Genomic DNA, 41,060 nt, shown 5'->3' with positions numbered 1-41,060 from the left:
GCGCTTGCATTTATTGGACATTCAATCGTCCGTCGCAAGACGCCCACACAAGTCACCTGCGCACACTGTCAAAGATCTCAATCACTTACCGAACGTTGCCGTTTCGGCGTTGGAACATTTCGTTCCGAGTGAGCCGCTCATCTTACATCATCTTTCCGGTCCGTCAACACCTCAGCGTGAATCTTTTTTGCTGTGGGCTTTCAGTGGAACCCCGTTGAAGAGCGTGTCGTCCGGGGAGGAGCGAAACTATAGCGTCCCTCCACAGGGTTGGGAAGGGGTCTATACGATTTTTTTTCACATTCGTGACAGAAGCCGACACCCGATGAGCGAATGCGCCGGTCTCGCAGTGGCAAGACCGGCGCGCTCAGGGCGCTCTGTCGGTGAATCCTGGCCCCAGGGGGCCTAGAGGGACTCTTTATGCCTCACTGCCCTTGGCGGTGCAGATGGTGGCGATCGGCGTGATCGCCAGGGACGCATTGGCCGCCACGAGCGTGGCGCCGTCTCCGTTTGCCGCCAGGTCATGCCGGCAGGGCACGCCGACGTGATAGGGAATGAGGGACTCGAGACTCAGCCTTTCCAGGATGTCCCACTCGTCTTCGAACGGAATGAATTGCTGCATGGTGCTGCTCCTACCTGGGTTGCGCGGTTTTTCCGGCGCGCGGGAGCATTTAAACAAACGGCCCGGTCCGTACGATGACGGATTCGGGCCGTTTGAGGGCAATGCGGGGAGGGATTCAGTCGATTTCGATCATCTCGAAGTCTTCCTTGGTCGCGCCGCAGTCCGGGCAGGTCCAGGTATCGGGTACGTCGGCCCAACGCGTACCGGGCTCGATGCCCTCGTCGGGCACGCCCAGCGCCTCGTCATAGATGAAGCCGCAAACGACACACATCCATTTGCGCAGGGTGCCGGTTTCGTTGGTGCTCTGATTCATCGTCAATGGCTTGCTATGGAGAATAAGTAGGTCATTCTCGCAACTCCCCCGCCGATGCGAAAGCGTATGGCGCAGCTCTTCAGGACTTCATTGCATGCGTGAAAAGCTCCAAGGCCGTGGCCTTTATGTGATTACCGATGGCCCGCGACCCGACCTGTTCCAGGTGGTGGCGCAGGCGCTGGCCGGCGGCGCCCGGCTGCTGCAATACCGCGACAAGACGGGCGACCACGCCCGCCGCCTCACCGAAGCGCGGGCCATCCGCGCCCTGTGCGCCGCCCGGCAGGTGCCCCTGATCATCAATGATGACGTGGCCTTGGCCCACGCTGCGGGGGCTGCGGGCGTTCACCTGGGAGAGGAGGACGGCGACGTGGCCGCCGCTCGCACGGTGCTGAGCGAAGACGCCATCATCGGCGTGTCCTGCTACGACTCACTGAATCGTGCGCGCGAACTCGCCGCCGCGGGCGCTGATTACATCGCCTTCGGCGCGTTCTTTCCTTCGCCCACAAAGCCGCATGCACGCCGTGCTTCCTTCGATCTGCTGCGACAGAGCGCCGCGCTCGGCGTGCCGCGAGTGGCGATCGGCGGCATCACGCCAGACAATGCTCAGTCGCTGATCGATGCCGGCGCAGACTATCTCGCCGTGATCTCGGCCGTTTTCGGCGATCCCGACGTGCGTGGCGCCGCTACACGATTCGCCCAACTCTTCACTACGCCTTGAGACATCCACGATGACCAGCAACCACGAACTCTTCCAACGCGCGCAGCAGCTGATGCCCGGGGGCGTGAACTCGCCGGTGCGCGCTTTCAAGTCGGTGGGCGGCGAGCCGTTCTTCACGGCGCGTGCGGATGGCCCGTATCTGTGGGACGTCGAGGGCAAGCGCTATATCGACTTCGTGGGCTCATGGGGCCCGATGATCGTGGGCCATAACCATCCGCATGTGCGTGAGGCGGTGGAACGCGCCGTGAAAAACGGCCTGTCGTATGGCACGCCCTGCCCCGCCGAAGTCACCATGGCGGAAACCATCACGCGCCTGATTCCCTCGATCGACATGGTGCGCATGGTCAATTCCGGCACGGAAGCGACCATGTCGGCGATTCGCCTGACGCGCGGCGCTACCGGTCGCAACCTGATCGTGAAGTTCGAAGGCTGCTATCACGGCCATGGCGACAGTTTTCTGGTGAAGGCCGGTTCGGGCGCGCTCACTTTTGGCGTGCCGACTTCGCCGGGCGTGCCCAAGGCCAATGCCGATCTCACGCTTACCCTGGCCTATAACGATCTCGATGCTGCCGTGCGTCTGTTCGATGAGCACGGCCACGATATCGCCGGCCTGATCATCGAGCCGGTGGCCGGCAACATGAACTGCATTCCGCCCAAGGATGGCTATCTGCAGGGCCTGCGCGAGCTGTGCACGAAACATGGCGCGCTGCTGATCTTCGATGAGGTGATGACGGGTTTCCGCGTGGCCCTGGGTGGCGCGCAGGCTTATTACGGCGTGACGCCGGATCTCACCACCTTCGGCAAGATCATTGGCGGTGGCATGCCGGTGGGCGCCTATGGTGGTCGTCGCGACCTGATGCAGCAGATCGCGCCCTCCGGACCGATCTACCAGGCCGGCACGCTATCGGGTAATCCGGTCGCGATGGCGGCCGGGCTGGCCATGCTGGAACTGATCCAGGCGCCGGGCTTCTACGACCAGCTCGCAGCGCGCACCCGCTTGCTCACCGACGGCCTGCAGGCCGTGGCGGATGGCGAAGGCGTGGCCTTCAGCACCAATCGTGTGGGCGGCATGTTCGGCCTGTTCTTCACGAGGGAAAAGGTGGAGAGCTACGCGCAGGCGACAGCGGCGGACACGGCGATGTTCAACCGTTTCTTCCACGGCATGCTGGAGCGTGGCGTCTACCTCGCGCCATCGGCGTTCGAGGCGGGCTTTGTTTCCAGTGCGCATAGCGAGCTGGACATTGCCGAAACGCTGGAAGCCGCACGCGGTGCGCTGCGCGCGGCGCGAGCAGGCTGAAGCCTTCGACATGCGCTCCTGCAGCCAGGAGCGCATGTTTGGCGAGGATGCCTAGCCCGCGACGAAGCTGCGCAATGCAGCTTCGAGGCGTACGAGGCCTTCAGCGAGATCCTCGTCGCTGATGTTGAGGGCGGGCACGAAGCGCAGTACATCCGGGCCCGCCTGCAGTACGAGCAGGCCGTGGGCCGCGGCGTGATCGAGGATGGCGCCCGCCTTCCCTTTATTCGCCTCGTTAAGCACCGCACCAAGCATCAAGCCGCGACCGCGAATCTCGTCGAACAGCGGCAGCGAGGCATTGATGCGGGCCAGGCCATCACGCAAGGCCTGCGATTGGCGCGCCACGTTGGCCAGCAACTCAGGCGAAGACAGCTTGCGCAGCGCCACGCGCGCCACGGCGGCGGCCAGCGGATTGCCGCCAAAGGTCGTGCCGTGCGCGCCAAACTGCATGACCTCGGCCACCTTGGGGCCCGCCAGCATGGCGCCGATGGGGAAACCGCAGCCCAGGGCCTTGGCCATGGTGACGATGTCGGGCTTGGCGCCGTCCTGCACATACGCAAACAACGTACCTGTGCGTCCCATGCCGCTCTGGATCTCGTCGAGCACCAGCAGGGCGTTGTACTGATCGCACAACTCGCGCACGCGCTGAACGAAGCCGGGCGCGGCCGGCAGCACGCCGCCTTCGCCCTGCACGGGCTCCAGCATCACGGCGGCCACGTCGCCGTGTGCGAAGGCTGCTTCCAGGGCAGGCACGTCGTTGAAATCGAGATAGCGAAAGCCACCGGGCAGCGGTTCGTAGCCTTCCTGGTACTTGGGCTGCGCAGTCGCCGTGACGGCGGCCAGCGTGCGTCCATGGAAGGAGCCCCGGAAGGTGATGATGACGCGCTTATCGGCCGCGCGGCCCTGCGCGGCAGCCCATTTGCGCACCAGCTTGATCGCCGCTTCATTGGCCTCGGTGCCGGAGTTGCACAGGAATACGCGCTCGGCAAAGCCTGACGCCGATACCAGTTCCTCGGCCAGGCGCAGCGGCGGCTCGGTGTAGAACACGTTGCTGGTGTGCCAGAGCTTGTGGGCCTGGGTGGTCAAGGCCTCGAGCAGATCGGGGTCCTGATGGCCCAGCGCGTTCACCGCGATGCCGGCGCCGAAGTCGAGGTAGTCGCGGCCCTGCGTATCCCACACGCGCGCGCCCTTGCCGTGGTCCAGCACCACATCGCGCGGCCGATACACCGGCAACCAGTAGCGCTTGCCGAGATCGATCAGGGACTGGGCGGACGGGTCTTGCGCGTGCATGTCGTACTCCGGGCATCGTCGGAGGCGACGACACCATGCTCAAAGATGGGATCGGGGATGGGGATGCGTCGCAAGCAGCGGCGCGCCTGCATCCTAAGCCCTGAGTACCGGCTTTGCACGGCTCCGGGCTCAATGGATGCGGCTTGAGCAGGTAAAACCGAGTGCGCCGCCACAATGTTGCCGAGGCCACGTCCGTGCCGGCAAAAGGTGTGACATTTCGCCTGTCCGCTGTAAAGCAGGCGATACACCTTCCCAAAACCGCTCAACCACAGGTGTTAAGCGCCTCCCGAAGGCCTGATTTCAGGCTGGGGCTGTAACGCCTTTAGCACGGTTCAAAATCGTCCACTGGGCTGCAAAGGCCCTAAAACCCGCGTTTTTCAGCCATTGGCCCTCGTTGGCACGGCGATTGCTCTCTTAACCCCGTACAGGCGGGAAGGGGGAAGGGCCAGCTGCGATAAACGCGCCGGACGCCGCGATAAGGATCTCGCGACGACAGGATGGCGACGCTTCTGGGTGGCCCGGGGCAAGTCGGCACGGACTTCGCAGCTGGCATTGGAAGCACCCTTTCCGCGCCTCTCACCTTGCTGAGAGGTCGTCAAAGCATTCCGCCGCGAGGCGGTAATGAGGGCGGTAACCCGGCAACCCCTGTGGCCGGGGCACCAATGGAAGCCCCCGACCCGACCCCTGCGGGTCGGGGGCCTTCCTTTTTGTCGTGGGCGGACTCGCCCATCGGGCGGCACATCGCCGCATTCGCTGGATAAGGAGCGTGCACGCGCCGCCCACCCCGATGGGGTGGCCAGCATGATGCTTTCGGTGGGGTGCCTTGGCAGGCCTGGACGTACGCTTAGCGCAGCTCGTCGAGCGCGAGCTGGTGCTTCTTGCACAGGCGGTAGATGGTGACGCGCGACACCTTCAGTCGACGCGCGCATTCGCTCACATTGAAACGACTCTCGCGCAGGCACGCGATCACGGCATCGCGCTCGGCCGCCACACGCGTGCTGCCCAGGCTGGAGCGTGCCGCTTGCTTGGTGAGCACGTCGGCCAGGTCCAGGTCGTTGACGCTGATGAGGGCGTCCTCCGCCACCACCGCCGCGCGCTGCACGCGATTGAGCAACTCGCGCACATTGCCGGGCCAGCTGAAGTCGAGCATGGCTCGCCGCGCACTGGCGCTGAAGGCGCGCCCTCGGCTGGCGTGCTGTTCGCGGAAGGAGTCGAGGAACTTCTGCGCCAACAGCACCACGTCGTCCTCGCGTTCCCGCAGCGGCGGCATGCGCAGTCGCAGCACGTTGAGGCGGTAATAGAGATCTTCTCGGAAGCGGCCCTGCTCGACCGCTTTTTCCAGATCCACATGGGTGGCGGCGAGCACACGCACATCCAACTTGATCAACTGGCTGCTGCCCACGCGCTCCAGCGTGCCTTCCTGCAGGAAGCGCAACAGGCTGGTCTGCGCGTCGAGCGGGAGATCGCCCACTTCGTCGAGAAACACCGTACCACCCGCGGCCGTTTCGAAATGGCCGATGCGGCGGGCGTTGGCGCCGGTGAAGGCGCCGCGCTCGTGGCCGAACAGTTCGGACTGCACCAGGTTGGGCGGCAATGCGCCGCAATTGATCGCGGCGAACGGCCGATCGGCTCGCGCCGACAGGCTATGCAACGCCCGCGCGGCAACCTCCTTGCCGGTGCCTGTTTCGCCGGTGATCAATACCGGCAGCTCAACCGGCGCGTACTTGCGCACGCTGGCCACCACGGCGCCGATGGCGGCACTGCGGCCGGTCACGCCGACGTCGCCGGGCTCTGCCGCGCGCGGCTGGTCGCCGCCGACGCGGGCGAGCGCTTCGACCAGGCGATCCACGTCCACCGGCGTGGCGAAGTATTCGATGCTCGCTTCGAGCACGCGATCGATCAGCGGCTCGTGCACCGACATGGCCGGCGGGATGAGCGCCACCCACGGCAGCCACGGGTGATCGGCCATGAGCTGAGCCATGGCCTGGGCGGAGGCAGGATCGCCGTGCCTAAGGTCGGCCAGCGCCACTACCGTATCGTTGTTTCGCATGCCGACGCCGCCCTGAGTACCGGCATCGGCCACGCGGATGATCCATCCCGCATTGGCCAATCCCGCCCGCTCTTCGCCGGCCGGTTGACCAAACCAGACGACGCATCGCCTGGCCTCCTCCCTCATTACAGCCATGGTTCCCTCCCCCAACCCCTCTAGGGGTCACAGGTTTCGGCCGGTCGTTGCCACGTCCTATGGCTACCCCCCGGTTACCACGCCCGTCGCGCCAAGCTAACCCGCGACCGCTACAAAAATGTGATATGGGTCACACAATATACAACTCTGCGCCTCACAGTCACCCCACCAATGGCGCAAAACCGTCGGACGTAAGCCGGAGGCCGGCAGGTGGGCTAGCACGTATGGCCTAGAGTCCTTAGACCCACGCCGAGCGCGCGCCGGGACCTCCTGCAAGCCACGCGACAGCAAGAGCCCTACCAGACGCCCGTATTGGGCATCGATGCCCACGGCTCCTGCGGCGGCAGATGGCCATCCTGCAGCAATTCCACCGAAATCAGGTCAGGCGAGCGTACGAAAGCCATGTGTCCGTCGCGTGGCGGCCGGTTGATGGTGTAGCCCATCGATTGCAGGTGCGCGCAGGTTTGGTAGATGTCGTCCACGCGGAAGGCCAGATGGCCGAAGTTGCGCGCGCTGCCATAGTCCTCGTTCGAGCCCCAGTTGTAGGTCAGCTCGATTTCCGCCTCCGGCGAATCGGCCGCGGCGAGAAAAACCAGGGTGAACTTGCCCGCCGCGTTGTCGCTGCGGCGTGTTTCCTTCAGGCCCAGTCCATCGCAAAAGAAACGCAGGCTTGCGTCGATGTCGCGCACGCGAATCATGGTGTGCAGGTATTTCATGCAGAACTCCGTGGCGTGGGGACGCCGCCGTCATGGGGAAGCACGTGTCGAATCCGCTCCGCCAGATCATCCAGCACGTCGCGTGTCGACGGTGTCGGCACGCCGCGTGGATAGACGCGAAACAAGCCGTCGGCCACGCGACGCGGATGCACGTGCATATGGAAGTGCGGCACCTCCTGCCCGCCCGCCGCGCCGTTGGATTGCCAAAGATTGAGTCCGGGCGAATGAAACACTTCGCGCAAGGCATGCGCCACGCGCACACCCAGCTGCATCACTTCGCCGGCAAGCGCGGCATCGATGGCGTAGATATCCTGCACATGCGCCTTCGGCACCACCAGCACGTGGCCGGGCTCGGCCTGGCGAAGATCGAGGAAAGCCAGCGCGCTGTCCGTCTGCGCCACCACGCTGGCCTCGCCTCGGCCAGCGACGATCTCGCAGAACGGACAGGACACGACGCTTAATCCAGAAACAGATCAGGCAGCAGCGGCTGCGTTGGATCCACCGCGTACGGAGCGAAGTCGGTGACGCCCGCTTCGCGCAGCACTTCTTCATCGATAAGAAACTTGCCAGCGAAACCCTTGGCTGGCCGCGTGAGCACGGCGTACGCCGCGTCCGCCACGATGCTTGGCTTGCGGCAACGCTCAAGCGGCACACCCGGAATCATGTTGAGCGCATCGGTGGCCACGATCGTGCGCGGCCACAACGCGTTCACCGCCACGCCCTTGCTGCCCAGCTCGCCGGCGAGACCCAGCGTCACGAAGCTCATGCCCATCTTGGCGAGCGTGTAACCCGTGTGCGGCGCCCACCACTTCGGATCGAGCGACGGCGGCGGCGCCAGCGTGAGGATGTGCGGATTGTCGGATTTGAGCAGGTGCGGCAGGCACACTTGCGCGCACAGGAAACTGCCGCGCGCATTCACCTGCTGCATAAGGTCGAAGCGCTTCATCGGCGTATCTGCCACGCCGGCCAGCCAGATCGCGCTGGCGTTGTTGACCAGGATATCGATGCCACCGAAGCGCTCGACGGTGGCGGCCACCGCAGCCTGCACTTCGTCTTCCTCGCGGATATCGCACTTGATCGGCAAGGCCTTGCCGCCGGCCGCTTCAATCTCTTCGGCAGCGCTGAAGATGGTGCCGGGCAGTCGCGGATTGGGCACATTGCTCTTGGCGGCAATGGCGATGTTGGCCCCGTCACGCGCGGCGCGCAGCGCAATGGCCAGCCCGATGCCGCGTGAGGCACCAGTGATGAAGAGGGTCTTGCCGGCCAGGCTGCTCATGGAGGGTCACCTAAGGTTGTGAGTGGACGAGTGTAGAAGCGCCTCGTGCAGGCGCAAAGCGCGGCGCTGTCAGGCTCGTTGGAAACGCGGGAGGATGTCGCGCAGTTCGCCCAGTCGTCGCACGGGATCGGTCAGTTCAAGCAGGCGCTGCTGCTCGTCGGTCTGCAGCGGCAGCAACTCCGCCAGGCGAAAGCCAAGCCAGCTGGCGTCCTCGTAGAGATGCTTGGGCGCGTGGCGCCACTGCGGCGCCAGGTTTTCGATCAAGCGCTCAAGGATCGATTGCAGCAGCGTCAATTCCACGGGCACTTCTTGCGCTGGCTCCGCGGCCCACGGTTCGACGTCGCCGCGAACGAGTCCATCCGAACGCACGCGCGTGCGCAACACGCGGAATCGCTCGCCGCCTTCGGCCAGGATGCCGAGCAGGCCATCTTCGCGATTGTGGAAATCAACAATGCGGGCCAGTGTGCCGACGGCGGCGGGCAAGGCGGGGGCGCCCGCTTCGCGTCCTTCAAGGATCAGGCACACGCCAAAGGAACTGCCAGTGCGTGCGCACTCGCGGATCATGTCCAGATAGCGCGGCTCGAAAATGCGCAGCGACAGCTGTCCACCGGGATACAACACGGTGCTCAGCGGGAATAGCGGGAGGTCGATCGATGGAGTCTTGGCAGCCATGCGAAGAGTCTAACCGCGCGCTTGCGTTGTAGGAGCGCACCTTGTGCGCGACCACTGTGTCGGGGCGCTATGGCAAGGTCTGTCGCGCACAGGGTGCGCTCCCACAAGGGAGAGGAAGAGGGAGCGCGTTACGAAGCGATCGATTCGGCGAAGCGGCGCGGTGCGCCTTCGAAGCCGCCGTTGGACATGAAGACCACGTGATCGCCGGAGCGCACTTCGCTGCGCAGGGCCTCGATCAATGCATCCACCGTTGGCACGGCGCTGCCGCGGCCGTTCAAGGCGGCCGTCACGCGGCCGGCATCCCAGGCAAGCTCCGGGCGATGCAGAAAGACCACGGCATCGGCATCGGCCAGCGAAGGCGCGAGGGCATCGGCATGCGCACCAAGGCGCATCGAATTGGAACGCGGCTCCAGCGCCACCACGATGCGTGCCTTGCCCACCTTCGCGCGCAAGCCGGCCAGCGTGGTCGCGATAGCTGTGGGGTGATGCGCGAAATCGTCGTACACGCGTACGCCATTCGCCTCGCCCACGACTTCCATGCGGCGCTTCACGCTCTGGAAGCTGGCGAAGGCCGGCAGCAGTGCGCGGGGATCGGCGCCTGCAGCACTTGCCGCGGCCAATGCCGCCAGCGCGTTCATCACGCTGTGGTTGCCGAGCAGCGGCCAATGGATCTCGCCGATCAACTCGGCGCCGTGGCGCACACGGAAGGCGGAGCCATCGGCCTCGATCAGCTCGGCCTGCCAGTCGCCCTGCTCGATGCCGAAGGTTTCCACCGGCGTCCAGCAGCCCATCGCCAGCACTTCGGCGAGATGCTGATCGTGCGCGTTGACAATCAGGCGTCCGTTGCCGGGCACGGTGCGCACCAGATGATGAAACTGGCGTTGGATCGCGGCGACGTCGGGGAAGATGTCCGCGTGGTCGTATTCGAGATTGTTGAGAATCGCGATGCGCGGACGGTAGTGCACGAACTTCGAGCGCTTGTCGAAGAAGGCACTGTCGTATTCGTCCGCCTCGATCACGAAGGGCTTGCCGCCACCCACGCGTGCCGATGCCTCGAAGTTGCCGGGCACGCCGCCGATGAGGAAGCCGGGCGACAAGCCTGCGCTTTCCAGCAGGTGCGCCAGCAGGCTGGTCGTGGTGGTCTTGCCGTGGGTGCCGGCCACGGCCAGCACTTCACGGCCCGGCAGCAGGGTCTCGCCCAGCCACTGCGGCCCGGAGATGTAGCGCAGCTGCTCATCGAGCATGTATTCCACGGCCGGGTTGCCGCGCGTCATCGCGTTGCCTACCACCACCAGATCGGGCGCCGGCTTGAGGTAGTCGGCGCGATAGCCGTTCATCAGGCCAATGCCCAAGGCTTCGAGCTGGGTGCTCATGGGCGGATAGACGTTCGCGTCGGAACCTTCGACGGTGAGTCCAAGCTCGCGCGCCAGTGCGGCGACGCCGCCCATGAAGGTGCCGCAGATGCCGAGGATGTGCAGACGCATGTGTTACCTGCTCGATAGAACCCGGCCAGCCGATGCGCCAGCCCAAAAACATCGGGCCGCCTTGCGGCGGCCCGGAGCGTCAGCCGTTGGCGGCGGCCGATTCGTCAGCCAGAGCGCGCTTCACGCGAGCGGTGACTTCGTTGAGCTCGCCCACGCCGTCGACCACCTGCAGCTTGCCGCGACGGGAGAAGAAATCGGCCACGGGCGCGGTCTGCTCGGCATAGACCTTCAGGCGATCGCGCACCACCACCGGATCGTCGTCCTTGCGGTGCTCGGCGGCGAAACGGATTTCGCAGCGACCGATGATCACTTCGTTGGGGACGTCCAGCTTCACCACGGCATCCAGCGGCTGGCCGATCTTGGCCAGCAGATGATCGAGCGCATCGGCCTGGGCCAGGTTGCGCGGATAGCCGTCGAGAATGAAGCCACCGTGGACATCGTCCTGCGAGAGACGCTCTTCGAGCATGGCCAGCAGGATGTCGTCGGAGACGAGCTTGCCTGCGTCCATCACTGCCTTCGCCTTCAGGCCCGTCGGCGTGCCAGCCGCCACGGCCGCGCGCAACATGTCGCCGGTCGAGATGTGCGGGACGCCGAGTTCCACCTTCAGACGCGCAGCCTGGGTGCCTTTGCCCGAACCGGGCGGACCGAGTAGGACGAGTCGCATAGTGCTCCAAGGTATCCGCAGGCCGCGCACGCTGCGGGACCCGGGGATGCAAGAAAATGGCGTTCAACTTAACTTCTGGCAGCGTCAACGTCAAACCGAGAAAGCGGCTCGTAAACGGCAAGTAGTTGTTGCCAAAAGAGTTAACCCTGACACGTTGTTGTCACAGGGACGCCGCGGGCGGGCCGGATTAAGCTCGCCAGGACCACTGGGAGGAAAACGCCGTGCCCGCACCCCGTATCCACATCGTGACTCTGGGCGTCAGTGACCTGGCGCGCTCGCGCCAGTTCTACGAGGCCTGGGGCTGGAAGGCCTCCTCGGCCAGCAACGACAACATCGTCTTCCTCAAGGGCGGCGCGGGTGTCCTGGCGCTCTACGGGCGCGATGCGCTGGCCGAAGATGCGCTCACCGAAGACCTGCCCACGGGCTTTGCCGCGATCACGCTGGCGCGCAACGCCAGCTCCAAGGACGAAGTGGATGCCTGGTTCGCGACGGCGCTCGCCGCCGGCGCACGCGAATTGAAGACACCGCAAGAGGCATTCTGGGGCGGCTACTCAGGCTATCTCGCCGATCCCGATGGCCATCTGTGGGAGTTCGCGTTCAACCCGTACTTCGTGTTTGATGACCACGGCAACCTCGCCCTACCGGATTGAGATCTCATGACGACAAAAGCCAAGCCCAGCGGTCGCCTGCTCTATGCCCAGTCTGGCGGCGTCACCGCCGTCATCAATGCCACCGCCGCGGGCGTGATCGAGGCGGCGCGTGCCAAAGGCGTGCCGGTATACGCGGGGCATAACGGCATCCTCGGCGCCTTGCGCGAAGAGTTGATCGATACCTCCAAGGAAACCAAGGCCGCCATCGCCGCGCTGCGTCATACCCCCGGTGGCGCGTTCGGTTCGTGCCGCTACAAGCTCAAATCGCTGGAGACCAATCGCGCCGAGTACGAGCGCCTCATCGATGTCTTCCGTGCGCACGACATCCGCTGGTTTCTTTACAACGGCGGCAATGACTCGGCCGATACCGCGCTGAAGATTTCCCAGCTCGGCAAGGCGATGAATTACGACATTCGCTGCATCGGCGTGCCAAAGACGGTGGACAACGATCTGGCCGTCACCGATTGCTGCCCCGGCTTTGGCTCGGTGGCGAAATACATCGCCGTGTCCACGCTGGAAGCGAGCCTGGACGTGGCCTCGATGGCGGACACCTCGACCAAGGTATTTATCCTCGAAGTGATGGGCCGCCACGCTGGCTGGATCGCCGCTGCCGCAGGCTTGGCCGGCGAAGGCGCGGATGCGCCGCCGCACATCATCTTGTTTCCGGAACGCGCGTTCGACGAAGCCGCCTTCCTTGCCAAGGTGAAGGCCACCGTGGAACGCGTGGGCTGGTGCACGGTGGTGGCGTCCGAAGGTTTGCTCAACGCCGAAGGCCAGTTTCTCGCCGAGGCAGGCACGCGCGATGCGTTCGGCCACAGCCAGCTCGGTGGCGTGGCGCCGGTGCTCGCCGCGCTGGTCAAGGAAAAACTCGGCTACAAATATCACTGGGCGCTGCCCGATTACCTGCAGCGCTCGGCGCGTCATCTCGCCTCCAAAACCGATGCCGACCAGGCCTACGCGGTGGGCAAGGCCGCCGTCGATTACGCCTTGGCGGGCATGAATGCCGTGATGCCGGTGATCGTACGCGGCAGCGATGCGCCCTATCGGTGGAAGATCGAACCGGCACCGCTGTCCAAGATCGCCAATCGCGAAAAGAAAATGCCGTCGAGTTTCATCACGCGCGATGGCTTTGGCATCACGGCGGCCGCACGTCGTTACCTTGGCCCGCTGATCCAGGGCGAAGCGCCGCCGCCGTATGGCAAGAATGGTTTGCCGCAGTACGCCACGCTGAAGAACACCATGGTCGCGCGCAAGCTCGAACCGTTCGGACGCTGAGCTTTATTTCAGAAAGCGCTCCAGGCTCAGGCGATAGTCCGGGTGAGCCTGGACGTCGTTGTGGCCGGCGTCGGCCACTACCTGCACCGTGGGCGGCCGCTTGAACGCCTTCAACAAGGTCATGGTGCGTTCGGCGGGAACGATCTCATCCGTTTCGGCACGTATGACCAAGACGGGGCAATGGATGTCGTTGACGTATTGCCAGGACTCGAAGCGATCGCGCATCAGCGCGTTCACCGGCAACCAGGCGAAGTAACCCGCTGCCACGCGCACCAGACTGTCGAAGGGCGTGACCAGCACGAGGCGCTCAACCGGCCGGCGCGCTGCCAGTTGCACGGCCACGCCGCTGCCCAGACTGCGTCCGATCACGGCAACGCTCGCGTGATCGCGCGCCAAGCGATCGAACAAGGCCTGCGCATCGCTGACCAGGGCCTGCTCGGTGGGTTTTCCCGCGCTCGCCGCATAACTGCGATACGGCAACAGATAAATCGTTCGATCCGGAAACCATTGCGCCAGTTCGGTGCGGGCATCCTCGATGCGCTCGCCATTGCCGCCGAAATAGATCAGGGCCCTCTCGCGCCCCGGGTTCATCACCCATCCGCGCAGCGGGATACCCTCGTTGACCAATTCGAAGTCCGGTGGCTGCTGCACGCGCCAGCTGGCTTCCGGGTGATAGATCTGCTGCCGCTGCCCCAGGTACATGGCAAGACAGATGCCGCCATACAGCACGATCGCCAGCGCCACGAACACCAGCATCACTCGCAGGAACATGGGCCATCTCCGGGCGGTTGCTGTACGGCGATTCAGATCGATAAGCGCCGGCTGAAAGCTTGCACGACGCTTTCAAAAAAGCACGCTCGGCGTTCAGACGCAGATTTTTACGATGATTCTGCCCGATCGATCCAGCGCCTGTGGCGGTGGCGGGCATCCCAGGAGGATGCGATGAAGACCTTTTCCCGTGTACTGGTGGCCTTGGCCCTGCTCGCCGGCAGCAGTGCGGTGCTGGCTGACCCCTGGCACGACCATGATCGGGGACATGGCCATGATGATCGCCATGATCGCGGCGATCGCTACGACAACCACGGCGGCCGCCATGATCGCGACGGCTGGCGCGATCGCGATCGCCACGGCGACTGGGATCATCGCTACTACAGCGACCGCGGCTATTACGGCCGCCCGCATCGCTGGGAGCGCGGCTACCGCTATGACGGCCCGATGTACATCGTCAACGACTACCGCGGCTACCAGCTCGCCCCGCCGCCCTACGGCTATCGCTGGGTGCGCAACGACGGCAACTTCCTGCTGGTCTCCATCGGCGACAGCATGATCCTGGACATGGTCATTCGCTGACGCGTATCGCTTCAACAGCTAGTGCTCCTGGCGCCGCACGGCGGCTGACGCCGGCGGCGCTGGATGCCATGCGCAGGGATTGCCGATTCCTGGCCAGCTCGGCCGAGGTCCCTGCCCGCGCCGCCCAAGCCGGATAGGCGGCCTGCCACAGGGCCAGCAGGGTTGGCGACAAGGCAGCACCTGCGCGCCACGCGAGTTCAGCGTGCAGGCAACCCGCGCCATGGTCCGCGCGGCGCAGATGACACTCCGCCAGGAGCAGTTGCGAGTCGGCGTCATCGGCTTCGGCGACGATCTCCAGGCACTTGGCGTACACCCGCCGATCCTTTTCCTCGCCAAGCGCGAGCAGGGCTGTGAGCATGCAGCGCAGAGCATCGACGGTGAACGTGGGCGCCGCAGTCAGGGGCCGCGCGAGTTCGACGGCACGCAGATAGAAGCTCCGCGCGCCAACCATGTCCTTGCCCTGAGCCTGGGTCAGCGCGACCCGGCACGCTTCCAGGCGCAGACTGTCGTCACGATCGATAAAGGGAAGCAGGACCGTATCGGCCTGATCCAGCAACGCGGACCTGGTCAGGCCATGCTCCAGACGCGCCCGGCCCAGCGCCATCTGCGCCACCGCACGGGCGTAACGTGCACTCTCGCCGTCATCAGCCAGCAATCGGCGTAGCACTCGCCGTGCCTCGGTGTATCGCTCCAACGCCAGGGGCGCGCTCAGCGATTGGGCCATGGCGCAGAGCAGCCCGACCCACGCGGCCAGCACCTCGGCCGTCGTTTCTGCCTCCATCGCGGGCAACCACCGCGCATACAGTTCACGCAAGCGCAGACGACGTTCGGTCGCATTCTGGCAACAGGTCATCAGCCAACGCCATTCGGTGGTCAGCAGCGCCGCCTTCCAGGCCGATGGTCCGCATGGTGTTTCCGCGCCCCTGGCCAGCAGGCTGCAGGCCTCTTCTAGGCGCGCCGCGACGCGCTCGCGCGCCATCCCACGTGGCGCGGCGCGCAGCACGCGCTGAAGTTGCCACGCGGCACCGGAATGAGGCCGGGTATCTTGTTGCATGGCCTCGCGGAGCACTTGTTCCGCCTCGCCCAACAGTTCCCCGTCGATGTCCGGGCCGATCTGGGCACGCAAATAGCAGGCTTCGCCGAGCTTTTCGGCCGGCAAGTTGTCGTGATCGACATGCGCCACTTCACGCAGGATGCGGATGCTGGCGTCGAGCATGCCGGCCCGAACGGGCTCGTCGAGCTGATCCTGCGCATCGGCCAGCAAGCTGAGCCCCACTGCTCGCTTGGTTTCCAGATCGTCGGGGCGCTGGCGCAGGAAAGACTCGAGCGCATCAAGCAGCTCGGCAGGAGCCACGTTCTCTGGCGAGGGCACCGCCGGCGCTTCCGCGATGGGCGAGCTTGTCTCGCTCTTGCCCGCAGCAGGCGCCTGCGTGGACGACTTGGCGAGCGCCGGCATCGACACAACCTCAGCATCGGCGTGATACAGACGGGCCCACAGCGGCCATTCCACCGCACCTGCGATCTTGAAGGACACGCCCGGCCCCTCGCCCATATCGACGGCGGCGCGAATGATCGGCTCCTGCTCTCGCAATGCGTCACCCATCGAACGCGTGGCGCATACGCCCCCGGGCGTGGAGAGCTGATTGAAGACCGCGTCCAGCGGCGAGGATATTTCGGCGACAGGCGCGGGCACAGCGGCATCGCCCGCGCTAACCGACGATGCCTCATGTACCGATGCGTGCATGGGCACCAGCACCGGTTCCATGTCGAGCACGGGCGCTCCTTGCCAGGTAAGCGCCAGGAACGCGATGTCCTCATCGGACAGCCGGGGCAAGGCCAGCCGGCTGGCGCGTTGCCTCTCACGCCGACGCGCCAGCGCCAGCGCAAACAGCCAACACCCCACCACCATGGCCAGCGCCGCGCCCCACAGATAACGCCATTCCAGCAGCCACATCGTCGAAACTTTCCCTGTCCGGTTATGCGTCCCGTCGCAACACGAGGCCAGCGGTGCGCCCGCTGCCGGCAGCTTGGCCGAGATGGACGGCTGTACGGATGGCGCTGTGACGACGCTTGCGCTGGGTTCCGCCGGCGAGGACTCCGCGGCCCCGTCCATGTGGACGCCTTCCGGCGCTGACTCCCACGGCGACAAATGAAACGGTGCCGTGCGCAGCGGTGCCGCCACACGCTCGCCACGCACACGCGCAGGGGACGCAGTAAGGCCCGACACGGGCGCGTCGGACCCTTCGTCGTCACCGGCCGAAGATGGCGGCTGGAGCGCGGGTGGCGCAGGCTCCGGCAGCTCATACGCGGGCTGCGGGGCCTTCATGTCCAGGCGATCAACCAGCGAACAGGCCACCAGCGTGGCGTAACCCAGTAACGACGCGCTGCATGCTTCCGCCACGCGCCAGCTTGAGCGTCCCCGCGATCGTCCCTTCGCTGGCCGCGCGTGGCTCACGTTGCTCAGAGCTCGTTGAGGTGGACGAACTCTGCGGTGGCCTCCCGGTGAGTCGCAATCACGTTCTGACTGACCCAGCCCGGGAAGATGTTGCTGCTGCTGCCGGAAAAATTGCGTGCGCTGTACAGATAAGGCAGATGCGACCAGCAGCGATAACCCATGGACTTCAAGGCATTGATCTCTTCCGTGGCCAGATCGGTATCGGACAAGCGGAAATAAATGCTTGGACGATGATTGCGCAGCGTGCTCTCGGCGCCGGCAAGCATCGGCAACAGGCCACCCGGGCGATTGACCTTGATCAGGTGCAGCTTGCTCATGCGCAGGGCGTCCAGCGCCAACTGGCGAGAGGTTTCCTCCGGCTGGCCATCGGCGGCAGCAAGGCACACCGTGGCATTGCGGCTCTCACCGAGCGCGGCGTGCAGGGGATAGACGTTGCGAATCTGGTTGAGCGCCAGCGTCGAGCACAGCGCAATGTGCTCGAGGCGACGCGGTTCGACCACGTGCACCTGGCCATTCGCTCCCACCAGCTGCGACAGCCACAGCGTCTGCGCACCGTATTCGGCACCGTATTCGAGAGCTACGTGGCCCTCGTCGAGCAGGGCACCGAGGGTGTCCAGCTCCTGTTCGATCCACTCGCCATATTCGGCCAGCGAGCGCGCCATGGTGGCCTTGGAGTCCTGCGCCAGCACCAGGCCGTAGCGCGTCTGCCAGAACGACGGCTTGCCGTTGCGCCGGGCCTCCGTGCTGGTGGCAGGGGCCTGGGCGGCTTGGGCCGCCGTCGTCTCGGTGATGTCGGTGGAGGTCTGTTCTTCGTTCATGCGGGTCTCTCAGGAAGTGAATGCGAGATGGGCCTGAAAGATCGCTTGGCGCTCGGACGTAGCATCCGGGCCAGTCCGCATCGATCGCGTAGCAACCGGGAGCCGGGCTGGCGGACGCCGAGCTTCACTGGATCTTTCGGCGATGCGTTACGCCTGAACATGCGGATGCGTACCGACAAGTGCTTTCCAGGCGTGCGCCCATCACATTCATGCACCTTACCGAGACGAACTGACGGCACATGAAGGCCTGAACCAGGTGGAGATGTGAGCCCAATCCGTCATCCACGTCGGAATTTCATGTGCACACGATCACATGCGAACTCTCTTAGCGCTGCGCCGCACAACACGGAACGTCATGCCAATTGCCTATACTCCCCTGGACCGCCCGCAAGGGCGGCCGCCGTGTCGGGGAGCCGGTGGCGACCTCGACGTTGGGTTTACCACTCATGGGGAGGCTCCGATGCTGCAGCAGTATGGCTTGTGGATCGTGCTGGCATGTGCGGTTCTGGCGATTCTTTATGGCGCACTGTCGGTGCGCTGGATCTTGGCGCAGTCGCCGGGCAACGCACGCATGCAAGAGATCGCCGCCGCGATCCAGGAAGGCGCGAAGGCATATCTCAATCGCCAGTACGCCACCATCGGCGCCGTTGGCATCGTGTTGTTCATCGTGATTGGATTGGCCTTGGATTGGGGCACGGCGATTGGTTTTGCCATCGGCGCGTTGCTGTCCGGCGCCACCGGCTACATCGGCATGAACGTCTCGGTGCGCGCCAACGTGCGTACCGCGGAAGCCGCGCGTCATGGCCTGGCGGCAGCGCTGAATGTCGCGTTTCGCGGCGGCGCCATCACCGGCATGCTGGTGGTGGGCCTCGCCCTGCTGGGCGTCACCGGCTACTACGTGGTGTTGGGCCACATGGGCTACGAGACCATGCACGCGCTGCATGCGCTGATCGGCCTGGCCTTCGGCTCCTCGCTGATCTCCATCTTCGCGCGCCTGGGCGGCGGCATCTTCACCAAGGGTGCGGATGTGGGTGCCGACCTGGTGGGCAAGGTGGAAGCGGGCATTCCCGAAGATGATCCGCGCAATCCCGCCGTGATCGCCGACAACGTGGGCGACAACGTGGGCGACTGCGCCGGCATGGCGGCCGACCTGTTCGAAACCTATGCGGTGACCTTGATCGCCACCATGCTGCTGGGCGGCGTGATGGCCGAACAGACCGGCAGCAACGGCGTGCTGTATCCGCTGGTGCTGGGCGGTGCATCGATCGTGGCTTCGGTGATCGGCACCTTCTTCGTGAAGGCGCGCAGCGCGAAGATCATGAGTGCGCTCTATGCGGGCGTGGCGGTGTCGGCAGTGTTGGCTGCCATTGCGTTCTGGCCCATCACCAGCCAACTGATGGCCGACTCGGCCTACGGCGTGGGTCGCCTTTATGGCTGCGCCCTGATCGGCCTGGTGCTGACCGGTGCCATGGTGGTGATCACCGAGTACTACACGGCTACCGAATACAAACCCGTGCAGCACATTGCGCAGGCATCCACCACGGGCCACGCGACCAACATCATCGCCGGCATCGGCGTATCGATGAAGTCCACCGCGCTGCCGGTACTGGCGGTGTGTGCGGCGATCTGGGGTGCGTACCAGCTTGCCGGCTTGTACGGCATCGCTATCGCCGCAACGGCCATGCTGAGCATGACCGGCATGATCGTGGCGCTGGATGCCTACGGTCCGATCACGGACAACGCCGGCGGCATCGCCGAAATGGCCGAACTGCCGCCCGAAGTGCGTGGCGTCACCGATCCGCTCGATGCGGTGGGCAACACCACCAAGGCGGTGACCAAGGGCTATGCGATCGGTTCCGCCGGCCTCGCTGCGCTGGTGCTGTTTGCCGACTACACGCACAACCTCAACCAGCACCTCAACCTCACCGACTTCCGCTTCGACCTTTCCAATCCGTACGTGATCATCGGCCTGCTGATCGGCGGACTGATCCCGTATCTGTTCGCTGCGATGGCGATGGAAGCGGTGGGCCGTTCGGCCGGCGCGGTGGTGGAAGAAGTGCGCCGCCAGTTCCGCGAGATCAAGGGCATCATGGAAGGCACCACCCGCCCGGATTATTCGCGCGCGGTAGACCTGCTCACGCGCTCGGCCATCAAGGAAATGCTGGTGCCGTCGCTGCTGCCGGTGCTGGTGCCGATAGTCGTGGTGTTCGGCTTCAAGTGGCTGGGCGGCCCCGAAGCCGGCGCGCAGGCGCTGGGTGGTGTGCTGATTGGCACCATCGTCACCGGCTTGTTCGTCGCCATCTCGATGACCACGGGTGGTGGCGCTTGGGACAACGCGAAGAAGTACATCGAAGACAACCACTTCGGCGGCAAGGGCTCCGAAGCGCACAAGGCCGCTGTCACCGGCGACACCGTGGGCGACCCGTACAAAGATACGGCTGGCCCTGCGGTGAATCCGCTGATCAAGATCATCAATATCGTGGCGCTGTTGCTGATTCCGTTTCTGTAAGCCTCCGTTGCATGGCCAGACCACTCCTCGGAAGAGGAGTGGTCTTAGGTCCGAAGCGCAGAACAAAACGGAATGGACAGGTCTTCGCGAGCACCCGCCCCTCACCCCAGCCCTCTCCCCGGCGGGGAGAGGGGGAAGTGATGCGCATCGCGAAAAGCTGAAGAGGATGCGACACGCCACTGCTTTAAGTCCTCCCCGCAGTGGCGCGTTGCGGTGTAGCGGAAACGCGTGTCGGACGATCACCACGCTTCCGAGCCCCTCAAGCGGCAAGGCTCGTGTTCGACAGAACGCTACGAGCTCCTGCCCTTCAGGCCATTCTCTTTGGGTTACTTTTCTCTTGGGCCAGCAAGAGAAAAGTGACTCGAGCGGCGGCAGCCGATCGAAACGCCCGCCGCGTAGGCGGCACGATCGCGGGAACGCGACAACCAAGCGCACAGTCACTGGATTCCTGCCTTCGCAGGAATGACGATCAAAAGCGGGATCCCGGCCGGCACCGGGACGGTCGCGCCAAGCCCCCTGACTTTAGTCACGCGCCCCACGCCCGCAGTCCCACCAAACTCAAGCCTTCGGCTGCACCCACCCAAGGAAACCGCATGACCTCCAAGAGCACACTCTGGCTGGCACTGGCGCTGGGCCTCACACTAGGCGGCATGACCCACGCCGCCGACCACATCGCCCCCACCGCCCAGGACCCCAACCTCTGGCTCGAAAACATCGACGGCAGCAAGCAGCTCGACTGGGTTCGCCAGCAGAACGCCCAGACGGTGAAGAACTACGCCGACAGCGCCGAGTTCAAGCAACTCGATGCGCGCCTGCTGGAGGTGCTCGATTCCAACGAGCGCATTCCGATGGTCAGCAAGATCGGCGACCACTTCTACAACCTCTGGCGCGACAAGGATCATCCCAAGGGCGTCTGGCGCCGCACGACGCTGGACGAATATCGCAAAGACAAACCCGCCTGGGAGACCGTGATCGATCTCGATGCGCTCGCCGCCAGCGAGAAGGAAAACTGGGTTTGGCACGGCGCCGATTGCTTCAAGCCGGACTACAAGCGCTGCCTGGTCTCGCTGTCGCGCGGCGGTGCCGACGCGGATGTCGTGCGCGAGTTCGACCTCACCGACAAGCAATTCGTGAAAGGTGGCTTCGAACTGCCTGAAGCGAAGAGTCGCGTGTCCTGGATGGACAAGGATCACCTTTACGTTGCCACCGACTTCGGCCCGGGCTCGATGACCAAGTCGAGCTATCCGCGCATCGTCAAGGCATGGCAGCGCGGCACGCCGCTGTCGAGCGCGGCCACCGTTTACGAAGCCAAAGACGACGATATGTCGGTCTCCGCCGGTCGCGACAACACGCCTGGCTTCGTGCGCGATTTCGTGGTCCGCCAGATCGCTTTCTACGAGAGCGAAACCTATCTGCGCGGCAAGGACGGCAAGCTCACCAAAATCGACGTGCCCAACGATGCCAATACCGACGTGCATCGCGAATGGCTGTTGATCGAGCCACGCAACGACTGGACCGTCGCAGGCAAAACCTACAAGTCCGGCTCGCTGATAGCGGCGAAATTCGATGACTACATGGCCGGCAAGCGCGAGCTCACCGTCTTGTTCGAACCTACCGACAGCACGGCGCTGGATGCCTATTCGTGGACTCGCCATCACTTGATTCTCAACGTGATGGACAACGTGGTGAACAGGCTCGAGGTGCTCACGCCAGGCGATGGCGCATGGAAACGCGAACCGCTGGGCGGCGCGCCGGCCTTGTCCACCATCGCCGCCGGCGGCGTCGATGACGACACCAGCGACGACTACTTCCTCACCGTCACCGGTTTCCTGCAGCCCACCACGCTCTACTACGGCAGCCTGGGCCAGGGTGAGGCGCAGGCGATCAAGCACAGCCCGAGTTTCTTCGATGCGTCGAAGTACGACGTGAGCCAGCACTTCGCCGTCTCCAAGGACGGCACCCACGTGCCCTACTTCGAGATCGCCCCGAAGAACCTCAAGGCCGACGGCAGCAATCCCACTCTGCAATACGGCTACGGCGGCTTCGAGGTGTCCCTGCAGCCTGCCTACAGCGGCAGCGTGGGACGTGCGTGGCTGGAGAGGGGCGGCGTCTATGTGATTGCCAACATCCGTGGCGGCGGCGAATACGGTCCGCGCTGGCACAAGGCCGCACTCAAGGCGAATCGCCTGCGTGCCTACGAGGACTTCGCGGCGGTCTCGGAAGACCTTATCCAGCGCAAGATCACCTCGCCGGCACACCTGGGCGCCATGGGCGGCAGCAACGGTGGCCTGCTGATGGGCAATATGCTCACGCTGTATCCGCAGTTCTATGGCGCGATCGTCAGCCAGGTGGCCCTGCTCGACATGCAGCGCTATACGCACCTGTCGGCGGGAGCGTCGTGGATTGCCGAATACGGCGATCCGGACAAGCCGCAGGAGTGGACGTGGATCAAGACGTTCTCGCCGTACTTCAATGCGAAGGCGGGCCAGAAATATCCGCCCGTGCTGTTCACCACCTCCACTCGCGACGATCGCGTGGGCCCGGTGCACGCCCGCAAGATGGCCGCCAAACTCGAGTCGCTCGGCTACAACACCAGTTTCTACGAGAACATCGAAGGTGGCCACGGCGCGGCGGCGGACAACAAGCAGTCGGCCTTCATGAACGCCCTGGGTTACACCTACCTGTGGGATCACGTGAAGTAAGCGCGCGTCCTGCGTAACATGGGGCGCCGGCCCGAGCCGGCGCCGCTTTTTTTGACGCATGAACCATCACACGATACGTCCCGAACTGCGCGAATGGATCCTCTCCACCAGCCGCTCCGGCTGCAGTCTCAGCGACCTGCTGAAGATGCTCAAGGACGCCGGCTATGGCGGCGAGCAGAGCCGCCAGATTGTCGCGCGGGTACTGAACCTCCCGCTGGCCACGGTCATGGCCGCATCGAAAGCCAAGGTCGTGGGCCTGCGCACGCGACATCCGCAGGCACCAGTGGAGACCGTCAACGGGCACCCGGTGCGCATTGCGGTGAGCACCGATGCGCCCGTCGTGCGCGTGCTGGAAAACCTGCTCACCCTGCAGGAATGCGACGAGCTGGTCGCTGAAGCAAAGCCGCGGCTGGCGCGTTCGCTCACCGTGGACGTCGAAGGCCGCCACCAGACCGATGAGCGCCGCACCAGCCAGGGCATGTTCTTCGCCATCGGCGAGACGCCGCTCGTGCAGCGGATCGAACAGCGCATTGCCGACTTGCTCGCGATCCCGGTCAGTCACGGTGAAGGCCTGCAGATCCTGCACTACCAGCCGGGCCAGGAATACGAGCCGCATTTCGACTGGTTCAATCCCGATCAACCCGGCTATTCGGCGGTCACCTCGCGCGGCGGCCAGCGCATCGCCAGCGTCGTGATGTATCTCAATACGCCCGACGAAGGCGGCGGCACGGCCTTTCCGCGCATCGGCCTCACCGTGACCGCGATGCGCGGTTCAGCCGTCTATTTCGCCTACGACACCGGTGACGAGGCCTCGCTGCACGCCGGCCTGCCGGTTCTCAAGGGTGAAAAATGGATCGCCACCAAGTGGTTACGCGAACGGCCCTATCAGGCCTGAGTACGCTGCAGACCCCGGTCTCACGCTGAACTGCAACCGGGCGTGAGGCCGCCCCGCGGCTGCGATGCCACAGTTTTTGACGTATCCTTTCAAGTCTTTGCATCTGACTAGCCAAGGACACGCTCATGGGTCTGCATCTCGTACCCGCCGGCCGCAAGGTTCCGGACGAAATCAACGTCATCATCGAAATCCCCAAGGATGCCGAGCCCGTCAAGTACGAGGTGGACAAGGAAAGCGGCGCGATTTTCGTGGACCGCATCCTGTCGACCCCGATGCGTTACCCCTGCAATTACGGCTACGTGCCGGGCACCTTGGGCGGCGACGGCGATCCGCTGGACGCGCTGGTGATCCTGCCGCTGCCGCTGGTGCCGGGTTCGGTGATCCGTTGCCATCCGGTCGGCATGTTGAAGATGACCGACGAAGCCGGCAGCGACGAAAAGCTGGTGGTGGTGCCGGTGGAAAAGATCTTTGCCGGCTACGCGCACATCAAGGACATCAAGTCCGTCTCCGGCCACTGGCTGGAGCGCATCGGCCACTTCTTCGAGCACTACAAGGATCTGGAGAAGGGCAAGTGGGTCAAGATCGAAGGCTGGGTCGGCGCCGATGAGGCGAAGGCCGAAATCGAAGAAGGCATCAAGCGTTACCAGGCCGACAAGAAGGCCTGATCGAAGCCAAAAAACGCCGCCTCCGGGCGGCGTTTTTTTTGATGGTGCTTCAGCTTTGCGTGCTGCCGTTGCCGGCCGAAACCGTCGCCTGCCCCGTCATGCTGGCGCTGTCATCGGCCCGGCGGACCCACCAGGCCATCACCACGCTGGCCAACAGCACGCCCAGCGCGAGCGTGGTCAGTACAGCCCTCAGAAGCCCATGTCCCTGGCGGGCTTTGTCCGTGGTCGCCATGGCGCGTCTCCCGGTGCAATAAGTCTCTCCAACGCACGTACCCGTCCGCGGGATGACTTGTGCTCAGTGCTTGGTGGCTTTCTTCTCGGGACGCGCCTTGGCTGGCTTGGCCGGCTCGCCCTTCTTGCCGAGATTGTCGAGCAAGGTCGCAAGATCCTCGGCGTGCTCTTCTTCCATCGCAAGAATGCCTTCCATCATGCGGCGCGAGGTAGGATCGGCCGCACCGAGGTAGTTGATCATCTCGCGATAGCTGTCGATGGCGATGCGTTCGGCGACCAGGTCTTCCTTGATCATGTCGACCAGGTCGTCGCCTTCCACGTAATCGGCGTGGCTGCGCGAAAGCAATCCATCGGGCGAGAAATTAGGGGCGCCGTCGAGCTGGGTGATGCGCTCGGCGATGAGGTCCGCGTGCCCTTGCTCCTCGTTCGCGTGCTCGAGGAACTCGGCGGCCACGCTCTTGGCGTGGATGCCCTTGGCCATGTAGTAGTGATACTTGTAGCGGAGCACGCAGACGATTTCGGTGGCCAGCGCTTCGTTGAGTATCTTGACCACGGTCGCGCGATCGGCGGAATAGCCAGCCGTAATCGCGCCATTGTCGATATGTTCGCGGGCGCGTTTGCGGATGGTTTCGATATCGGAGAGGAACGGCTTGGCTGCCATGGACGTGGCTCCATCGGGCTGGCTGGGCGAACCTGCACCGTAGGTGGCGACGCGCGAAACGCAGGTGAAAAAAGCGGTGTGGATGTGAGGCCGCCAATCAATCGCGGCCCCATGTGGGAGCGCACCCTGTGCGCGACAACCAACGGAGCGTTACATCGCGGCGTTGCCGTCGCGCACAGGGTGCGCTCCCACAAGGTGCTCTACCTCGTGCAGGCGGGGACGACCGCCGGCACGAGGTGAAACATCAGGCCTTGTGATAAACCTCAGAGCCCTGCTGGCGGAACTCCGCGGACTTCTCCGCCATGCCTTCTTCCAGTGCCGACTCTTCACCGGTGCCGTGCTCCGCAGCGTAGTCGCGCACGTCCTGGGTGATCTTCATCGAGCAGAACTTCGGACCGCACATGGAGCAGAAGTGCGCGCTCTTGTGTGCATCCTTGGGCATGGTTTCGTCGTGGAATTCCTTGGCCTTTTCCGGATCGAGGCCGAGGTTGAACTGATCTTCCCAGCGGAACTCGAAGCGCGCCTTCGACAGGGCGTTGTCGCGCACCTGCGCACCCGGATGGCCCTTGGCCAGATCGGCCGCGTGGGCGGCGATCTTGTACGCGATGATGCCGTCGCGCACGTCCTGCTTGTTCGGCAGGCCCAGGTGCTCCTTCGGCGTCACATAGCAGAGCATGGCGGTGCCGAACCAGCCGATCATCGCCGCGCCGATCGCGCTGGTGATGTGGTCGTAGCCCGGTGCGATGTCGGTGGTCAGTGGCCCCAGCGTGTAGAACGGCGCCTCGTGGCACTTCTCCAGCTGGCGCTCCATGTTCTCCTTGATGAGCTGCATGGGCACGTGGCCGGGGCCTTCGATCATCACCTGCACGTCGTGCTTCCAGGCGATCTGGGTCAGCTCGCCCAGCGTATCGAGCTCACCGAACTGCGCGGCATCGTTGGCGTCGGCAATGCAACCCGGACGCAGACCGTCGCCGAGGCTGAAGGACACGTCGTACGCCTTCATGATTTCGCAGATGTCTTCGAAATGCGTGTAGAGGAAGTTTTCCTTGTGATGCGCGAGGCACCACTTGGCCATGATCGAGCCACCGCGCGAGACGATGCCGGTGACGCGCTTGGCGGTCAGCGGCACGAAGCGCAGCAGCACGCCGGCGTGGATGGTGAAGTAATCGACGCCCTGCTCCGCCTGCTCGATCAGCGTGTCGCGGAAGATTTCCCAGGTGAGGTCTTCGGCCACGCCGTTGACCTTCTCCAGCGCCTGGTAGATCGGCACCGTGCCGATTGGCACCGGCGAGTTGCGGATGATCCACTCGCGCGTTTCATGGATGTGCTTGCCGGTGGACAGATCCATCACGGTGTCGCCGCCCCAGCGGATCGACCACACCAGCTTTTCCACCTCTTCGGCAATGCCGGAAGACACGGCGGAGTTGCCGATGTTCGCGTTGATCTTGGTGAGGAAGTTGCGGCCGATGATCATCGGCTCCGCTTCCGGGTGATTGATGTTGGCCGGGATGATGGCGCGGCCGCGCGCCACTTCGTCGCGGACGAATTCCGGCGTGATCAGCTTGGGCAGGGCCGCGCCGAACGATTCGCCCGGATGCTGGGTGCGCAGCGCGCTGCCCTGCAGCGCCTCGATGCGCTGGTTTTCGCGGATCGCGATGTATTCCATTTCAGGCGTCACGATACCCTGGCGGGCATAGTGCATCTGCGTCACGTTGGCGCCGGCCTTGGCGCGATGCGGCGCGCGCGTCGCGGTGAAACGGAAGGCATCGAGCTTGGGATCGGCAGCGCGCTGGCGGCCAAAGGCGGAGCTGAGGCCACTGAGCTGCTCGGTGTCACCGCGCTCGGCGATCCAGGTGGCACGCAGGGCCGGCAGGCCGGTGACCAGGTCCACCTTGTAGTCGGGGTCGGTGTACGGGCCGGAGGTGTCGTACACAGTGATCGGCGGATTCTCTTCGCCCCCGAACAGGGTTGGCGTCTGCGCCTGGCAGATTTCGCGCAACGGCACCTGGATGTCCGGGCGGCTGCCCTGCACGTGGATCTTGCGCGAGCCCGGAATCGGGCGCGTCACGGCTTCGGAGAGTTCCTGCGCGGCGCGCGCAAGGTCATTGGGCAGGGCATTCATCGGCAGTGTCCGTCCGGGGTTACAGCGGTCCCCAAGGGGACTTGGCTTTTGTGAGAAGTCCGCACAGGGGTGCGCGGGTCTTTGCGAAAGGAATCGCATATCAACAAAAGCGGACGGCGCCGGACGCAATACCCTTACGGCATTGCGGCGAAGCTCCCTACAGCGGTACTAGCCGCATCAGGTTCGAAGGGACTCTCTCAGCCGACTTGTTGCCGGCACCCCCGCCTCAAGCTGCTATTTGAGCACGAAGCGAGGGAGGCCGCGAGTGCGACGGCCTCCAGACGAGGTGAATCAAGGGACTTCAGCGCGGCAGATAGGCGCGCAGGAACATGTCCACGCCGTCGCGGGCGGTCTGCTCCAGCTCCGCCGCATAGGACTGGGCGCATTCTTCGCAGCCGAACATGCGGCGCAACAGCATTTCGCCCTTGATCAGCGAGATGAACTGGCCGGCGGCGCGGGCCACGTTGGCGATATCCAGCTTGCGGTCGTCAACGGCCTGTTGCAGCAGGCGTTTCATCAGACCATTGGTGCGGTCCGGGCCTTCTTCCCAGAGCAATTTGCCGTAGCGCGGATTGCCCTGGCGGCAGTCGCTGAGAATGGCGCGGAACGTGCCCACGTTCTGCACGTCGCAGTCCAGCCGGACGTGATGCAGGGCGATACGCTCCAGCGCGACCCGGATGTCTTCGACGGGGTCGTAGTGGTAGGTGTCTTCGGGGATCAGGTCCTGGATGCGCGCGCGGATCACCTCGCGGAACAGGTTGTCCTTGTCGCCAAAGTGGCTGTAGACGGTGAGTTTGGACACACCGGCCTCTGCCGCCACCGCGTCCATGCTGGTTCCGGCAAAGGCATTGCGGATGAACAGACCCTTGGCGGCCTCAAGGATCGCCGCGCGCTTTTCCATGTCCTTGGGACGGCCGGGCCCCTGAGGCTTGGTCTGCGGGATCGTGCTCATGGCTATACCTTCACAAATGGCTTCACAAATGGATAACGCCCGTTTAGTATACGCGACGGTTTAGTTATTTTCCATGGCCAAGATACACGGCTTCCCTTATGTCCACCACTATCGCAGAACTTTCCCTCAGCCCGGCGTATCGACTCGCCCAGCGTTCGCTTGCCAGCTGGCTTGAACCCGGCCTTGCGGAAGCGCGCCGGGCCGCCTTCGTGGCGCGCGCCGCCCTGTCGGGGCTTGACCCCACTGAACGTAGCCGTATCGCCCGCTGGCTGGCCTGGCTGGAGGTCGCGGCACAGAGCCGCGGCAGCCTCTCGCCCCGGGCCCGGATTCAGCGCCTTGACGCATCCTTGCATCAGGCCATGCAAGATGCACTCACGCGGCTCCCTGGTCAGACGGTGGCCGCGCGTACGGGGAAACATCGACGTAGTGCGTAACCTTGCATGGCGAAGTGTCCGCGGACACCGCGCCACGCATGACTTCCGTCAACCAAGCGCGATGACTTCCGGCACTTCGTGGCGTTGGTACGAACCCGCAGGCTTTGCACATTGTCGGAAGATGGCTAAGCGCTTATCCTTTTTAGCCTTTTTTCCGATTTGCATTAGGACCCAAGCAACATGGCGATGAACTTCGAACAGGCGCGAGTGAACATGGTGGAAAACCAGGTGCGCCCCTGGGAGGTGCTGGATGCCCGCGTGCTCGACGTGCTGGGCAGCGTGCGCCGCGAGGACTTCGTTGCCCCTGAGCACCGCAAGCTGGCCTTTGCCGACCTGTGCCTGCCGCTGGGCCATGGCGAAGTGATGATGAAGCCGGTGGTCGAAGGCCGCGTGCTGCAGGCGCTGGAACTGACCGCGAACGACCATGTGCTGGAAATCGGCACGGGTTCGGGTTTCCTGACCGCCTGCATGGCCAAGCTCGCTGCCCACGTGACCAGCCTGGATATCCATGCCGATTTCGTCACTGCTGCGGGCCAGCGCCTCGCCGGCGCAGGCATCGCCAACGTCACGCTGGAAGTTGGCGAAGCGGTGAACGGATGGCAGGCGAACGGCTTGTTCGACGCACTGGTTGTCACCGGCGCGGTGTACCAGATCCCACAGCGTTTCCTGGGCTGGCTCAAGCCCGGTGGCCGCCTGCTGGTGGTGCGCGGCGAATCGCCGGTGCAGCACGTGCTCCTGCTCACCCACGAGGGCAATGGTCGCTATCGCGAAGAATCGCTGTTTGAGACCGACCTGCCCTATTTGAAGCACGCCGAGCCGCCGCGTCGCTTCGTTTTTTGAACCTATTTCCCCATACATGAGGCAACCCATGCGCTTGAAGCTTCTGACCCTCGCCCTGGCCCTGTCGGCGTTCCCGCTGGCCGGCCACAGCGAGGACTTGCTGGATGCATACCGAGAAGCCCGCGCCAATGACCCGGTGCTGTCGCAGGCGGAAGCCACGCGCCTTGCTACCGGCGAAGGCGTTGCCCAGGCGCGTGCGTTGATGCTGCCGCAGATCAATGGCAGCTATGGTCTGCAACAGCAGTCGACGGGCAGCAATATCACCAACAACACGGTCACCAATCCCGATCTCGGCCATACGCGCACGCGCTCCTTGTCGGCCACGTTGAACCAGACGGTGATCGACCTCAGCCAGTGGGCCAACCTGGCGGCTGCCCGCTCGGCGGCCCGCTCGCAGGACGCGACCTATGACGCCGCCGCGCAGAACCTCTACGTGCGCGTCACCACGGCTTACTTCGGCGTACTTACCAGCCAGGATGCGCTGATTTTCGCCAAGGCCAGCGAAGACTCCTTCAAGCAGGCCTACGACCAGGCTGACCAGCGTTTCAAGGTGGGTCTGTCTGCCATCACCGACGTTTATCAGGCCAAGTCGGAATACGAACTGGCCAAGGCGCAGACTGTCGCCGCACAGAACACGCTCAACGACGCCAAGGAAGCGCTCACCCAGATCACCGGCAAGCCGGTAGGCGAGCTCAAGAAGCTGCGTGAGGATCTGCCGCTGACGCCGCCGGACCCGGCTGATCCGAACGCCTGGGTGCAGGCTGCGCTGCAGTCCAATGCAAGCATCCATGCCAGCCAGTACAGCGTGCAGGCCGCCGAGCACGACATCGACGCCGCTCGCGCCGGCCACCTGCCGACGCTCAACGCCCAGGTCACGCGCGGCAAGAGCACGAGCTGGTTTGAGCAGGCCAGTGCGGCCGGCCTCCGCGGCAACGGCCAGTACGGCACCACGGTTGGCCTCTCGGTGAACGTGCCGATCTTCTCCGGCGGCGCCACCCAGTCCCGCGTGCGCCAGTCGATCTACCAGCGCGATGAAGCCCAGGACTCGCTGGAGTCGACGCGTCGCCAGGTAGTCCGCGACACGCTGAACTTCTATCGCTCGGTCGCCGCCGGCATCAGCCAGGTGGAAGCGAACAAGGCCTCGGTCGACTCCGGCCAGAAGGCACTGGAAGCCACCCGCGCCGGCTTCGACGTGGGTACGCAGACCATGCTGAACGTGCTGAACGCGATTCAGACGCTGACCCAGGCCGAAAGCAGCTACTCGCAGTCGCGCCACCAGCTGGTGCTCGATCAGCTGCAGCTGAAGCAGTCGGCCGGCTCGATCGACGTGAAAGACGTGGAAATGGTCAACTCGATGCTGCAGTAACTCGCATCACCTGAGCTGGAAACGACAAGGCCGGGCAAGTCCCGGCCTTGTCGCGTCAGGGCCCTGCAGACGTCTGGACGTCTATTCCTGCAGCAGGTCGTCGATCATGCCCATCACGCGCTTGACGGCGCCACGCTCGCTGTCGAACACGATGCGCGCCGCGTCGCCCATGCGTCTGCGCTGCGGCGGATCGCGCAACAGTTGCAGCACCACCGGGCCGAGTTCTTCGGCACTGTTCACGCGCGACGCACCGCCTTCGCGAATCAGCGTCAGCGTGATCTCTTCGAAATTGAAGGTGTTGGGTCCCACCAGGACGGGCGTAGAAAGTGCGGCAGGTTCCAGCACGTTATGGCCGCCGATGGGCACCAGGCTGCCGCCCACGAAAGCGAGGTCGGAGGCGGCGTAGAACGGCATCAGCTCGCCCATAGCATCGATCACGAAGACCTGATGAGCCGCCGACGGCACGCGATCGGCGCTGCGCGTACCGACCGTGAAACCCAGGCTTCGCGCGGAGTTTTCCACCAGCTTGAAGCGCTCGGGATGCCGGGGCGCAATCAGCAACAAGGCATCGGGCCAGCGCGTGAGCACTTCCAGGTGGGCTTCGAGCACCGGCAGCTCTTCGCCTTCGTGCGTGCTTCCCGCGATCCAGACGGGCCTCAGATGCCCCCACTGCTGGCGCAGCTCTTCACCCTTGCGTTCGGCGTCATAGGGCACCGGCATATCGAACTTCATGTTGCCGGTGACCACGATCTTGTCCGGGTCGGCCCCGAGTGCGCGATAGCGCGACGCATCGGTAAGCGACTGGGCGGCGATCTGATACACGCAGCGCATGGCCTGCGCCACCAGGTTGCCCAATGGCTTATAGCCGCGCAGCGAGCGTTCGGACAGGCGGGCGTTGACGATCATCAATGGGATGCTGCGGCGGCGGCAGGCAAAGTAGAGATTCGGCCATATCTCGGTTTCCACGATGATGGCCAGTCGCGGCCGTACCCGCTTGAGGAAGCGCGACACCGAGAACGGCAGGTCGTACGGCAGGTACACGTGGAACACGCTGTCACCGAACAACTGGCGCACCCGCTCGGAGCCGGTGGGCGTCACCGTGGTCACCACCAGGGGCGCGTTCGGATAGTCCGCCTGCAAGGCCTTGATCAGCGGCTCGGCTGCGTTGACCTCGCCCACCGACACGGCGTGCACCCATAGGCTGCCGGTGACGCCCGAGGCCTCGAAGAAGCCGAAGCGTTCCCGCCAGCGCTTGTGATAGTCGCCATAGCGCACGCCACGCGCCATCAGCCGCAACACAATCAGCGGCGTCACCAGGTACATGGCGAGGGTGTAGATGTAGCGCAACGGAGAGCCCATCGATCGAGGTGCGCCAGTATATCGGCTCGGGCGCACGGGCCCTGCCCTGCGCCCTGGCTCGCCTCGTTTTGGCTTGTTCCCTACAATGCGGGCGATGCCCGGCATGCCTCGTCCCAGCTTCACCCGCTCCCTGCTCACGCCCACACACTGGCCCGCCTGGCTGGGTGCCGGCGTGATCTGGCTGATCGCCCGCCTGCCGCGCCCCTGGCTGATGGCGTTTGGCCGTGGACTGGGCTGGCTGGTGCAACGCGTGCCCTCGCCGCGGCGGCACGTGGCGGAAGTGAATATCGCGCTGTGCTTTCCCGAACTATCCAAGCAAGAGCAAGCCAAGCTGGTCGATGCCCATCTGCGCGATATCGGCCTGATGATGTCGGAGTTCGCGCTGGGCTGGATGGGCAGTGAGCGCGCGATCGCCAACGTGCCGGTGACCATCGAAGGCCTCGAGCATCTCGAAACGGCGCGTGCGCAGGGCAAGGGCGTGCTGCTGGTGGGCGGGCATTTCTCGCACCTGGAGCTGTGCGCGCGGCTGGTTTCCCAACGCATCCGCATTTCGGGCATGTATCGACGCATGGATTCGGCGGTGTTCGAGTGGGTGGTGCTGCGTGCGCGACTCGATTACGCCGAAGCGATGTTCGAAAAAGACGATATCCGCGGCACCGTGAAGCATCTGCGCAACGGCGGCACGCTTTGGTATGCGCCCGATCAGGACATGCGCAGCAAGGACAATGTGTTCGTGCCGTTCTTCGGCGTGCCGGCCGCCACCATCACGGCGACGCATCACCTAGCCCGCATGTCCGGCGCCGTGGTGATTCCGTTCTACCACCGTCGCCTGCCCGGCAACGCGGGCTACGCGCTGAAGCTGGGCGCTCCGCTCGATGCATTGCCCAGCAAGGATGCGCTCGATGACACTGCACGCGTCAATGTGTGCATCGAGGACATGGTGCGCGCCGCGCCCGAGCAATACCTGTGGGTGCACAAGCGCTTCAAGACCCGGCCCGAAGGCAGCCCGTCGGTCTACTAAAACCTTGCACGAAGCCTACCTACCCGCCGACAGATAAATGACAGTCTGTGCGGGTAAAAAGACTGCCGACTATCCCCACGACCCGCCCCTCAACATGACTTTCCGGCTGTTTTTGCGCTCGCTGCGCCAACGCCGCGATTGGCGTGGCTCGCCCTCAAAGCGCCTCGCCGCCGGCCTGAAATACGTTGCCCGCAGTATCCGCATGGCGCGTCGCCAGTCCGCGTGGCTGGCCGAGCTGTATGGGTCGCCGCGTCTCACCTCGATCCTGGCGCACGATCCGCGCCTGCATGAGCGCTGGCATCACCACTACATCAATCGTCGGGTTGGGCGTGCCGAGCGCATGTCGATTGTCAGCCAGCACTATCGCTTCGTGTTTGGCCAGCTGCCTGCAGCGATGGTGGACGCGGTTTACCTGCTTGGCAGCTATCGCTGGGGAACGCTCGCACTGAAAGACAGCAGCGAGCTGCAACTGGAACTGCGTCGTCCGACCGGTCGCAGCCGCGAAGGCGAGCTGGCGCTGTGCCTGAGCAACACGCAGGGCCAGGTGTTGTCGTCGGCCATCTTCAGCATCACCGATGAAGGCCGCACGCTGCTGATTGGTTGCCTGCAGGGCGCCGCCGCTGAACTGGGGCGCGAAGCAGTGCGCGAACTGACCAAGCAATGCTACGGACTGCGCCCGAAGAACCTGCTGCATTCGCTGCTGCTCGCCTTTGGCTCGTTTGCCGGCGCCACGCAGATCCGCGGAGTCAGCAACCTCGCGCATCCGTTCGCAGGCGAAGCAGACAAGATCAAGGCCGACTACGACAGTTTCTGGGAAGAGTGCCAGGGCGTGCTGCAGCCGGACGGTTTCTTCGCCCTGCCGGCCACTGAGCCCGAGCGCAGCGAACTGCAGGTCGAGAGCAAGCATCGCTCCGCGTTCCGACGCCGCGAAATGCTTCGTCGCGAAGCCTGCGCGCGCCTGCTGGCGGCGCTGCGCGACCAGCCGCTGCCGCTATCGCAGGCAGCCTGACCTCAGCAACAACATCCCCGGCGCAACGCCGGGGATGTCGAGGGACTCCCCTTACTTCACGTTGACGAAGGCCTTCCACGCCTTCAGCAGGTTGTTGGCGTCGACCGATCCCAGGCCAGACGCAAAGCTCCAGCCCGCCTGTGCCGCAAACGCTTCCGTGTTGGCGTTGTACTTGTTGGCATTGCTTGAGGTGAGGCCCACCTGGATCGCCCCGAGGTAGGAGTTCGGCAGCGTGCCGTAGTAGTAGCAGTCGGGCGTCACCACGTCCGGCAATTGCTGCACGCATTGCGTGGCGATGCTGCCCCGCGTGACATTGTGGAACACGCACTTGCCGGTGCCCTTGGCGCCATTGTCCGAGTTGCAGGTCGCCAGCGTGGCAGGCTGTGCGCCCTTCGGGCCACCGTACTCATCGGCAGCGAGCGTGTAGAGCGTCGGCGCCGCATTGCCCTGGTTCGGCGACAAGCCCTTGGCCTCGAGGCCCTGGTCGATCAGGGCCTGGATGCCGGCGAACATCGGCGACGACAGCGACGTGCCACCGATTAGCGCCGTGCTACCGGTGAATCCCGGTGTGCAGGGATAGTAGTAGGAGCACACGATCACCCAGGTCGAACCGCCGTACGAACCACCGAACAAGGCCACGTCGGGTACGTCGCGCGACTGATCCTTCGCGGTGTTGTAGACCAGCCGCTGCCAGGCGGGCTTGGCATTGACCGAGGACGGGCCGCCGCTGCCCGATTCGGAGGTGATGTAGTAACCATTGGGATCGAACTGCAGATACGCCTTGCAGAACGCCAGCGACGTCGCATAACCAAGCGACTTTGCTGCTACCTCATTGCCGCAGGATTCGTTCCACGGAATTTCCGGCACATACGACAGCGCCGAGCCGTACTGGGCGTTGAAGGTCGGGCTGAAATACTTCTTCGTGCTGCCGTCGAGTATGTCGGCCGTATCCGTGCCGCCGACCACGGTGTCATTGGGCGAGGTGCCAAACGCATTCGCATCGATGCCCGCGCCATTGATGAAGAAGCCGTTGAAGCTCGGGTTGGAGCCCGAATCGCCGCTGGATACGAACACGGAAATACCTTCCGCATCCGCCTGCGCCCACATCAGGTCGATCGCCGCCTTGCTCGGTGCATCGACGAAGCCTTCGCCGTATCCGTAGCTGGCACTGATGATGTTGGGACGGTTGCTGCCATTGATCAGATTGGTCGCTGCCGTGACCACGCCACCGAAGAAGTTGGTGGCATTGGAATCGTCGCAACTGGCCAGCCAGATGTTGGCGCCAGGCGCCATCGCCGTCGACCATTCGGCATCGAGCAAGGCCTCGAAGTCGTCTTCGCCGGGGAAGTTGATGGTCGGGTCGATGCAGTTGGTAAAGCCGGTCGCCTGCGGCTGGATTTGCTGGAACGTGCCGCCGTAACTGGTCAGCCCGAACTGGCTGACGAAGTTGGTCCAGTCATCAGGCACCATCGAACTGTCTTCGACCAGTGCAATGGTGATGCCACTACCGGTCAGCCCGCTCGCATAGAGCTTGTCGGTGCCATAGATCTTCGCCATGTCGTACGGCACCAGGCCGCGCGAGCCATTGGTGAAGCTGACGGCTTGCGGCGTGATGCCCGCTGCGGCCGTCTTGGGCTGCTGCACTTTGAAGCGCTGCGAACTCGCATCGAACTGGCCCAGCTTCGGCGCCGTGTGCTGTGCCTGAGGATGGATGTCGTTGAGGCCGGCGACGCCCGCCACCACGCTTTGCAGCGCCTGTGGAATGCTGATGTCGCTGGCATTGGCCACGTGCGCCGCCTTGTTGATGGTGTACTGGTTCATCTGCGTGTGGAACGCGCGCTTCACCTGCCCAGCGTTGCCGCTGAAGTCGATCTGCATCTTGTTCGGATAGACGCCATTGACCGTGAAGCCCTGCGATTTCAGCCATGCGCTGGTGGCGGCAATGTCAGCGTCGGATACGCCAAAGGTCTGGCCGAACTGCTCGGGCGTCACCCATTGGCGGAACTTCGACGAGCCCGGATCGTGCTGGGCGGATATCAATGCATCCAGTGCAGCTTGCCGCTTGGCGCTGCGTTGCAGGATCAGGTTCATGTGATTCATCGCGGCCGCGTCGTCCACTGCCTTGGCCGGCGTGGCGCGGTCGACCAGGCTCAGATGACTGCGTTGCAAGGTGGATGTCGCGCGGCTATCGACCGCCTGCGTCACCCTGGGCGCCTCGGTCGTGTTGATGCCAGCCAGCGCTGCGTTTTGCGCGGTGTTCGATTGTGCCGATGCCACCACCGGCAAGCCTGCGAGGGCCAGGGTCATGGCCCCTAGCAGGTTCAGGTGCTCGTGTTTCATGCAATGTCTCCCTGATGCGATCCATTGAGAACAAGCCCCCCGTTTTCGATCAGCCACAGCTGTTTCCCCTGCATGACCTCCTTTGAGATTCGCGCTGTGCGTAAAGCGAAGTCGCCCGTCGCGCCGCCACACTGGCGACACGATCCCATTGCAGTAAACGTCACCCTAGAACGGCGCGAGAGGGAGCTAGAAAACCTGCTCGCGATGACATCCCACGAAAACCAGGCGAGTGTGGAAGGCGTTTGCCCGGGCCACAACGAGAGCGACGCGAAAACGTGCGCTGGATCGTGACGACTTCATGCACGCCATTCAAATCATCGCGTTGCAGCGTACTCGCGCGTTGTATCAGCAATAGGCCGAGCATGACCCTGTGCGCGCAATTTCGTTCGTCTAAAAAGCGGAATTGACGAACGATTCACGACGCGATGGCGGCTGTGCTGGAGCGGGCATTCCGTGAAAGTAATTTCGGCATGCAAGAGTTTGCGGCCGGCCGTACAGCAAGCTAAATGCGCGCTGAATTTTGCCGGCATCCCATCGCAAAGAAACGCTCGCGTCGCGCGACTAACGCTCTTCACTGCGCGATTTGCGCGATGCCTGTTCCCTCGCCTCGTGCAACTTCGCGTATTTGAGGAAGGCGTAAAACGCACCGGTGACGCTGGCGATGAAACCGGCCCAGCCGTTGAGGAAGTAGCGCTTGCCGATGTATTGCCGCAGGAAGAACACCGGCGGGTAGAACACCATGCGCAACCCGGTAAAGCGCTGCCGCGTGCGCAGTTTGTAGGCCACCATGCCGGTGGTGTAGCGGTTGATCTTTTCCACGCGCGTGGCGATATCGCCGTCGCCGTCATTGACGAAGTCTGCCCGCCGCAGGGTTTTCACCGGGCCGCGTACCTCCACCGCCGAATGGACCTCGACATCGTTCATGCCGCCTCGACGGCGGTCGAACAAGCGTAGATGGCCGTTGCGCCAACTCCAGCGGTGCTGCACTGTCCAGAACATGCGCTCGCGTCGCGGCAGCCGGAAACCGGCATGGCTGGGCTGCTGCAGGGCGCGCTCGATTTCCTCGCGCGTGCCGGGCGAGAGGAGCTCGTCCGCGTCGAGGTTCAAGATCCAATCGTGACTGGCCATGTCATAGGCGCGCTGCTTCTGCGGGCCGTAGTCGTCGAACGGATGCACGGCGACACGGGCGCCATGTTGACGTGCGATCGCGACGGTGTCGTCGGTCGAGCCCGAGTCGAGCACGACGATTTCGTCGGCCCAATCGACGCGGCTGAGGCACGCATCGAGCGTGTCCGCATTATTGAAAGTGATCACCACCACCGACAGCGGCTCTCGCGTCATGCGGCAGCTCCTTGCGACGCGCGGTGCACATAGAGAGCCGCGCACCACAGGCCCAGCAGCCAGGCGAACAACAAGCCCCACCACGCGGAATAGAACGCCAGATGGGTGTTGAGGGGGAACAGCATCGCGCCAAGGGCGAGTGTGGCCGGGAAGGCGCGCGTACGCGCAGCGGCGCCCACTCTGCGCCACATAACGACCGCCCAGGCGATCGCCGCCAGCCAGCAGGCCATCCCGAGCGCACCGGTTTCCGTGAGGACCTCGAGCAGCCATTGATGGGCATGGCAGGCGCCTTCGCCAACGCCACAGCCATCGGCGGTGACGACAAAGCGATCATTGGCTGGCGCATAGGTGGGATACGCATAGCGGTACGCGCGCACGCCGACGCCGTTGATCGGATGCCCCTCGAACATCGCCACGCTGGTGCGCCAGATATCCAGGCGGCCGCTGAGCGCCCAATCGAGCGATTTGTCCGAACCGTGCAGCGCCTCCAGCGTGCGGTCCATGCGCAACTGGAAGCGCTCGGAGGTTTTCCAGGCGACACCGCCGGCCAGCAGGATCACAGCCGCCAAGGCAGTGGCGGCACCAACGAATCGCAAAGGCGAGCCGGTCACCCGCCAGGCAAAACCCAGAGCGACGACGGCGTAGCAAATCCAGGATGCACGCGAACCCGACATCAGCACCGGGCCCAGCAACAGCACGAAGGCAAGGAGCAGCCCCTTGAGACCGTAGCGCCGCAGCGCCACCCACAGCACAAACGGCGACAGCACCGACAGCGATGGGCCAAGTTTCAGGTTCGCGGCGCCAAAGATGCCGGAGATGCGCTCGGGCTCGGCGTGCCCACCCAGGCTCCAGCCGGTCAGAGCCTGCACCCAGGCGTCGAGTGCCCAGAAAGCCACGACGGCGGCAGTGGCCAGATAGAGCGCGTCGAGCTTGTCTTGGCGCCGGATGGCAAAGCAGGCGTACAAGCCCAACGGCACGTAGCGCAGCAGCGCCGCCACCGTGCTCCAGCTCTTGCCGGGCGCCAGTGAGTCCACCGAGGAGATCAGCGCGGCTCCCACATACGCTGCCAGCAGCCACAGCAACAGCCGTGCGCCAGCGTGCTCGCGCAACGCGGACGGATGGCGCACGAACAGCAACACCACGCCGATCAGGCAGAGAAAGGTACCCAGCTCAGCGCTGCGCCCGAACGGCAACAGGGCGATCACCAGCCAGAACGGCAGCAGGGGAGAACGCAGGGCGGCCTTCAGGAATGCAGCGACAGGGCTCATGCGTCAGTCAGTCAGGATGATGCGCGCATTGTAGTGAGCCGCTGCGATTGGCGGGGAGCTTCGAGGCTGCGCAGAATCCCGCCTGGCGGCTCATCTCCCTCACCGTCATTCCGGCGCAGGCCGGAATGACGGTAGGACTGAAGCAACGGCGAGACTGCAACGAGCCTGCGTCAGGCCGCAGTGAGCTCGTCGTACAGGGCCAGGGTGGCCTGCTGCATGTCGGTGAGGCGGTAGTTCTGCAGCATCGGGATAGGCGGCGCCACGCGCAGCAACTCGGCGGCGCGTTCCACCAGTCGCTCGCGGTCGGCGGGCGGCACGCGGCCGGCCGGATACAGCTCGGCCAGCAGCTCGCCCACGCCACCGTGTGCATAGCCCAGCACCGGGCGGCACAGCGACAGCGCCTCGATCACCGTCCGGCCAAACGATTCGGGCTTGTTCGACAACTGCAGCACCAGCGACGAGACGGCGTAGATATCACGCACATCAGAACGCGGCGGCGTCATCACCACCTGCGATTCCAGTCCGCGCGTGCGCACGAGATGACGCAGTTCTTCCACGTAGGCCTCGCGACCGGACTCGATCACGCCCAGCAACAGCAGGCGCACGTCGATGCCGCGACGCTTGAGCTCGGCCACCAGTTCGATGGCGTCGTGATGGCCCTTCAGGCGCGTGCCGCGTCCCGGCAGGGTCAGCAGCGGGCCGCCGGCGAGCGCCGGAAACTCGGCAAAGAATGCCTTGACCCAGTTGTCGTCCGGCCGATGACCGTAGGGAAAAGCGTCGGGATCGATGCCGCGCGGGATCACCCGCACGCGAGCCGGTTCCAGCCACGGGTAATGGCTGAGCATGAAGTCGCGCAGGGTCTGCGATACGGCAATGACGCGCTCGCCGCGCAGCAGGATGGCGCTGTAGCGGCCCGGCGAATTGAGGCCATGCACGGTGGTCACGAAGTGCGGCGCCGGCTTCATGCCCTTGATGGCCCACCAGCCCAGCCAGGCCGGCAGGCGCGAACGGGCATGCACGATGTCGGGCTTGAGCTCGCGCAGCAGCTTGCGCAGCGCGCCAACCTTCATGAAGGTGCCCAGCGACTTGCGACCGATATCCAGCGTGATGTGGCGGCTACCTTCGGCTTCCAGCTGCGACACCATGCGGCCACCGGCGGAAATCACGATGGACTGATGGCCGGCCTGAACCAGAGCACGGGCAATCTCCAGCGCAGACCGCTCCGCCCCACCCGATTGCAGGGCAGGGATCAGCTGGACCACGGTCAGAGACCGCGCTGGTGTAGCGATTGCTGACATGATTTGTTCGAAAGGTGCCTTCATTCCTAGAGGCAAGCAGCAATCGTGCCGAAATGCGCGGCCGATATGGTTTCAGTTGTAACTTTCGAGGTCGAAGTCAGTCGCGAAGCACGTAATGCGCGCCGCAATAAGGACATGTGGATTCACCACCGTCCTCTACGATCGGCAAATAGACCTTCGGATGGGAGTTCCACAGCGCCATGCCGGGCATCGGACAGGACAGCGGAAGGTCCGAGCGCGTCACTTCGTAACGATTTTCGGCATTCGC

The 41,060-nt window shown here is 64.3% G+C and carries 36 protein-coding genes and 1 riboswitch (1 of these 37 running past the window's edge); of the genes, 13 read left to right on the top strand and 23 right to left on the bottom strand.

The genetic code is table 11. From position 1 onward, the window contains the following. Positions 1-415: 415 nt before the first annotated feature. Both AC1DMY_RS19235 and AC1DMY_RS19230 read right to left on the bottom strand, forming a co-directional pair. Entirely contained in the window at positions 416-619 is a 204-nt protein-coding gene (locus tag AC1DMY_RS19235; RefSeq protein WP_477166469.1) for a hypothetical protein, read from the bottom strand. A 115-nt stretch (positions 620-734) separates the two neighbouring features. Then, entirely contained in the window at positions 735-932 is a 198-nt protein-coding gene (locus AC1DMY_RS19230) for a rubredoxin (RefSeq protein ID WP_046973142.1), read from the bottom strand. A 94-nt stretch (positions 933-1,026) separates the two neighbouring features. On the opposite strand from AC1DMY_RS19230, the gene thiE reads away from it, so the two are divergent. Beyond that, complete coding sequence (gene thiE / locus AC1DMY_RS19225) at positions 1,027-1,650, top strand: thiamine phosphate synthase (protein ID WP_477166468.1); 624 nt, start codon at positions 1,027-1,029, stop codon at positions 1,648-1,650. A 10-nt stretch (positions 1,651-1,660) separates the two neighbouring features. Further along, positions 1,661-2,947: a glutamate-1-semialdehyde 2,1-aminomutase gene (hemL, locus tag AC1DMY_RS19220; protein ID WP_477166467.1), complete on the top strand. Its 1,287-nt coding sequence runs from the start codon at positions 1,661-1,663 to the stop codon at positions 2,945-2,947. Positions 2,948-2,998: 51 nt separating this feature from the next. Here hemL and AC1DMY_RS19215 read toward each other — a convergent pair whose 3' ends face one another. The 8 genes from AC1DMY_RS19215 to AC1DMY_RS19180 all read right to left on the bottom strand — a co-directional run bounded on the left by AC1DMY_RS19215 (position 2,999) and on the right by AC1DMY_RS19180 (position 11,231). Continuing rightward, positions 2,999-4,234: an acetylornithine transaminase gene (locus AC1DMY_RS19215; RefSeq protein ID WP_477166466.1), complete on the bottom strand. Its 1,236-nt coding sequence runs from the start codon at positions 4,232-4,234 to the stop codon at positions 2,999-3,001. Between the two features lie 844 nt (positions 4,235-5,078). Beyond that, entirely contained in the window at positions 5,079-6,419 is a 1,341-nt protein-coding gene (locus AC1DMY_RS19210; RefSeq protein ID WP_477166465.1) for a sigma-54 dependent transcriptional regulator, read from the bottom strand. Between the two features lie 296 nt (positions 6,420-6,715). Continuing rightward, positions 6,716-7,135 carry a VOC family protein gene (locus tag AC1DMY_RS19205; protein WP_477166464.1) on the bottom strand — a complete coding sequence of 140 codons (420 nt, stop codon included), beginning with the start codon at positions 7,133-7,135 and terminating at the stop codon, positions 6,716-6,718. Further along, complete coding sequence (locus AC1DMY_RS19200) at positions 7,132-7,587, bottom strand: HIT family protein (protein WP_477166463.1); 456 nt, start codon at positions 7,585-7,587, stop codon at positions 7,132-7,134. The genes AC1DMY_RS19205 and AC1DMY_RS19200 overlap by 4 nt, the downstream gene beginning before the upstream one ends. 5 nt (positions 7,588-7,592) lie before the next feature. Beyond that, complete coding sequence (locus AC1DMY_RS19195; RefSeq protein WP_477166462.1) at positions 7,593-8,411, bottom strand: SDR family oxidoreductase; 819 nt, start codon at positions 8,409-8,411, stop codon at positions 7,593-7,595. Between the two features lie 69 nt (positions 8,412-8,480). After that, complete coding sequence (locus tag AC1DMY_RS19190; RefSeq protein ID WP_477166461.1) at positions 8,481-9,083, bottom strand: LON peptidase substrate-binding domain-containing protein; 603 nt, start codon at positions 9,081-9,083, stop codon at positions 8,481-8,483. Positions 9,084-9,211: 128 nt separating this feature from the next. After that, positions 9,212-10,567: a UDP-N-acetylmuramate:L-alanyl-gamma-D-glutamyl-meso-diaminopimelate ligase gene (gene mpl, locus AC1DMY_RS19185; RefSeq protein ID WP_477166460.1), complete on the bottom strand. Its 1,356-nt coding sequence runs from the start codon at positions 10,565-10,567 to the stop codon at positions 9,212-9,214. Positions 10,568-10,646: 79 nt separating this feature from the next. Continuing rightward, positions 10,647-11,231 (bottom strand): adenylate kinase, encoded by a 585-nt coding sequence (locus AC1DMY_RS19180; RefSeq protein ID WP_477166459.1) that lies wholly within the window; start codon positions 11,229-11,231, stop codon positions 10,647-10,649. A gap of 221 nt (positions 11,232-11,452) precedes the next feature. On the opposite strand from AC1DMY_RS19180, the gene AC1DMY_RS19175 reads away from it, so the two are divergent. Together AC1DMY_RS19175 and AC1DMY_RS19170 are read left to right on the top strand one after the other, a co-directional pair. Continuing rightward, positions 11,453-11,881, top strand: coding sequence for a VOC family protein (locus AC1DMY_RS19175; protein ID WP_477166458.1), 429 nt, complete (start codon positions 11,453-11,455; stop codon positions 11,879-11,881). A gap of 6 nt (positions 11,882-11,887) precedes the next feature. Beyond that, positions 11,888-13,156, top strand: a complete 1,269-nt coding sequence (locus AC1DMY_RS19170; protein ID WP_477166457.1) for a 6-phosphofructokinase — start codon at positions 11,888-11,890, stop codon at positions 13,154-13,156. 3 nt (positions 13,157-13,159) lie between these two features. Here AC1DMY_RS19170 and AC1DMY_RS19165 read toward each other — a convergent pair whose 3' ends face one another. Beyond that, entirely contained in the window at positions 13,160-13,927 is a 768-nt protein-coding gene (locus AC1DMY_RS19165; protein ID WP_477166456.1) for an alpha/beta hydrolase, read from the bottom strand. Between the two features lie 171 nt (positions 13,928-14,098). Here AC1DMY_RS19165 and AC1DMY_RS19160 point away from each other — a divergent pair, with 171 nt between their 5' ends. Beyond that, entirely contained in the window at positions 14,099-14,506 is a 408-nt protein-coding gene (locus AC1DMY_RS19160) for an RcnB family protein (RefSeq protein ID WP_477166455.1), read from the top strand. Here AC1DMY_RS19160 and AC1DMY_RS19155 read toward each other — a convergent pair. Continuing rightward, the gene (locus tag AC1DMY_RS19155) at positions 14,496-16,280 is read right to left on the bottom strand and encodes a hypothetical protein (RefSeq protein WP_477166454.1); all 1,785 of its coding nucleotides are present in this window, start codon (positions 16,278-16,280) and stop codon (positions 14,496-14,498) included. The two genes, AC1DMY_RS19160 and AC1DMY_RS19155, sit on opposite strands and share 11 nt — an antisense overlap. 686 nt (positions 16,281-16,966) lie before the next feature. Then, positions 16,967-17,779 (bottom strand): class I SAM-dependent methyltransferase, encoded by an 813-nt coding sequence (locus AC1DMY_RS19150; RefSeq protein WP_477166453.1) that lies wholly within the window; start codon positions 17,777-17,779, stop codon positions 16,967-16,969. Positions 17,780-18,239: 460 nt separating this feature from the next. Here AC1DMY_RS19150 and AC1DMY_RS19145 point away from each other — a divergent pair, with 460 nt between their 5' ends. The 4 genes from AC1DMY_RS19145 (at position 18,240) to ppa (ending at position 24,550) form a co-directional block, all read left to right on the top strand. After that, positions 18,240-20,288 (top strand): sodium-translocating pyrophosphatase, encoded by a 2,049-nt coding sequence (locus AC1DMY_RS19145; RefSeq protein ID WP_477166452.1) that lies wholly within the window; start codon positions 18,240-18,242, stop codon positions 20,286-20,288. A gap of 593 nt (positions 20,289-20,881) precedes the next feature. Further along, complete coding sequence (locus AC1DMY_RS19140) at positions 20,882-22,990, top strand: prolyl oligopeptidase family serine peptidase (RefSeq protein WP_477166451.1); 2,109 nt, start codon at positions 20,882-20,884, stop codon at positions 22,988-22,990. 58 nt (positions 22,991-23,048) lie between these two features. Further along, a complete protein-coding gene (locus AC1DMY_RS19135; protein ID WP_477166450.1) occupies positions 23,049-23,885 on the top strand; it encodes a 2OG-Fe(II) oxygenase in 837 nt (278 codons plus the stop codon). Between the two features lie 125 nt (positions 23,886-24,010). Continuing rightward, on the top strand, positions 24,011-24,550 hold the full coding sequence (ppa, locus tag AC1DMY_RS19130) for an inorganic diphosphatase (RefSeq protein WP_477166449.1): 540 nt from the start codon (positions 24,011-24,013) through the stop codon (positions 24,548-24,550). A 49-nt stretch (positions 24,551-24,599) separates the two neighbouring features. On the opposite strand, the gene AC1DMY_RS19125 is transcribed toward ppa, so the two are convergent. From AC1DMY_RS19125 to AC1DMY_RS19110, 4 genes are all read right to left on the bottom strand, one after another. Next, complete coding sequence (locus tag AC1DMY_RS19125; protein ID WP_477166448.1) at positions 24,600-24,782, bottom strand: hypothetical protein; 183 nt, start codon at positions 24,780-24,782, stop codon at positions 24,600-24,602. A 63-nt stretch (positions 24,783-24,845) separates the two neighbouring features. Further along, a complete protein-coding gene (locus tag AC1DMY_RS19120; RefSeq protein WP_477166447.1) occupies positions 24,846-25,442 on the bottom strand; it encodes a ferritin-like domain-containing protein in 597 nt (198 codons plus the stop codon). A gap of 244 nt (positions 25,443-25,686) precedes the next feature. Continuing rightward, on the bottom strand, positions 25,687-27,564 hold the full coding sequence (gene thiC / locus AC1DMY_RS19115) for a phosphomethylpyrimidine synthase ThiC (RefSeq protein WP_477166446.1): 1,878 nt from the start codon (positions 27,562-27,564) through the stop codon (positions 25,687-25,689). A 137-nt stretch (positions 27,565-27,701) separates the two neighbouring features. Beyond that, a riboswitch (TPP riboswitch) is annotated at positions 27,702-27,797 on the bottom strand. Between the two features lie 68 nt (positions 27,798-27,865). After that, complete coding sequence (locus AC1DMY_RS19110) at positions 27,866-28,516, bottom strand: TetR/AcrR family transcriptional regulator (RefSeq protein WP_477166445.1); 651 nt, start codon at positions 28,514-28,516, stop codon at positions 27,866-27,868. Positions 28,517-29,130: 614 nt separating this feature from the next. Here AC1DMY_RS19110 and AC1DMY_RS19105 point away from each other — a divergent pair. Both AC1DMY_RS19105 and AC1DMY_RS19100 read left to right on the top strand, forming a co-directional pair. Further along, a complete protein-coding gene (locus AC1DMY_RS19105; RefSeq protein ID WP_477166444.1) occupies positions 29,131-29,790 on the top strand; it encodes a protein-L-isoaspartate O-methyltransferase family protein in 660 nt (219 codons plus the stop codon). 28 nt (positions 29,791-29,818) lie between these two features. Beyond that, positions 29,819-31,156, top strand: coding sequence for a TolC family outer membrane protein (locus tag AC1DMY_RS19100; RefSeq protein WP_477166443.1), 1,338 nt, complete (start codon positions 29,819-29,821; stop codon positions 31,154-31,156). Positions 31,157-31,237: 81 nt separating this feature from the next. Here the strand turns inward: AC1DMY_RS19100 and waaA are convergent, their stop codons facing one another. Further along, complete coding sequence (gene waaA / locus AC1DMY_RS19095) at positions 31,238-32,515, bottom strand: lipid IV(A) 3-deoxy-D-manno-octulosonic acid transferase (RefSeq protein WP_477166442.1); 1,278 nt, start codon at positions 32,513-32,515, stop codon at positions 31,238-31,240. Positions 32,516-32,618: 103 nt separating this feature from the next. Here waaA and lpxL point away from each other — a divergent pair, with 103 nt between their 5' ends. Together lpxL and AC1DMY_RS19085 are read left to right on the top strand one after the other, a co-directional pair. Then, positions 32,619-33,536, top strand: coding sequence for an LpxL/LpxP family Kdo(2)-lipid IV(A) lauroyl/palmitoleoyl acyltransferase (gene lpxL, locus AC1DMY_RS19090; protein ID WP_477166441.1), 918 nt, complete (start codon positions 32,619-32,621; stop codon positions 33,534-33,536). Between the two features lie 94 nt (positions 33,537-33,630). Then, positions 33,631-34,545, top strand: coding sequence for a VirK/YbjX family protein (locus AC1DMY_RS19085; protein WP_477166440.1), 915 nt, complete (start codon positions 33,631-33,633; stop codon positions 34,543-34,545). 51 nt (positions 34,546-34,596) lie between these two features. Here AC1DMY_RS19085 and AC1DMY_RS19080 read toward each other — a convergent pair whose 3' ends face one another. From AC1DMY_RS19080 to AC1DMY_RS19060, 5 genes are all read right to left on the bottom strand, one after another. Then, positions 34,597-36,885: a S53 family peptidase gene (locus tag AC1DMY_RS19080; RefSeq protein WP_477166439.1), complete on the bottom strand. Its 2,289-nt coding sequence runs from the start codon at positions 36,883-36,885 to the stop codon at positions 34,597-34,599. Between the two features lie 561 nt (positions 36,886-37,446). After that, complete coding sequence (locus AC1DMY_RS19075; RefSeq protein WP_477166438.1) at positions 37,447-38,226, bottom strand: glycosyltransferase family 2 protein; 780 nt, start codon at positions 38,224-38,226, stop codon at positions 37,447-37,449. Continuing rightward, entirely contained in the window at positions 38,223-39,494 is a 1,272-nt protein-coding gene (locus tag AC1DMY_RS19070; protein WP_477166437.1) for an O-antigen ligase family protein, read from the bottom strand. The genes AC1DMY_RS19075 and AC1DMY_RS19070 overlap by 4 nt, the downstream gene beginning before the upstream one ends. Positions 39,495-39,664: 170 nt before the next feature. After that, positions 39,665-40,792: a glycosyltransferase gene (locus AC1DMY_RS19065; RefSeq protein WP_477166436.1), complete on the bottom strand. Its 1,128-nt coding sequence runs from the start codon at positions 40,790-40,792 to the stop codon at positions 39,665-39,667. A 97-nt stretch (positions 40,793-40,889) separates the two neighbouring features. Further along, positions 40,890-41,060 carry the 3' portion of a zinc-finger domain-containing protein gene (locus AC1DMY_RS19060; RefSeq protein WP_046970205.1) on the bottom strand. 36 nt of this gene lie beyond the right edge of the window, so only the last 171 of its 207 coding nucleotides appear in the window; its start codon lies off the right edge, out of view — the gene reads right to left on this strand; the stop codon is at positions 40,890-40,892.

Source organism: Dyella sp. 01L423 (assembly GCF_056399945.1).
Note: the sequence above shows the minus strand (reverse complement) of the source record. Positions and strands in the feature narration are given on the sequence as shown.

Excerpts from the sequence above, each read along its gene's own strand:
- hemL (WP_477166467.1), top strand. The coding sequence starts at position 1,661 with ATGACCAGCAACCACGAACTCTTCCAACGCGCGCAGCAGCTGATGCCC.
- mpl (WP_477166460.1), bottom strand. The coding sequence starts at position 10,567 with ATGCGTCTGCACATCCTCGGCATCTGCGGCACCTTCATGGGCGGCGTC.
- AC1DMY_RS19195 (WP_477166462.1), bottom strand. The coding sequence starts at position 8,411 with ATGAGCAGCCTGGCCGGCAAGACCCTCTTCATCACTGGTGCCTCACGC.
- AC1DMY_RS19150 (WP_477166453.1), bottom strand. The coding sequence starts at position 17,779 with ATGAACGAAGAACAGACCTCCACCGACATCACCGAGACGACGGCGGCC.
- AC1DMY_RS19210 (WP_477166465.1), bottom strand. The coding sequence starts at position 6,419 with ATGGCTGTAATGAGGGAGGAGGCCAGGCGATGCGTCGTCTGGTTTGGT.
- AC1DMY_RS19230 (WP_046973142.1), bottom strand. The coding sequence starts at position 932 with ATGAATCAGAGCACCAACGAAACCGGCACCCTGCGCAAATGGATGTGT.
- AC1DMY_RS19180 (WP_477166459.1), bottom strand. The coding sequence starts at position 11,231 with ATGCGACTCGTCCTACTCGGTCCGCCCGGTTCGGGCAAAGGCACCCAG.
- AC1DMY_RS19190 (WP_477166461.1), bottom strand. The coding sequence starts at position 9,083 with ATGGCTGCCAAGACTCCATCGATCGACCTCCCGCTATTCCCGCTGAGC.
- AC1DMY_RS19135 (WP_477166450.1), top strand. The coding sequence starts at position 23,049 with ATGAACCATCACACGATACGTCCCGAACTGCGCGAATGGATCCTCTCC.
- AC1DMY_RS19205 (WP_477166464.1), bottom strand. The coding sequence starts at position 7,135 with ATGAAATACCTGCACACCATGATTCGCGTGCGCGACATCGACGCAAGC.
- thiE (WP_477166468.1), top strand. The coding sequence starts at position 1,027 with ATGCGTGAAAAGCTCCAAGGCCGTGGCCTTTATGTGATTACCGATGGC.
- waaA (WP_477166442.1), bottom strand. The coding sequence starts at position 32,515 with ATGGGCTCTCCGTTGCGCTACATCTACACCCTCGCCATGTACCTGGTG.
- AC1DMY_RS19085 (WP_477166440.1), top strand. The coding sequence starts at position 33,631 with ATGACTTTCCGGCTGTTTTTGCGCTCGCTGCGCCAACGCCGCGATTGG.
- ppa (WP_477166449.1), top strand. The coding sequence starts at position 24,011 with ATGGGTCTGCATCTCGTACCCGCCGGCCGCAAGGTTCCGGACGAAATC.
- AC1DMY_RS19145 (WP_477166452.1), top strand. The coding sequence starts at position 18,240 with ATGCTGCAGCAGTATGGCTTGTGGATCGTGCTGGCATGTGCGGTTCTG.
- AC1DMY_RS19100 (WP_477166443.1), top strand. The coding sequence starts at position 29,819 with ATGCGCTTGAAGCTTCTGACCCTCGCCCTGGCCCTGTCGGCGTTCCCG.
- AC1DMY_RS19125 (WP_477166448.1), bottom strand. The coding sequence starts at position 24,782 with ATGGCGACCACGGACAAAGCCCGCCAGGGACATGGGCTTCTGAGGGCT.
- AC1DMY_RS19160 (WP_477166455.1), top strand. The coding sequence starts at position 14,099 with ATGAAGACCTTTTCCCGTGTACTGGTGGCCTTGGCCCTGCTCGCCGGC.
- AC1DMY_RS19170 (WP_477166457.1), top strand. The coding sequence starts at position 11,888 with ATGACGACAAAAGCCAAGCCCAGCGGTCGCCTGCTCTATGCCCAGTCT.
- AC1DMY_RS19140 (WP_477166451.1), top strand. The coding sequence starts at position 20,882 with ATGACCTCCAAGAGCACACTCTGGCTGGCACTGGCGCTGGGCCTCACA.
- AC1DMY_RS19105 (WP_477166444.1), top strand. The coding sequence starts at position 29,131 with ATGGCGATGAACTTCGAACAGGCGCGAGTGAACATGGTGGAAAACCAG.
- AC1DMY_RS19065 (WP_477166436.1), bottom strand. The coding sequence starts at position 40,792 with ATGTCAGCAATCGCTACACCAGCGCGGTCTCTGACCGTGGTCCAGCTG.
- AC1DMY_RS19110 (WP_477166445.1), bottom strand. The coding sequence starts at position 28,516 with ATGAGCACGATCCCGCAGACCAAGCCTCAGGGGCCCGGCCGTCCCAAG.
- AC1DMY_RS19120 (WP_477166447.1), bottom strand. The coding sequence starts at position 25,442 with ATGGCAGCCAAGCCGTTCCTCTCCGATATCGAAACCATCCGCAAACGC.
- thiC (WP_477166446.1), bottom strand. The coding sequence starts at position 27,564 with ATGAATGCCCTGCCCAATGACCTTGCGCGCGCCGCGCAGGAACTCTCC.
- AC1DMY_RS19070 (WP_477166437.1), bottom strand. The coding sequence starts at position 39,494 with ATGAGCCCTGTCGCTGCATTCCTGAAGGCCGCCCTGCGTTCTCCCCTG.
- AC1DMY_RS19235 (WP_477166469.1), bottom strand. The coding sequence starts at position 619 with ATGCAGCAATTCATTCCGTTCGAAGACGAGTGGGACATCCTGGAAAGG.
- AC1DMY_RS19165 (WP_477166456.1), bottom strand. The coding sequence starts at position 13,927 with ATGTTCCTGCGAGTGATGCTGGTGTTCGTGGCGCTGGCGATCGTGCTG.
- AC1DMY_RS19080 (WP_477166439.1), bottom strand. The coding sequence starts at position 36,885 with ATGAAACACGAGCACCTGAACCTGCTAGGGGCCATGACCCTGGCCCTC.
- AC1DMY_RS19215 (WP_477166466.1), bottom strand. The coding sequence starts at position 4,234 with ATGCACGCGCAAGACCCGTCCGCCCAGTCCCTGATCGATCTCGGCAAG.
- AC1DMY_RS19075 (WP_477166438.1), bottom strand. The coding sequence starts at position 38,226 with ATGACGCGAGAGCCGCTGTCGGTGGTGGTGATCACTTTCAATAATGCG.
- lpxL (WP_477166441.1), top strand. The coding sequence starts at position 32,619 with ATGCCTCGTCCCAGCTTCACCCGCTCCCTGCTCACGCCCACACACTGG.